This window comes from Bradyrhizobium sp. WCU1 (assembly GCF_053474805.1).
The window spans coordinates 4428565-4477500 of record NZ_CM130280.1; the positions used below are offsets into that span (position 1 = coordinate 4428565).

Annotated in this window: 43 protein-coding genes, 2 tRNA genes, 2 rRNA genes and 1 riboswitch (1 of these 48 only partly in view); of the genes, 26 read left to right on the forward strand and 21 right to left on the reverse strand. The window is 65.1% G+C overall.

Annotated features, from left to right (window positions below; translation table 11 throughout):
* Positions 1-51 precede the first annotated feature (51 nt).
* The gene (locus tag ACTUWL_RS20450; protein ID WP_035651741.1) at positions 52-933 is read left to right on the forward strand and encodes a 3-hydroxybutyryl-CoA dehydrogenase; all 882 of its coding nucleotides are present in this window, start codon (positions 52-54) and stop codon (positions 931-933) included.
* Positions 934-944: 11 nt separating this feature from the next.
* On the opposite strand, the gene ACTUWL_RS20455 is transcribed toward ACTUWL_RS20450, so the two are convergent.
* The 3 genes from ACTUWL_RS20455 to ACTUWL_RS20465 are packed head-to-tail and all read right to left on the reverse strand — an operon-like array spanning position 945 to position 2658.
* Positions 945-1070: a hypothetical protein gene (locus ACTUWL_RS20455; RefSeq protein WP_021079452.1), complete on the reverse strand. Its 126-nt coding sequence runs from the start codon at positions 1068-1070 to the stop codon at positions 945-947.
* On the reverse strand, positions 1067-2278 hold the full coding sequence (locus ACTUWL_RS20460) for a pyridoxal phosphate-dependent aminotransferase (RefSeq protein ID WP_021079453.1): 1212 nt from the start codon (positions 2276-2278) through the stop codon (positions 1067-1069). Before ACTUWL_RS20460 ends, ACTUWL_RS20455 begins: the two co-directional genes overlap by 4 nt.
* Positions 2275-2658: a tautomerase family protein gene (locus ACTUWL_RS20465; protein ID WP_021079454.1), complete on the reverse strand. Its 384-nt coding sequence runs from the start codon at positions 2656-2658 to the stop codon at positions 2275-2277. Before ACTUWL_RS20465 ends, ACTUWL_RS20460 begins: the two co-directional genes overlap by 4 nt.
* A gap of 108 nt (positions 2659-2766) precedes the next feature.
* Here ACTUWL_RS20465 and ACTUWL_RS20470 point away from each other — a divergent pair, with 108 nt between their 5' ends.
* A complete protein-coding gene (locus ACTUWL_RS20470; protein WP_021079455.1) occupies positions 2767-3624 on the forward strand; it encodes a LysR substrate-binding domain-containing protein in 858 nt (285 codons plus the stop codon).
* A 7-nt stretch (positions 3625-3631) separates the two neighbouring features.
* On the opposite strand, the gene ACTUWL_RS20475 is transcribed toward ACTUWL_RS20470, so the two are convergent.
* Entirely contained in the window at positions 3632-3994 is a 363-nt protein-coding gene (locus tag ACTUWL_RS20475; protein WP_021079456.1) for a hypothetical protein, read from the reverse strand.
* 82 nt (positions 3995-4076) lie between these two features.
* Here ACTUWL_RS20475 and ACTUWL_RS20480 point away from each other — a divergent pair, with 82 nt between their 5' ends.
* The 3 genes from ACTUWL_RS20480 (at position 4077) to ACTUWL_RS20490 (ending at position 5151) form a co-directional block, all read left to right on the forward strand.
* Positions 4077-4652, forward strand: a complete 576-nt coding sequence (locus ACTUWL_RS20480; RefSeq protein WP_021079457.1) for a hypothetical protein — start codon at positions 4077-4079, stop codon at positions 4650-4652.
* Positions 4653-4662: 10 nt separating this feature from the next.
* On the forward strand, positions 4663-4881 hold the full coding sequence (locus ACTUWL_RS20485; RefSeq protein WP_021079458.1) for a helix-turn-helix domain-containing protein: 219 nt from the start codon (positions 4663-4665) through the stop codon (positions 4879-4881).
* 81 nt (positions 4882-4962) lie between these two features.
* Positions 4963-5151 (forward strand): putative motility protein, encoded by a 189-nt coding sequence (locus ACTUWL_RS20490; protein ID WP_021079459.1) that lies wholly within the window; start codon positions 4963-4965, stop codon positions 5149-5151.
* On the opposite strand, the gene tlpA is transcribed toward ACTUWL_RS20490, so the two are convergent.
* Entirely contained in the window at positions 5152-5832 is a 681-nt protein-coding gene (gene tlpA, locus ACTUWL_RS20495) for a thiol:disulfide interchange protein TlpA (RefSeq protein ID WP_021079460.1), read from the reverse strand.
* 128 nt (positions 5833-5960) lie between these two features.
* Between tlpA and argH the strand changes: the two genes are divergently transcribed.
* The 3 genes from argH (at position 5961) to lysA (ending at position 9058) form a co-directional block, all read left to right on the forward strand.
* Positions 5961-7358, forward strand: a complete 1398-nt coding sequence (gene argH, locus ACTUWL_RS20500) for an argininosuccinate lyase (protein ID WP_021079461.1) — start codon at positions 5961-5963, stop codon at positions 7356-7358.
* Positions 7359-7450: 92 nt separating this feature from the next.
* Positions 7451-7720, forward strand: coding sequence for an LPS translocon maturation chaperone LptM (gene lptM, locus ACTUWL_RS20505; RefSeq protein WP_021079462.1), 270 nt, complete (start codon positions 7451-7453; stop codon positions 7718-7720).
* A 72-nt stretch (positions 7721-7792) separates the two neighbouring features.
* Positions 7793-9058 carry a diaminopimelate decarboxylase gene (lysA, locus tag ACTUWL_RS20510; RefSeq protein WP_021079463.1) on the forward strand — a complete coding sequence of 422 codons (1266 nt, stop codon included), beginning with the start codon at positions 7793-7795 and terminating at the stop codon, positions 9056-9058.
* Positions 9059-9238: 180 nt separating this feature from the next.
* On the opposite strand, the gene ACTUWL_RS20515 is transcribed toward lysA, so the two are convergent.
* Entirely contained in the window at positions 9239-10150 is a 912-nt protein-coding gene (locus tag ACTUWL_RS20515) for an NAD(P)-dependent oxidoreductase (RefSeq protein ID WP_021079464.1), read from the reverse strand.
* Between the two features lie 193 nt (positions 10151-10343).
* Positions 10344-10727 carry a carboxymuconolactone decarboxylase family protein gene (locus ACTUWL_RS20520; protein WP_018268955.1) on the reverse strand — a complete coding sequence of 128 codons (384 nt, stop codon included), beginning with the start codon at positions 10725-10727 and terminating at the stop codon, positions 10344-10346.
* 172 nt (positions 10728-10899) lie between these two features.
* On the opposite strand from ACTUWL_RS20520, the gene ACTUWL_RS20525 reads away from it, so the two are divergent.
* Positions 10900-13509: a TIGR02302 family protein gene (locus tag ACTUWL_RS20525; protein ID WP_021079465.1), complete on the forward strand. Its 2610-nt coding sequence runs from the start codon at positions 10900-10902 to the stop codon at positions 13507-13509.
* Between the two features lie 157 nt (positions 13510-13666).
* On the opposite strand, the gene ACTUWL_RS20530 is transcribed toward ACTUWL_RS20525, so the two are convergent.
* Both ACTUWL_RS20530 and ACTUWL_RS20535 read right to left on the reverse strand, forming a co-directional pair.
* Positions 13667-14044, reverse strand: coding sequence for a response regulator (locus ACTUWL_RS20530; protein ID WP_106940487.1), 378 nt, complete (start codon positions 14042-14044; stop codon positions 13667-13669).
* 37 nt (positions 14045-14081) lie between these two features.
* Entirely contained in the window at positions 14082-14939 is an 858-nt protein-coding gene (locus ACTUWL_RS20535) for an MJ0042-type zinc finger domain-containing protein (protein ID WP_021079467.1), read from the reverse strand.
* 161 nt (positions 14940-15100) lie between these two features.
* Here ACTUWL_RS20535 and ftsE point away from each other — a divergent pair, with 161 nt between their 5' ends.
* The 4 genes from ftsE (at position 15101) to ACTUWL_RS20555 (ending at position 18360) form a co-directional block, all read left to right on the forward strand.
* A complete protein-coding gene (ftsE, locus tag ACTUWL_RS20540; protein ID WP_021079468.1) occupies positions 15101-15760 on the forward strand; it encodes a cell division ATP-binding protein FtsE in 660 nt (219 codons plus the stop codon).
* Positions 15753-16724, forward strand: a complete 972-nt coding sequence (locus tag ACTUWL_RS20545; protein WP_021079469.1) for a cell division protein FtsX — start codon at positions 15753-15755, stop codon at positions 16722-16724. Before ftsE ends, ACTUWL_RS20545 begins: the two co-directional genes overlap by 8 nt.
* A 156-nt stretch (positions 16725-16880) precedes the next feature.
* Complete coding sequence (locus tag ACTUWL_RS20550) at positions 16881-17600, forward strand: YdcF family protein (protein ID WP_021079470.1); 720 nt, start codon at positions 16881-16883, stop codon at positions 17598-17600.
* Between the two features lies 1 nt (position 17601).
* Positions 17602-18360: a lysophospholipid acyltransferase family protein gene (locus ACTUWL_RS20555; protein ID WP_021079471.1), complete on the forward strand. Its 759-nt coding sequence runs from the start codon at positions 17602-17604 to the stop codon at positions 18358-18360.
* Between the two features lie 9 nt (positions 18361-18369).
* Here the strand turns inward: ACTUWL_RS20555 and ACTUWL_RS20560 are convergent, their stop codons facing one another.
* From ACTUWL_RS20560 to ACTUWL_RS20570, 3 genes are all read right to left on the reverse strand, one after another.
* Entirely contained in the window at positions 18370-19851 is a 1482-nt protein-coding gene (locus ACTUWL_RS20560) for an aldehyde dehydrogenase (RefSeq protein ID WP_021079472.1), read from the reverse strand.
* Positions 19852-19991: 140 nt separating this feature from the next.
* Positions 19992-23294 (reverse strand): efflux RND transporter permease subunit, encoded by a 3303-nt coding sequence (locus tag ACTUWL_RS20565; RefSeq protein WP_106940479.1) that lies wholly within the window; start codon positions 23292-23294, stop codon positions 19992-19994.
* A 329-nt stretch (positions 23295-23623) separates the two neighbouring features.
* On the reverse strand, positions 23624-24229 hold the full coding sequence (locus ACTUWL_RS20570) for a gamma-glutamylcyclotransferase (protein WP_021079474.1): 606 nt from the start codon (positions 24227-24229) through the stop codon (positions 23624-23626).
* A gap of 154 nt (positions 24230-24383) precedes the next feature.
* Between ACTUWL_RS20570 and ACTUWL_RS20575 the strand changes: the two genes are divergently transcribed.
* On the forward strand, positions 24384-25571 hold the full coding sequence (locus tag ACTUWL_RS20575) for a DUF2125 domain-containing protein (protein ID WP_021079475.1): 1188 nt from the start codon (positions 24384-24386) through the stop codon (positions 25569-25571).
* A gap of 9 nt (positions 25572-25580) precedes the next feature.
* On the opposite strand, the gene ACTUWL_RS20580 is transcribed toward ACTUWL_RS20575, so the two are convergent.
* Positions 25581-26006, reverse strand: a complete 426-nt coding sequence (locus tag ACTUWL_RS20580) for a GFA family protein (RefSeq protein ID WP_021079476.1) — start codon at positions 26004-26006, stop codon at positions 25581-25583.
* Positions 26007-26383: 377 nt separating this feature from the next.
* Here ACTUWL_RS20580 and ACTUWL_RS20585 point away from each other — a divergent pair, with 377 nt between their 5' ends.
* The 3 genes from ACTUWL_RS20585 to ACTUWL_RS20595 all read left to right on the forward strand — a co-directional run bounded on the left by ACTUWL_RS20585 (position 26384) and on the right by ACTUWL_RS20595 (position 29577).
* Entirely contained in the window at positions 26384-27958 is a 1575-nt protein-coding gene (locus ACTUWL_RS20585; protein WP_021079477.1) for a hypothetical protein, read from the forward strand.
* 70 nt (positions 27959-28028) lie between these two features.
* Positions 28029-28505: a hypothetical protein gene (locus tag ACTUWL_RS20590; RefSeq protein ID WP_021079478.1), complete on the forward strand. Its 477-nt coding sequence runs from the start codon at positions 28029-28031 to the stop codon at positions 28503-28505.
* An 82-nt stretch (positions 28506-28587) separates the two neighbouring features.
* The gene (locus tag ACTUWL_RS20595) at positions 28588-29577 is read left to right on the forward strand and encodes a Bug family tripartite tricarboxylate transporter substrate binding protein (RefSeq protein ID WP_021079479.1); all 990 of its coding nucleotides are present in this window, start codon (positions 28588-28590) and stop codon (positions 29575-29577) included.
* Between the two features lie 300 nt (positions 29578-29877).
* Here the strand turns inward: ACTUWL_RS20595 and ACTUWL_RS20600 are convergent, their stop codons facing one another.
* From ACTUWL_RS20600 to ACTUWL_RS20610, 3 genes are read right to left on the reverse strand one after another with little or no spacing between them, the layout of a single operon-like run.
* Positions 29878-30810, reverse strand: a complete 933-nt coding sequence (locus ACTUWL_RS20600; protein ID WP_021079480.1) for a prephenate/arogenate dehydrogenase family protein — start codon at positions 30808-30810, stop codon at positions 29878-29880.
* A gap of 4 nt (positions 30811-30814) precedes the next feature.
* Positions 30815-31918 (reverse strand): histidinol-phosphate transaminase, encoded by a 1104-nt coding sequence (gene hisC, locus ACTUWL_RS20605; protein WP_021079481.1) that lies wholly within the window; start codon positions 31916-31918, stop codon positions 30815-30817.
* A 36-nt stretch (positions 31919-31954) separates the two neighbouring features.
* Positions 31955-32818, reverse strand: a complete 864-nt coding sequence (locus tag ACTUWL_RS20610) for a chorismate mutase (protein ID WP_021079482.1) — start codon at positions 32816-32818, stop codon at positions 31955-31957.
* A 174-nt stretch (positions 32819-32992) separates the two neighbouring features.
* A riboswitch (SAM riboswitch) is annotated at positions 32993-33072 on the forward strand.
* Between the two features lie 83 nt (positions 33073-33155).
* Here ACTUWL_RS20610 and metX point away from each other — a divergent pair.
* Positions 33156-34361, forward strand: a complete 1206-nt coding sequence (gene metX, locus ACTUWL_RS20615; RefSeq protein WP_021079483.1) for a homoserine O-acetyltransferase MetX — start codon at positions 33156-33158, stop codon at positions 34359-34361.
* Positions 34358-35023 (forward strand): methionine biosynthesis protein MetW, encoded by a 666-nt coding sequence (gene metW / locus ACTUWL_RS20620; RefSeq protein ID WP_021079484.1) that lies wholly within the window; start codon positions 34358-34360, stop codon positions 35021-35023. The genes metX and metW overlap by 4 nt, the downstream gene beginning before the upstream one ends.
* Before the next feature lie 119 nt (positions 35024-35142).
* Here the strand turns inward: metW and ACTUWL_RS20625 are convergent, their stop codons facing one another.
* The gene (locus ACTUWL_RS20625; protein WP_021079485.1) at positions 35143-36015 is read right to left on the reverse strand and encodes an alpha/beta fold hydrolase; all 873 of its coding nucleotides are present in this window, start codon (positions 36013-36015) and stop codon (positions 35143-35145) included.
* A gap of 230 nt (positions 36016-36245) precedes the next feature.
* On the opposite strand from ACTUWL_RS20625, the gene ACTUWL_RS20630 reads away from it, so the two are divergent.
* Positions 36246-36899 (forward strand): TIGR02594 family protein, encoded by a 654-nt coding sequence (locus ACTUWL_RS20630; RefSeq protein WP_035651711.1) that lies wholly within the window; start codon positions 36246-36248, stop codon positions 36897-36899.
* A gap of 57 nt (positions 36900-36956) precedes the next feature.
* Here ACTUWL_RS20630 and ACTUWL_RS20635 read toward each other — a convergent pair whose 3' ends face one another.
* The 3 genes from ACTUWL_RS20635 to ACTUWL_RS20645 all read right to left on the reverse strand — a co-directional run bounded on the left by ACTUWL_RS20635 (position 36957) and on the right by ACTUWL_RS20645 (position 39378).
* Positions 36957-37889, reverse strand: coding sequence for a YARHG domain-containing protein (locus ACTUWL_RS20635; protein ID WP_106940478.1), 933 nt, complete (start codon positions 37887-37889; stop codon positions 36957-36959).
* 134 nt (positions 37890-38023) lie between these two features.
* Positions 38024-38806 (reverse strand): MOSC domain-containing protein, encoded by a 783-nt coding sequence (locus tag ACTUWL_RS20640; RefSeq protein ID WP_021079488.1) that lies wholly within the window; start codon positions 38804-38806, stop codon positions 38024-38026.
* A gap of 56 nt (positions 38807-38862) precedes the next feature.
* Positions 38863-39378 carry a GNAT family N-acetyltransferase gene (locus ACTUWL_RS20645; protein WP_021079489.1) on the reverse strand — a complete coding sequence of 172 codons (516 nt, stop codon included), beginning with the start codon at positions 39376-39378 and terminating at the stop codon, positions 38863-38865.
* A gap of 56 nt (positions 39379-39434) precedes the next feature.
* Here ACTUWL_RS20645 and ACTUWL_RS20650 point away from each other — a divergent pair, with 56 nt between their 5' ends.
* Positions 39435-39998 (forward strand): helix-turn-helix domain-containing protein, encoded by a 564-nt coding sequence (locus ACTUWL_RS20650; RefSeq protein ID WP_021079490.1) that lies wholly within the window; start codon positions 39435-39437, stop codon positions 39996-39998.
* 189 nt (positions 39999-40187) lie between these two features.
* Entirely contained in the window at positions 40188-42836 is a 2649-nt protein-coding gene (gene clpB / locus ACTUWL_RS20655; RefSeq protein ID WP_106940477.1) for an ATP-dependent chaperone ClpB, read from the forward strand.
* Positions 42837-42921: 85 nt separating this feature from the next.
* Here clpB and ACTUWL_RS20660 read toward each other — a convergent pair whose 3' ends face one another.
* Positions 42922-44991, reverse strand: a complete 2070-nt coding sequence (locus ACTUWL_RS20660; RefSeq protein ID WP_035653518.1) for a M23 family metallopeptidase — start codon at positions 44989-44991, stop codon at positions 42922-42924.
* A gap of 1005 nt (positions 44992-45996) precedes the next feature.
* Here ACTUWL_RS20660 and ACTUWL_RS20665 point away from each other — a divergent pair.
* The 4 genes from ACTUWL_RS20665 to ACTUWL_RS20680 all read left to right on the forward strand — a co-directional run.
* Positions 45997-47485: ribosomal RNA gene (locus ACTUWL_RS20665) — 16S ribosomal RNA — on the forward strand.
* A gap of 210 nt (positions 47486-47695) precedes the next feature.
* Positions 47696-47772: transfer RNA gene (locus ACTUWL_RS20670), tRNA-Ile, on the forward strand.
* A 112-nt stretch (positions 47773-47884) separates the two neighbouring features.
* Positions 47885-47960: transfer RNA gene (locus ACTUWL_RS20675), tRNA-Ala, on the forward strand.
* A gap of 419 nt (positions 47961-48379) precedes the next feature.
* A 23S ribosomal RNA gene (locus ACTUWL_RS20680) occupies positions 48380-48936 on the forward strand (it continues 2289 nt past the right edge of the window).
* Together the 16S and 23S rRNA genes with 2 tRNA genes alongside form the textbook arrangement of a ribosomal RNA operon.

Here is a 48936-nt window from a genome sequence, read left to right on the forward strand (position 1 = left end):
TCGTTGGGATTGGGCAGGCGCGACATGCGCGCCGTTCCGGTGGATGACAAGATGACGGTGGCAATCAAAAAGGTCGGCGTGATCGGTTCGGGCCAGATGGGCAATGGCATTGCCCATGTGGCGGCGCTGGCCGGCTTCGACGTGGCGCTCAACGACGTGTCCGGCGACCGGCTGAAGTCGGCGTTGGCGACCATCAACGGCAATCTGACCCGCCAGGTCGCCAAGAAGGCGATCAGCGAGACCGACCGCAAGCAGGCGCTCGACCGCATTACCTCCGCCGAGACGATCGATGCGCTGGCCGATTGCGATCTCGTGATCGAGACCGCGGTCGAGAAGGAAGAGACCAAGCGCAAGATCTTCCACGACGTCTGCGCGGTGCTGAAGCCGGATGCGATCGTCGCGACCAACTCGTCGTCGATCTCGATCACGCGGCTCGCCGCCTCGACCGACCGCCCGGAGAAATTCATCGGCATTCATTTCATGAATCCGGTGCCGGCGATGGAGCTGGTCGAGCTGATCCGCGGTATCGCCACCGACGACGCGACCTTCGACGCCGCCAAGGCGTTCGTTGCCAAGCTCGGCAAGCAGGTCGCGGTGTCGGAAGATTTCCCTGCCTTCATCGTCAATCGCATTTTGCTGCCGATGATCAACGAGGCGATCTACACGCTGTATGAAGGCGTCGGCAATGTCGAGGCGATCGATGCCGCGATGAAGCTCGGCGCGCATCATCCGATGGGCCCGCTCGAGCTCGCCGATTTCATCGGCCTCGACACCTGCCTGTCGATCATGCAGGTGCTGCACGAGGGCCTGGCCGACTCCAAATACCGGCCGTGCCCGCTGCTGGTGAAGTATGTCGAAGCCGGCTGGCTCGGACGCAAGAGCCAGCGCGGCTTCTACGACTATCGCGGCGACAAGCCGATCCCGACCCGATAATCACCGCGTCTTCAGATCAGTGCCCGCAGCAGCGCAAGCGTCGCGGGCACGAGACTGACAACCATCGTCACACCCGTTCCAAGCCCGAGCAGATGCGCCGTCAGCGCGAGACGCTGGCTCTTCGCGTGAGGCGTCATTGGAGGGCCTCGCAGGCGCGCTTCAGCCGTCTTGCAGCCTCCTCGATGGTCGATGACGGGTTGGCGAAGCTGACGCGGATGTAGGGCGACAGCCCGAGATCCTCGCCGGGAAACACCACGACGTCCGCTTCCTCGAGCAGATAGGTCGAGAAGTCTCGGTCGGTCTCGATCACCTTGCCGTCGGGTGTACGCTTGCTGATCACGCCGGCGCAGTTGACCAGCAAATAGAACGTGCCCTCGGGCGGCGTGCAGGAGAGCCCGTTGCATCCGTTGACCAGTTCGGCAAAGCGATCGCGCCGCGTGCGAAGGATCGCGGCGCGCTCGAGCAGCACATCCTGTGCGCCATCGAGCGCGGCGACCGCCGCGGCCTGGCTGATCGACGATGCGCCGGACGTGGTCTGCGACTGGATCGCGATCATCGCGCGGATCAGCGCCGCAGGTCCGGCGGCATAGCCGATCCGCCATCCCATCATGGCGTAGCTCTTGGCGAGGCCGCTGACGGTCAATGTCCGAGGCTTCAGGCGCGGTTCGATCTCCGCCAGCGTCGTCGCCGGCGCACCATCGAACGCGATGTGCTCGTAGAGCCCGTCGGCCAGCACCCAGATCTCCGGATGCCGCGACAGGACTGCGGCGATCTCGGCCAGGTCCTCGCGCGAATAGAGCGCGCCGGAGGGATTGACCGGATTGTTGATCACGATCCAGCGCGTCCGCGCCGAGATCGCCGCCTGCAGATCCTCCGCGCGCAGCTTGAAGCCGTTGTTCTGCGCGCACGGTACGACCACCGGCGTGCCGTGCGAAAGCCGCACCTGATCGAGATAGGGCGCCCAATAGGGCGCGGGGATGATCACCTCATCGCCCGGCGCCAGCGTCGCCAGCAGCGCATTGAACAACGCCTGGGTCGAGCCGTTGGTGATCACGATCTCATCCAGCCGATAGTCGAGACGATGGTCGCGCAGCAGCGCGGCCTGCACCGCCCGCTTCAGCTCCGGCGTGCCGTCGACGTCGGTGTAGCGGGTCTCGCCGCGCAACGCCGCGTCATGCGCCGCCGCGATCACATGGTCCGGTGTCGGGAAGTCGAGATTGCCCGACGACAGCTCGATGATGTCGCGCCCGGCGGCGCGCAACTCGCGGGCGCGTCGACGCAGCACCGATGCGGGCGACGCCTTGATGCCGCTCATGCGCGGCGAGAGGATCGGTGTTGCGGTCATCGGACGTACTGTGCCTCGCCGTTGCCGAACGACCAGTTCTCGGGGAGCACCTCGACGAGGTTGATGAAGATGTCCTCACGGCGCAGGCCGGGACTTTCCGCCAGCAGTTCGGCGATCCGCCGATACAGCCTCTGCTTCTGCGCCACCGGACGGGTGTTGCTGACGGTGATCTGGATGATGACCAGGTCGTCGCTCCGCCCGATGCCGAGGTAATCGGCGCCATAGACGAAGTCGTCGCCGTCGTGCTCGGAGATCGTCATGAAGCGATCGCCCTCCGGCACATCGAAGGTCTCGCGCATCGCGCGATAAAGGTTCTCGAGAATCGATTTGCGGTAGGCGGCGGGCTTGCCCCGCCGCAGTGAGACGCGGGTCAGCGGCATGATGATGGCTCTCCTGGCGGCGATCGTTGCGTTCAGCCGAACCTAGGGGCTTCTTGATCATTGAAAAACCGTATGATAAATGATTTTAATGATATTCATTTTAAATGAATGGCCATGAAGGCGCTCGACATCGAGGCGGTGCAGGCCTTCGTGCTGGTGGCGGACCTCAGCAGCTTCACCCGCGCCGCGCAGGCGATGGAGACCACGCAGTCCGCGGTCAGCCTGAAGATCAGACGGCTGGAGGACGGGCTCGGCCGCCGGCTGCTGGAGCGAACGCCGCGGCTGGTTCGGCTGTCTGCCGAAGGCGCCGCCTTCCTCGGCGCGGCGCGCAACCTGGTTGCCGCGCATCAGTCGGCGATCGGGTCGTTCGCGGCCGAACACCGGCGGCTGATGGTCGGTATCAGCCACCACATCGTCGGATCGGAGCTCGCATCGCTGTTGAAGCGGATGAACGCCACTGATCCAGGACTGGTGATCCAGCTGCATGTCGATACGTCACGCGCGGTGCTCGGCGCATTCGACGACGGCAGGCTCGATGCGGCGATCGTGCTGCGCCACGACGCCAGGCGTCGCGATGGCGACGTGCTGTTCGAGGAGCCGTTCGGCTGGATGGCCGCCCCGGACTTCCACCACCGGCCCGGCGAGCCGCTGCGGCTCGCGACCCAAGCCGAGCCGTGCAGCGTGCGGGCCATGGCGGTCGAGGTCCTCGACGCTGCCGGCATCGCCTGGACCGAGGCGTTTGTCGGTGGCGGGCTTTCGACCATCGGGGCCGCCATATCCGCAGGCCTCGCGGTTGCCGCGCTGGCGCGCCGGGTGGCGCCGGCCGATACCGTCGACCTCGGGCCGCGGCTTGGCCTGCCGCCATTGCCGTCGCGCGACGTCATGCTGCACTCGAAACTGTCGGACGCACGGACCCGGCAGGCGCTGCGCACCCTCGGTGCAGCCTTCGCGGCGAACGCAGCCTAGACGTCCGTCATTCGGTCAAGCGACACCCGGCACGCTTGAGCATGTCGCGGATGATCAGCGGCGTGGCCGGCGTCCCGTTTGCGGCAGCCGCACCGGCGATCGCATCGCGGGCCTGCTGGGCGTCGAGCGTCAGCCGCCGGGCACAAGGCGGCAGGCCGCGGGCGGTATCGAGCAGCCAGCCGGCGGTTTCGCCTGACCCAGCCAGATAGGCCGTCAATGTCTGGCGCGCGGTCGGATTGGTGGCGGCCTGATCCAGCATCGCCCTGACCTGCGCCACCGAGATCTGTCCGCGTGATGTCGAAGGCTGTGCCGGCGCGGCCGTGGTCAGGAAGAGGAGGGCGCAGATGACGCACGTCGGACGATTGAGCATGAGGTGACCTTTCAATGCATGTTGACTTGCAGATATTAATTATCATAAAACAATAATATCAGGTCAGCACCCGAGGTCGAGCATGTCCGTGACCCTCTCATCAGAACCGTCCCAGTTTGCGCGGCCGGCCCGCCTCGCGCGCATCAGCGCGATCAGCCGCCTGCTTGCCTATGCCTGCACCGGCATCTCGTTCCTGCTCGCTGTGGGATTGCTGGCCTATTGGCTGGCGAGCCCCGACGAGGCGATCCTGCGCGATGCGGGGCTGACCGGCTTCGCGTTCCATCCGATCGGCTGGCTGGTCCGCCTGATGGCTCTCGCGGTCTCGGCGCTGCCGTTGGCCGGTCTGATCTGGGGACTGTCGCGGGTGCGGCGCTGCTTCAATTCGTTCGCGGCAGGACGTTTCTTCACGGCGGATAACGTTGCGGGGTTGCGCGATCTCGCGATCGCGATGCTGGTCTCGACCCTGCTGAAGCCGCTGATCGGCGCGCTGCTCTCGATCCTGCTGAGCTGGCAGACCTACGCGCAGGGCCAGTCCATCGTCATCGCGCTCGGCTCCGACACGCTGCTGGCGCTGTTGTTTGCGGGTCTGGTCGCGGTAACGGCCTGGGTGATGGCCGAGGCCAATGCGATCGCCGACGAGCACGCGCAATTCGTCTGAGGCATTTGCGATGCCGATCCGGGTCCGGCTCAACGTGATGCTCGCCGAGCGCAACGTGAAATCGAAGGAGCTCGCCGAATATGTCGGGATCACCGAGGCCAATCTGTCCCTGCTCAAGCAGGGCAAGGTGAAGGGCGTCCGGTTCGACACGCTGGAGCGGATCTGCACCTATCTGAAGTGCCAGCCCGGCGACCTCCTGCGCCATGAAGACGACGATGCGTCAGCCTGACACGGCCATCCATTACCCAAGCATTAACTTTCGCGCGCTACCTAAGGTCGAACTTGCAAGTTGGACTTGGGAGTACCGCGTATGGACACGATGAGCATGGTCACCAGCATCCTCTCGATGCAGCAGGGCAATCTGCAGGGTGAGATCGCGACCCGCGTGACCAAGCAGAACCTCGACGCGGAAAAGTTCGCGGTTCAGACCCTGCTCGGTACGCCGTCGACCGCCAATCTCGGTGCCGGCATCGGTGGCAACCTCAACGCCGTCGCCTGATCAGAACCCGGCCGCCGCAGGCTGTAGCGCCGCCTTCACCAGCTTGATCGCGTCGTCGCTCGCCCATTCGGCGGGGCCGGCGATGTTGGCGATTTCGCAGCCCTTGCCGTCGACCAGCACCGAGGTCGGCATGCCCAAGGCCTTGCCTATGTTCTTAAGATCCTGAAACACCTTGGCTTTCTGGTCGCTGAAATAGCCGAGATTGGTCAGATTGGCCTCTTTCAGGAAGTTTTTCGGCTTGTCCGGGTCGCGGGTGTCGATGTTGATCGCGACCACCTCGAAATCCTTGCCGCCGAGCTTGGTCTGCAGGCTGTCGAGCGCCGGCATCTCCTTGCGGCAGGGCACGCACCAGGTCGCCCACAGGTTCACCAGCACGGTCTTGCCGCGCCAGTCCGAAAGCTTCTTCGGCTGCCCATTGGCGTCCTCGAAGGCCAGGTCGGGCAGCCTCAAGGGAGTGGTCGCCATGGTCAGCGCCGCGACCTCGCCATGGGCGAGCGGGGCGATCTTCTTCGCCAGGTCCACCGCGCTGTTGCAGGCGATATCGCCGCCGGCGGGATGCCTGAGGCCGGAGATCCCGACATAGCCGATCACGGCTCCGACCAGCACGGCGCCGATCACCAGCGGGATGCGCCATTTGGCCGTCGGCCTGGTGGTCGATTCGGGTGGGGGCGTCTCGGGCATATCGTTTGTCATCCTGGGTCAGATATGGCTATGCAATGCCGGGAATACGTTAGGAACCGCCATGCTGTTTCGCCGCCACGGGCAATGAACCAGCACGGCCTGAAATACAAATTCGTGAGCGAGAAGTCATGAGCAACAAGATGTGGGGCGGCCGGTTCTCGGAGCGTCCCGACGCGATCATGGAGGAAATCAACGTCTCCATCGACGTCGACCGGCACCTTTATGCCCAGGACATTGCCGCGTCCAAGGCCCACGCCGCGATGCTCGCCGCGCAAGGCATCATCACGTCAGCTGATGCGAAAAATATCGGTAAAGGTCTAGACACGATTTTGTCAGAAATCGGCAAGGGCGATTTCGACTTCAAGCGCGCGCTCGAGGACATTCATATGAATGTCGAGTCGCGGCTGTCGGAGCTGATCGGGCCCGCGGCGGGCCGGCTGCACACCGCGCGCTCGCGCAACGACCAGGTCGCGACCGATTTCCGGCTCTATGTCCGCGACACCATCGATGAGACGAACGCGGCGCTGGCCGCGTTCCAGCGGGCCCTGGTGACCCGTGCGCTGGAGCATGCCGGAACCGTGATGCCGGGCTTCACCCATCTGCAGACCGCGCAACCAGTGACGTTCGGCCATCATCTGCTCGCCTATGTCGAGATGGCCGGCCGCGACCGTGGCCGCTTTATCGACGCGCGCAAGCGGCTGAACGAATCGCCGCTCGGCGCCGCGGCGCTCGCCGGCACCTCGTTTCCGATCGACCGCGCCGCGACGGCGAAGGCGCTCGGCTTCGACCGTCCGATGGCCAATTCGCTCGATGCGGTGTCGGACCGCGATTTCGTGCTGGAGACGCTCTCCGCGGCCGCGATCTGCGCGGTGCATATGTCGCGCTTCGCCGAGGAGATCGTGATCTGGACCTCGCCGCTGGTGGGCCTCGTCAAGCTCAGCGACAAGTTCACGACCGGCTCGTCGATCATGCCGCAGAAGCGCAATCCGGACGCCGCCGAGCTGGTGCGCGCCAAGACCGGCCGCGTGATCGGTGCACTCACCGCGCTGCTGATCGTGATGAAGGGCCTGCCGCTCGCCTATCAAAAGGACATGCAGGAGGACAAGCAGGGCGCGATGGAGGCGTTCGAGGCGCTGTCGCTCGCGATCCGCGCCATGACCGGCATGGTCGAGGATCTGGTGCCGGACGAGGCGAAGATGAAGGCCGCGGCCGGCGAGGGCTATGCCACCGCGACCGACCTGGCCGACTGGCTGGTGCGCACCCTGAAAATGCCGTTCCGCGATGCCCACCACGTTACCGGCCGCATCGTCGGCCTGGCCTCCAGCAAGGGCGTGGCACTGCACGAGCTGCCGCTTGCGGCCATGCAGGAGGTCGAGCCGAAGATTACCGCCGACGCGCTCAAGGTGCTCAGCGTCGAATCCTCGGTGAAAAGCCGGACCTCGTTTGGCGGCACGGCGCCGAAGAATGTGATGGCGCAGGCCAAGGCCTGGGCCAAGCGGCTGGAAAAAGAGCGAAAATTGGGCTGATCGAGAAAATTTGGCCGTGATTTCATCGTCCTCCGCCTCTCGCCAGAGCACGCCAATGTTTGTATGGTGCCGCCCGAATTGGGGAATTCGTCGTGATTAGCAAGAACCGCCTGACCCCCTCGGGATGGGCCATCATTGTGCTGAGCGTGTCAGCGCTGGCGCTCGGCGGCTGCGGCCGCAAGGGACCGCTTGACCTGCCGCCGACCGCGAACGCTGCGCCGGGTGCGGCAGCGAGCGACACCGATAGCGAGCGGGCGGCGCAGCCCAGCGTGTTCAATCCGACCTATGGCTCGGATGCCGCGCCGGCCGCGACGCGTGGCAATAAACGGCCCTTCGTCCTCGATCCGCTGCTCGGCAACTAATATCTGGAGCATGATCCGGAAGAGTGCGAAGCGGTTTTCCGACGAGATCATGTTCAAACAAACCAGCGTGTCATGAACCATTTCGACTATCGCAACGGTGTGCTGCATGCCGAGGCGGTCAATCTCATTGAGCTCGCGGAAGCCGTCGGCACGCCGTTCTATTGCTATTCGACGGCGACGCTGGAGCGGCACTACCGCGTCTTCACCGAGGCCTTCGCCGGCGAGAAGGCGCTGGTTTGCTACGCCATGAAGGCGAACTCCAACCAGTCGGTGCTGCGCACGCTGGCCAAACTCGGCGCCGGCGCCGACGTGGTGTCGGGCGGTGAGTTGAAGCGGGCGCTGGCGGCCGGCATCCCGCCGTCGAAGATCGTGTTCTCCGGCGTCGGCAAGACCGAGGGCGAGCTGCGTGCCGCGCTGGCTGTCGACATCCTCTGCATCAACATCGAGTCCGAGCCGGAGCTCGAGATGTTGTCGCGCCTTGCGGTCGAGATGAAGACCACCGCGCGGATCTCGGTGCGGGTCAATCCCGATGTCGATGCCGGCACCCATGCCAAGATCTCGACCGGCAAGTCGGAGAACAAGTTCGGCATTCCGATCGCGCGTGCCCGCGAGGTCTATGCCCGCGCCGCGAAGCTGCCGGGCATCAAGGTCACCGGCACCGACGTGCATATCGGCAGCCAGATTACCGATCTCGGCCCGCTGGAGGCCGCCTTCCGGCTGCTCGCCGAATTCGTGCAGACGCTGCGCGCCGACGGCCACGACATCTCGCATGTCGATTTCGGCGGCGGCCTCGGCATTCCCTATTACATGGACCGCGCCGCGCCGCCGGAACCTAATGCCTATGCCGCGATGGTCAAGCGCGTCACGCACAATCTCGGCTGCACGCTGATGTTCGAGCCGGGCCGCATGATCGTCGGCAATGCCGGCATCCTGGTTGCCCGCGTGATCCATGTGAAGCCGGGCGATGCCAAGAACTTCGTCATCATCGACGCGGCGATGAACGACCTGATCCGGCCGACGCTCTATGAAGCGCATCACGACATTCTGCCGGTGCGTCAGCCAGCCGCGGGCACGCCGGTCATGGTCGCCGACGTGGTCGGCCCGGTCTGCGAGACCGGCGACTATCTCGCGCTCGACCGCACGCTGCCGCAGCCGAAGGCCGGCGATCTGCTGGCGATCATGACCGCCGGCGCCTATGGCGCGGTGCAGTCCGGCACCTACAACACGCGGCCGCTGGTGCCGGAAGTGCTGGTCAAGGACGACCAGTACGCCGTCGTGCGCCCACGTATCGACGTCGACGCCCTGATCGCGATGGACAAGCCCGCGCCGTGGCTGTGAGGCTCTGAGCGTGCCGCATCAATAGTGTCGTCCTGGCGAAGGCCAGGACCCATAACCACCGCCCTTGATTGTTACACTGAGCTGGGGCTCCAGCTCAGCTACCCCACAAAATCCTGTGGTTATGGGTCCCGGGTCGCGCTTCGCTTGCCCGGGACGACAGCGTTTGTTTGGTCGACAGAGTCACTTCGCTGCGTGACTGCCGCCCTTGGCTCCGCCGACGATCACGCCCGCGGCCTTCTCGATCGGCTTGATTGCCGCAGTGAAATCCGACTCCGGTCCCTCGTCGCGGATGATGACCTCCCAGAGCCGGCCGACCGCTTCGGCGACTTCCATCGACAGCCCGAGCGCGCGCATCTCCTCGACGGCGAGGCGCACGTCCTTGACCATCAACCCGGTGGCGAAGCCGAAGTCGAAGCTGCGCGGCAAGACCGCGCGCGGAAACTTGTCGCGGCTCGCGGTGTTCAGCCCCGAGCCCGCATTGATGACGTCGATCATGACGGCCGGGTCCAGCCCGGACTTCACGCCCATCACCACCGCTTCCGAGGTCGCGACCATCGCGGTTGCGGAGAGGAAGTTGTTGGCCAGCTTCATGGTCTGGCCGGAGCCCGGCTTGGTGCCGATGAAGAACACCTTGCCGATGACGTCGAGCGCGCCCTTCACCAGCTCGAAATCGGCGCGCGGGCCCGACACCATCACCGCGAGCGTGCCCTTCTCGGCGCCTGACACACCACCGGAGACCGGGCTGTCGATCTGCACGATGTGCTTGTTCGCCAGCAGATCGTGGATCTTCACCGCCATCCGCGAGCCGACGGTGGAGAGATCGATGAAGCGCTTGACGCGCGTGCCCTCGATCACGCCGCCCGCACCGGTCGCGACCTCGAGCGAGGCTTGCAGCGACGGGAGACTCGCCATCACGGTCTCGACGCGGTCGGCGATGTCCTTGGGCGATGTCGCGGCCTGGGCGCCGAGCGCAACCAGCCTGTCGAGCGCGTCCTTGCTGGTGTCGAATACGGTGAGCTTGTGGCCGGCCTCGATCAGCCGGCGCGCCATCGGGAAGCCCATCTTCCCGAGGCCGATGAATCCGATTTCCATGGGTCGTTTCCTTTTCTTCGTTATGCGCGATATTCCGCGCCCCACACGCGATGTCGTCCTGGCGAAGGCCAGGACCCATTACCCCAGGAGCTTGTTGTTTCGCCGATCAGGGGCCACAGCTTTCGTAGCGATGACGTTCGGTGGTTATGGGTCCTGGCCTTCGCCAGGACGACGGCGGTAAGACAGCAGCGCCTCACGCCTTGTTGTCGAGTTCGGCGAACACTTCGCGCGCGATGCGGAAGCTGTCGACGCCGGCGGGGATGCCGGCATAGATCGAGACCTGCATGAAGATCTCGCGGATCTCGTCGCGGGAGACGCCGTTGGTCAGCGCGCCCTTGATGTGCGCCTTCAATTCGTGCGGCCGGTTCAGGATCGAGATCATGGCGAGGTTGAGCATGCTGCGGGTCTTGCGCGGCAGTTCCTCGCGGCCCCAGACCGCACCCCAGCAATATTCGGTGACGAGTTCCTGGAACGGCTTGTTGAAGCTGTCCGAGTTCTTCAGCGCATTGTTGACATAGGCCTCGCCGAGCACCGCCTTGCGGATTTCGAGCCCCTTGTCGTGCGTCTTCTGGTCCATATCGTTTCCTCGTGCGTTTAGGCTTGGGTTCGGTCCGGGAAGTTACGGGGTCGAACCGCCGCAGTCACGCCTTCGTGTTATGCGTATTTCCCGGTGTGGGTTACGTCGGGGAACGGGTGCCTCAAAGCCGCCGCCGTGCTAGGCTGACCTGCGGGCTACCCCGGAGATTTTATTGAGCGGAGCCAACATCGACCCGTCTGCCAACCCGTCAAGCGCCGCGCGCGACAGTGATGCGAGTGCACGGCTGAAGCTGACGCAACAGAGGCTCACCGAGGCCCTGCAGCGGGCAAAACTCGCGATTGCGTGGGAACGGGCCTGGCCGCATCTGGCGCGGTTCCTGACGGTCGTGGGTCTGTTCCTGGTCGCGTCCTGGGCCGGGCTTTGGCTGGTGCTGCCGTTTGCCGCACGGCTGGCCGGCGCCGGCCTGTTTGGGCTTGCCGCGCTCGCGACGCTGTTGCCGCTGCTGCGCTTCCGCTGGCCGAGCCGCGAGGAGGGGTTGAGCCGGCTCGACCGCGGCGTCGGCGTCCGGCATCGGCCGGCGACCACGCTTTCCGATACGCTCACCAACCAGGATCCGTTCGCGCTGGCGCTGTGGCAGGCGCAGCGCGAGCGCACGCTGGCGTCGATCAAGCGTATCCGTGCCGGCCTGCCGCGGCCGCGCGTCTCGCTGCACGATCCCTGGGCGCTGCGCGCGCTGGTCATCGTGATGCTGGTCGCGAGCTATGTCGCCGCCGGCGACGAACGCGGCCTGCGCGTCGCCTCCGCGTTCGACTGGAACGGCATCATGGCGCCGGCCAATGTCCGGGTCGATGCCTGGGTGACGCCGCCGAACTACACGGCCAAGCCGCCGATCATCCTGTCGAGTTCCAACAAGGACGCCAACGCGGCCGATGCGACCCCGCTCGCGGTTCCCTCGGGCAGCACGCTTCTGGTGCGCTCCAGCGGTGGCGCCATCGACGTCGTCGTGGGTGGCGGCGTCACCGAGGTCGCGCCCGAAGGGCAGGCGCCGAAGGGGACCAATGAGCGGCATTTCAAGATCACCGCCGACGGCACCGCGCATGTCCGCGCCCCGGCCGGCCAGCCGCAGTGGAAGTTCACCGCGACGCCGGACCGCCCGCCGTCGATTGCGCTGACCAAGGATCCGGAGCGGCAGGCGCGCGGCGCCTTGCAGATGTCCTACAAGCTCGAGGACGATTACGGCGTGACCGAAGCACGCGCGCAGTTCGCCGCGCGGCCCGCCGATGTGGCGAAGGATGCCGACGGCAAGGCCGCGCAGCGGCGGCCGCTGTTCGAGCCGCCGCAGTTTCCGCTGGTGCTGCCGAATGCCCGCACCCGTAACGGCGTCGGCCAGACCGTCAAGGATCTCAGCGAAGATCCCTACGCCGGCGCCGAGGTGACGCTGACGCTGACCGCCAAGGACGAGGCCGGCAATGAGGGCAAGAGCGAGCCCTTCAACATGCGCCTGCCGGAGCGGCTGTTCACCAAGCCCCTGGCGCGCGCGCTGATCGAGCAGCGCCGTATCCTGGCGCTCGACGCCAACCAGAACGGCCAGGTCTACGCCGCGCTCGATGCGCTGATGATCGCGCCGGAAATGTTCATGCCGGAGACCGGCTATTATCTCGGCCTCCACACCGTGGCCCGCCAGCTCGAGGCCGCGCGCACCGACGATCAGCTGCGCGAGGTCGTCGCCAGCCTGTGGGCGCTCGCCGTCACCATCGAGGACGGCAACATCAGCGACGTCGACAAGGCGCTGCGCGCGGCGCAGGACGCGCTCAAGCAGGCGCTGGAGCGCGGCGCGAGCGACGAGGAGATCAAGAAGCTCACCGACAATCTGCGCGCGGCGCTGGACAATTTCCTGCGCCAGATGGTCGAGCAGTTCCGCAACAATCCGCAGCAGCTCGCCCGGCCGCTCGATCCCAATGCCAAGGTGCTGAGCCAGCAGGACCTCAAGAACATGCTCGATCGCATGGAGCGGATGTCGCGCTCCGGCGACAAGGAGGCGGCGCGGCAGCTGCTCGAGCAGATGCAGCAGATGCTGGAAAACCTGCAGATGGCGCAGCCCAATCAGGGCGACGACGACATGCAGCAGTCGCTCAACGAGCTCGGCGACATGATCCGCAAGCAGCAGCAATTGCGCGACAAGACCTTCAAGCAGGGCCAGGATTCCCGCCGCGACCGCATGCGCGGCAAGCAGGGCGATCAGTCGATGGGTGACCTGCAGCAGGATCAGCAGGCGCTGCGCGACCGCCTGAAGAAGCTGCAGGAAGAGCTCGCCAAGCGCGGCATGGGGCCGGAGCAGCGCGGCCAGAAGGGCCAGAAAGGTCAGAAGGGCGATCAGGGCCAGCAGGGCGAGCAAGGCGACGATCAGGGTGACGATGGCGACGGGCTCGACCAGGCCGATTCCGCGATGGGCGATGCCTCCGGGCGGCTCGGCGAAGGCAATGCCGACGGCGCGGTGGATTCGCAGGGCCGCGCGCTGGATGCACTGCGCAAGGGCGCGCAGAACCTCGCCGATGCGATGCAGCAAGGCGACGGCGACCAGCAGGGCGACGGCCCCGGCAACCGCGTCGGCCGCCAGCAGAGCGGCGGCAACCAGACCGACCCGCTCGGCCGTCCGTTGCATGGCCGCGAATTCGGCGACGACTACACCGTGAAGATCCCCGGCGAGATCGACGTCCAGCGCGTCCGCCGCATCCTCGAAGAGCTGCGCCGCCGCCTCGCTGATCCGTCACGGCCGCAGATCGAGCTCGACTACATCGAGCGGCTGCTGAAGGATTATTGACATCACCGCACATTCCACTGGATCGCCCGGTTCAACCGGGCGATTTAGTCTCCCAGAGACGTCAGTGCTTGAATCGAGAAGCCGCGGCGTACTGGATGCCCCGCTTTCGCGGGGCATGACGAGGAGCAAATGAGGCGATTGCTTCGCTCGCGATGAACTACTGCGCCTTCCGCGCCGCCAGCGCGTCCGCCACGGCGGTGCGGATATCGGCGATCGAGAACGGCTTGGTCACCACGTCATGGACGATCGCCTCGAGGCCGGAGGCGCGTTCGCGCTGATGGGCGAAGCCGGTCATCAGCAGGATCTTCAATTCGGGAAAGTCGCGCGCCGCGGTCAGCGCCAGCGCGATGCCGTCCATCACGGGCATCTGGATGTCGGTGAGCAGGAGGTCGAAGGCGCCGTCATGGCGCGTCAAAACCTCCAGCGCCTCGGCGCCGTCCTGCGCGGTCACGGTCTCGTGGCCGTCCATGGCGATGGCGCGCGCCACCAGCGAGCGCATCGAATCTTCGTCGTCGGCGATCAGAACACGCGTCATGGTGAGTGTCGGTTCCCGCAAGTGTTGGCGCGCAGCCTCAGGCGCGGCCGCCGGTGAGGTCATGCTTGTTGAAGAAGCGTACGTCGATATTGCGGCCTTCGGGCGGCGGCGAGGCGAGGCGCGACTTGAAGAAGGCGCGTTCGCCGGGATTGAGCACCGGCTGCTCCAGCACCGCGTTCCAGGCATAGATCTCGGCACCCTGCGCGTCGCGGACCGAGAAGCGCAGCCGCGGCAGTTCGACCGGTTTCCTGGTCTGGCCGACGATCATGCCCTCGATCACCAGGACCGGCTTGCCGTCCACGGTCTCGTTGGTGATCTTGAGGTCCTTGAAGGCGAGGCCGCGCAGATTCACGTCGAGCCCGACCATCTTGTAGAACAGCGCGGTCTGCGGCAGCAGCCGCACCACGTCGTTGCGCCAGACGAACAGCGCGATGATCAGCGCGGCCATCGCGGCGCAGGTGGTCGGCAGCGCGCCGATCACCGGCATGAACGGAATCCGGGGCAGGGAGGGCAGGCGGAACAGGCGGGGAAGCAGGTGGAAACGGCGCTTTCCGGTCGCCTCCGCGCCGTCGGTATGGGCAGCGGCGTCCGCCTCGGCCACCGCCGGCCACGCGGTCGCTGCGTCGCTCCCCTCGGGCAGATCGGCCGAAATCGAGGGGCTCTCGACCACCGGGGTCTCGTCAGCCTCCTCGCGGCCCATCGCGTCCCATTCGGCGGCCAGATCGGAGCCCGCGGACTGATAGGCCAGGGTCGGCGCCGTCGCCCCGATCGCATCCTCCGGCCGGGCCAGCCAGACCTCGCGGCAACGGGAACAACGGACGGTGCGTCCGGCCTCCCCGAGGGTCGCCGGATTGATGGCATAGGATGTTGTACAGTGCGGGCAAACGATATGCATGGAGCCGAATCTCCACCGTGTGGTATGCCCGGATGCTACCGAGCGACCGTTAACGAATCGGAAACCATAACCGACGCACAAGCTTTCTGTGCGGTTCGCGGCCGGTCGGGCCGCCAGTATGGGGTATCGGGCCAAAGGCCCTCTCGAACGGAGCTAGCGCATTGGTTCGGTTCGAAAATGTCGGTCTGCGCTACGGGCTCGGCCCGGAGATTTTGCGCGACCTCTCCTTCATGATCCCGGCGCACTCGTTCCAGTTCCTCACCGGTCCGTCCGGCGCGGGCAAGACCTCGCTGCTGCGGCTGCTGTTCCTGTCGCTGCGGCCGACCCGCGGGCTGGTCAATCTGTTCGGCAAGGATGTCTCGCTGCTGAGCAAGGACCAGGTCGCCGACCTGCGCAAGCGGATCGGCATCGTGCTGCAGGATTTCCGCCTGCTCGACCACATGACCACCTATGAGAACGTCGCGCTGCCGTTCCGCGTCATGGGCCGCGAGGAATCGACCTATCGCCGCGAGGTGATCGACCTGTTGAAATGGGTCGGCCTCGGCGAGCGCATGGACGCGCTGCCGCCGATCCTGTCGGGCGGTGAGAAGCAGCGCGCCGCGATCGCGCGCGCGGTGATCTCGCGGCCGCAATTGCTGCTGGCGGACGAGCCGACCGGCAGCGTCGATCCGACGCTCGGGCGCCGCCTGCTGCGGCTGTTCATCGAGCTCAACAAATCGGGCACCGCGGTCATCATCGCGACCCACGACATCACGCTGATGGATCAATACGAGGCGCGCCGGCTGGTGCTGCATCAGGGACGGCTGCACATCTATGAGTAGGAGCGGCGACGAGAAAGTGTCGTTGGTCGATCTCGGGCGCGAGCGTCCGCAGGTTCCGGCCACGGCGCGCAACATGTCGCCGATCGTGCCGCGCGCCTCGATCTCCGGCCGCGCGCTGGTCGCGGTGGTCGCGATCATGACCTTCCTCGCCTCGCTGACCACGGGCACCGTGCTGCTGGTCAGCGCGTCGGCGGCCGAGTGGCAATCGGAAGTCTCGAGCGAGATCACCATCCAGGTGCGTCCTTCGCCGGGCCGCGACCTCGATCGCGACGCGCAGGCGGCTAGCGATGCGATGCGGGCGCAGTCCGGCATTCTCGAGGTCCGTCCGTTCAGCAAGGAGGAGAGCGCCAAGCTGCTCGAGCCGTGGCTCGGCAGCGGGCTCTCGATCGACGAACTGCCGGTGCCGCGCGTGATCGTGGCGCGGGTGCAGCCCGGCACCACGCTCGATCTCGCGAGCTTGCGCGCGCGGGTGACGCAGGTGGCGCCGACCGCGAGCGTCGACGATCACCGCGCCTGGATCGAGCGCATGCGCTCGATGACCGGCGCCACGGTGTTCGCGGGCGTCGGCATCCTGATCCTCGTGATCGTCGCCACGATCATTTCGGTGTCGTTCGCCACCCGCGGCGCGATGGCCGCCAATCGTCCGATCGTCGAGGTGCTGCATTTCGTCGGCGCCGGCGACAGCTTCATCGCCAACCGCTTCCTGCGGCACTTCCTCCGGCTCGGCCTCGAAGGCGGGCTGATCGGCGGCGGCGCGGCGATGCTGGCGTTCGGCTTCTCCGAGTCGATCGCCAACTGGTTCTCCGGCACGCCGGTGGGCGACCAGTTCGCGGCGCTGCTCGGCACCTTCTCGCTGCGTCCGTCGGGCTATCTGGTGCTGGCGCTGCAGGCGGTGCTGATCGCGGCGATCACCGCATGGGCGTCGCGGCGCACCCTGTTCGCCACGCTCGACGACATCGACTGACGGCCGCGTCACGATGGCGGCGATTTCGTGATCGCGGTTTCGCGGAGCAGGTGTGATCCGGCGTGCGCGCGCGCAGGTCCCGGCCGGCGGCAAAACCGGTTTCCACTTTTCCGGATCATGCTCTAAAATCCCCGGGGGGAAGGGTAACCGCATCACATGAGTTCGCAGCCCGACGATACGTCGCCGAATGGCCATGCCGCGCGCCAGCGCGGCTGGCTGCGCGCCGCCGTCGTCGCGCCGCTGGCGCTGGCCTTCGTGGCCGCCGCCGTCGGCTTCATCGCCTTCCTGTCGCAATTGCGCGGCGTCGAGACCGATCCGCCGCACAATGCCGACGGCATTGTGGTGCTGACCGGCGGCTCGTCGCGGGTGTCGGACGCGATGGAGCTGCTGGCCGCGGGATACGGCAAGCGCCTGTTGATCTCGGGCGTGCATCCGACCAACGAGGCCAGCGATATTTCGCGTTCGGTGCCGGACAGCCAGGGGCTGATGCGCTGCTGCGTCGATCTCGACCGCTCGGCGGTCAACACCCGCAGCAACGCGGCGGAGACGCGGCGCTGGGCGCGCGAGCGCGGCTTCAAGTCGCTGATCGTGGTGACCTCGAACTACCACATGCCGCGCGCGATCGTGGAACTGTCGCATGCGATGCCGGACGTCACGCTGATCCCGTTCGCGGTGGTCGGCGACAAATGGCGCGACGAACCCTGGTGGACGAGTGGCGGAACGTTCCGTCTCTTGCTATCGGAATACGCCAAATATGTCGCCGCCGAGGTCCGGGTGCGGCTCGCCGACCTCGGGCTCGACCTGACCTCCGATCTCGCCGAGCCGACAGCCACGCCGCGCCGCCCGGCGACCGCGCAGGCGTCAAACAAGGACTGAAATGATCTTCCTGCGCTCGCTGATCTTCAACGTGCTGTTCTATCTGGTGCTGGTGCTGCTCTGCATCGTCGCGCTGCCGGCGCTGCTGCTGCCGCGCGGGGCGCTGATGGCGATCGAGGCGGCGTGGGCCAACACCAGCCTGTTCCTGATGCGCGTGATCTGCAACATCCGGATCGAGTTCCGCGGCGTCGAGAAGATTCCGGCGGGACCGCTGGTCGTCGCCTCCAAGCACCAGTCGTTCTGGGAGACGTTTGCGCTGGTGCGCTTCTTCGAGCATCCGCTGTTCATCCTCAAGCGCGAGCTGATGATGATCCCGGTGTTCGGCTGGTACCTGAAGAAGGTCGGCATGATCTCGGTCGAGCGCGGCGGCGGGCCGCGCTCGCTGATCAAGACGCTGAAGCGCGCCGCGGCCGAGGTGAAGCTCGGCCGGCAGCTCGTGATCTTCCCCGAGGGGACCCGCACCGCGCCCGGCGCCGAGCCAAGCTACAAGGCCGGCGTCGCGCAGATCTATGCCGAGAGCGGCGTGGCATGTCTGCCGATCGCGCTCAATTCCGGCCTGTTCTGGCCGCGCCGCACCTTCATGCGCTATCCCGGCACACTGGTGGTCGAATTCCTCGATCCGCTGCCGCCGGGCCTGCCGCGCGACGAGTTCATGACCCGCCTGCGCGAGGCGATCGAAACCGCCACCACCCGCATCGTCGAGGCCGGCCGCGCCGAGCAGGCGAAGCTGTTCGGCGGCGTGCCGGGTGCGAAGGGGTAGGGCTGGAAGTCACCGCATCACGAACGGATTGGCCGGCACGTCGGTCGCGGTCGAGATCCACACGCTCTTGGTCTCCTGATATTCGCGCACCGCGTCGATGCCGCTTTCGCGGCCGACGCCGGAAAACTTCATGCCGCCGAACGGCATCATGTAGCTGATGGCGCGGTAGGTGTTGACCCATACCGTGCCGGCGCGGAGCTGCTTCGGCACGCGGATGGCGCGGGCGAGGTCCTTGGTCCAGATGCCGGCGGCAAGGCCGTAGATGGTGTCGTTGGCGATCCGGACGGCGTCTGCCTCGGTGTCGAACGAGATGATCGACAGCACCGGCCCGAACACCTCCTCGCGCGCGATCCGCATCGAATTGTCGACATCGGTGAAAATCGTCGGCTCGACGAATTGCCCGCCCTTGATGCCGTCGCCGGAGGCAGGCCTCCCGCCGAGCAGGCAGCGCGCGCCTTCCGCCTTGGCGATATCGATGTAGTCGAGCACCTTCTTGTATTGCGCGGGTGTGGTGATCGGCCCGACATTGGTATCTGCTTGCATGGGGTCGCCGATCTTGGCGGACTTGGCGAGCTCCAGCACCCGCGCGACGAATTGCTCCTTGATCGAGCTCTGCACCAGCAGGCGCGAGCCGGCGATGCAGGTCTGCCCTGTGGCTGCGAAGATGCCGGAGATCGCGCCGGCGGCGGCGGCCGTGAGGTCGGCATCCTCGAACACGATGTTGGGCGACTTGCCGCCGAGCTCGAGCGAGACGCGCTTCAGGCTCTTGGCCGCGGTCTCGTAGACCTTTGCGCCTGTGGTGTCCGACCCCGTGAAGGTGATCTTGGCGACGCCGGGATGTGAGATCAGCGCCGAGCCGGCCTCGGGACCGAAGCCGGTCACCACGTTGAAGATGCCGTCGGGAATTCCAGCTTCCTTGGTCAGCGCGGCGAATTCCAGTGTGCTGGCCGAGGTGAATTCCGAGGGTTTCACGATCACGGCGCAGCCGGCCGCGAGCGCGGCGGCGCATTTCCAGGCGACGAACAGCAACGGCGAATTCCACGCGGTCAGCGCTGCGACGACGCCGACCGGCTCGTGCGTCGTGTAGGCGAAGGTCTCCGCCTTGTCGATCGGCACCAGGCCGCCCTCGAGCTTGTCGACGAGGCCGCCGAAATACCACCACCATTCCGGATGGTAGCGGAGCTGGCCCAGCATCTCGGCCATCAGCTTGCCGTTGTCCCGCACCTCGATCTCGGCGAGGCGTTCGGCATTGGCGGCGACGAGGTCGCCGAGCTTGCGCATCGCCTTGCCGCGGGCGGAGGCCGTCATCTTCGCCCACGGGCCGTTCCACATCGCCTCGTTGGCGGCCTTCACCGCTTTGTCGGCATCGGCGGCCGTGCCGCGCGGAATCTTCGCCCAGGCCTCGCCGCGATAGGGATCGATGGTGTCGAACCATTCGCCATTGACCGGGTCGACATACTGGCCGTTGATGTAGAGCTGATAGGTTTTCATGACATCCTCCCGCAGCGATTGGATTGGGTTTCCCAAACGCTATCACGCCTTGCGCGACGCCGTCATAACGCGGCCGCGGGAATGGGTTGCAGCCGGCTGGGGCGTCGCGCGTGCGGCGCGGCAAGCTCGGTGCGGGTCTGTCAACGACTGGCGGCGCTTGTCGCCGCGCGGCGGGCACGGCGTGCCGCCCGGCGCCGCTGGGTCCAGAGCCGCGCGCGGTCGAGATAGAGATAGACCACCGGCGTGGTGTAGAGCGTCAGGATCTGGCTCAGGATCAGGCCGCCGAAGATCGCGATGCCAAGCGGCTGGCGCAGCTCGCTGCCTTCGCCGAGCCCGATCATCAGCGGCACCGCGCCGAACAGCGCGGCGAGCGTCGTCATCATGATCGGGCGGAAGCGCATCAGGCAGGCCTCGTAGATCGCGTCGCGCGACGACAGCCCGCGCTGGCGCTCGGCGTCGAGCGCGAAGTCGATCATCATGATCGCATTCTTCTTCACGATGCCGACCAGGAGGATCACCCCGATCATGCCGATGATGTCGAAATCGGTGTGCGACACCATCAAGGCCGCCACCGCGCCGACGCCGGCCGAGGTCAAGGTGGAGAGGATGGTCAGCGGGTGGACGTAGCTCTCATAGAGCATGCCGAGCGAGATGTAGATCGTCGCGAGCGCTGCGAGAATCAGGAACAGCTCGTTCGCCAGCGCCTGCTGAAAGACCTTCGCGGAGCCCGCAAACCCGCCGGAAATGCTGGCCGGCATGTTGATCGCGTGCATCGCATTCTCGATCGTGGTGGTCGCCGTGCTCAGCGAGACGCCGGGCGGCAGGTTGAAGGAGACGGTGCTGGCGACCAGCAGGTCCTGGTGATTGACCGCGAGCGGCGTCTCGCCATGCTCGAAGCGCGCGACGCTCGACAGCGGGATCATGGTCTCGGCGTTAGTCGAGACCGCGGTTCCGGTCGAGGCGACGCCCTTGCCGGTGGCGCCGATCGAGTTGGTGGCCTGGTTGCGCACCACATTGGCGGCGATCGAATTGAGCGAGCTCTTCTGCGACGAGGAGGCGACCGTTCCGGCCACCGCATTGGTGCTCTGGGTGCCGGTCGCCGACCCGCCCGAGGTCGAGATATAGACCTCCTTCAGGGTCTGCGGGTCCTGCGAGAAGCGCGGCGCGACCTCCATGATCACGTGATACTGGTTGCGCGCGACGAAGATGGTCGAGACCTGGCGCTGTCCGAACGCATCATAGAGCGTGTTGTCGAGCTGGCTGACGGTGATCCCGAGCCGCGAGGCGGCGTCGCGATCGATCACGAGGTTGGCCTGCAACGCCCGGTTCTGCTGATCGCTGTTGACGTCGGCGAGCGTCGGCTCCTTCTGCAGCGCGGCGACGAGCTTCGGCGTCCACTCGTTCAATTCCTCGAAGGTCGAGCCCTTCAGCGTGTACTGATACGCGGCGTTGCCGGAGCGCCCGCCGGCGCCGAGATCGCCGATCGATTGCAAGAACAGGGTGGCGCCGGCCACGCTTGCCAACGGCTCGCGCAGCCGCTCGATCACCTTGTCGGCGCGCAGCCTGCGCTCGTCCATCGGCTTCAGCGAGGCGAACACGGTGCCGGTGTTGGTGCCGCCCGGTCCGACGCCGCCGCCGCCGGTGAAGCCGACCGCGGTATCGACCGCCGGATCGGCCTTCACGATGTCGATGAACTGGGTCAGCTTCTGCTGCATCAGCTGGAACGAGGTGCTCTGGTCGGCCTGGATCGAGCCGATCAGGAGCCCGGTATCCTGCTGCGGCACGAAGCCCTTTGGCACGACCCGATAGAGGTGGAAGTTCAGATAGAGCGTCGAACCGAGGATCAGCATCACCAGCAGCGGGTGGCGCAGCGCGAGGCCGAGCGTCGCGCGGTAGCCGCCCAGCATCAGCTCGAACACGCGTTCGTTGATGCGGTAGATCCGGCCGTGCGGCTGGCCTTCCTCTTCCTTGCGCAGCAGCACGGCGCACATCATCGGCGTCGTGGTCAGCGAGACCACCAGCGAGATCACGATCGCGATCGTGATCGTCATGGCGAATTCGCGGAACAGGCGGCCGACCAGGCCGCCCATCAGCAGGATCGGTACGAACACCGCGATCAGCGACACGCTCATCGACAGCACGGTGAAGCCGACCTCGCGGGTGCCGACCAGGGTCGCCTCCAGCCGCGACAGTCCGGCATCCATGTGGCGGGTAATGTTTTCCAGCACCACGATGGCGTCGTCGACCACGAAGCCGGTCGCCACCGTCAGCGCCATCAGCGAGAAGATGTCGAGTGTGTAGCCGAGCAGATACATCATGGCGAAGGTCGCGATCAGCGACACGCCGACCGCCACCACAGGCACCAGCGTCGCCCGCGCATTGCGCAGGAAGGCGAACACGACCAGGATCACCAAAGCGACCGCGATCAGCAGCGTGATCTCGACGTCATGCAGCGAGGCCCGGATCGTCTTCGAGCGGTCGACCGCGAGCGTGAGGTCGATCGCGGGCGAGACCGAGGCCTTCAGCTGCGGCATCAGCCCCTTCACAAGGTCGACCATCTTGATGATGTTGGCGCCGGGCTGCCGGTACACGATCATCACAACGGCCGGCTTGCCGTTGGCGAGGCCGAGCGTGCGCGCATTCTCCACGGAGTCGATGACGTCGCCGACGTCGGTCAGCCGCACCGCTGCGCCGTTGCGGTAGGCGACGACCAGCGGCTTGTAGTCGGCGGCCTTCCGCGCCTGGTCGTTGGCGTAGATCTGGTAGCGCTGGTCGCCGACGTCGATGCCGCCCTTCGGGCTGTGCGCATTGGCGCTCGACAGCGCGGCGCGGACGTCCTCGAGCCCGATGCCGTATTTGTAGAGCGCCGGCGGGATCAGCTCGACGCGCACCGCGGGCAGCGAGCCGCCGCCGACCGAGACTTCGCCGACGCCCTCGACCTGCGACAGCTTCTGCGCCAGCACGGTCGAGGCGGCGTCATAGAGCTCGGCCGGTGTCAGGGTGTCCGAGGTCAAAGTGTAGATCAGGATCGGCGCCGAGGCCGGGTTGAACTTGCGGTAGGTCGGGTTGGCGCGAAGGTTGGTCGGCAGGTCAGCCCGCGCCGCGTTGATCGCGGCCTGCACGTCGCGCGCGGCGCCGTTGATGTCGCGGTCGATGTCGAATTGCAGCGTGATGCGCGCGGAGCCGAGCGAGGACGTCGAGGTCATTTCGGTGACGCTGGCGATCTGGCCGAGATGGCGTTCCAGAGGGCTCGCCACGGTGGCGGCGACGTCGGCCGGGCTCGCGCCAGGCAGGGTCGCCTGCACCATGATGGTCGGGATGTCGACGTCGGGCAGCGGCGACACCGGCAGCTTGAAGAACGCAATGACGCCCGCCACCACCAGTCCGAGAGACAGCAGCGTGGTGCCGACCGGCCGGCGGATGAAGGGGGCGGAGAGGTTCATTGCATCAGTGTCGATGTTCGCGGATGAGCTTCTATCCGTCCGCGCCGCGATGCAAAAGCCTAAATGTCACAGCGCGCTGCCTTAGAGAAGCCGCGATGTGTCGGATGCGCAGTGCCGCGGACCGAAAAAGCGCGATCTGGCAACAAGCCGTTTACAAAGCCCGATCGAGGCAGCTGATGGAGAGGGGGCGCGCGGACGATTTGCGTAGGATGGATGGAGCGAGGCGATACCCATCGCCTCATTGCGTGGATGCGGTTGATGGGTATCGCTGCGCTCCACCCATCCTACGAGATCAGCCTGATGCAGCGATATCGCCGTCCGGCCGCGCCTCAGTTCGGATCCACGTCATCCGCCGCACGCGCATCCCGATGCAGCGGGCCTGCGTCGTGCAGCATCGCCGCGAGCTGGTGCAGCTGCGCGTCGCGCAGGCCCTGCTTCTCGATCGCGGCGACGGTCGAGAGCACATAGTCGCGGTTGTTGCCGGAGCGGCCATAGCCCTGCAGCACCAGGCGCTGCTGCTCGGCCAGCGACAGCCGCCCGGCATATTGCACATGGCCGCGATCGACCACGTAGGCCAGCGCCGAGACCCGATCGCGTGCCGCGTTCTCCAGCCACACCGAGCGCATCACCTCGCGGTAGACATTGGTGGTCTGCTCGCGCGCTCGCAAATAGGCGATGGTGTCGTGGCGCAGGCGGGCGGCGACGCGGAACGCGATGCCGCGGCAGGCGCCGCCGCGGTCGAGCCCGAGCACCAGGCCTGGCTTCTCCGGCGTGCCGCGATGGTCGAACGAATAGACGCAGAGCGCGCGATGCTCGCCGATCAGCCGCGCCGGCACCTGCTCCAGGAACTCGAAGCCCGGCTTCCACATCAACGAGCCGTAGCCGAACACCCAGAGGTCGCCGTCGGTTTCGGAATGGGGAGGATTTGCTGACATCGCGCAGATGGGCTAGCAGAACGGGCCGTCGAAGCGAAGCAGATTCCGTGATGTTTCCAAGGGTTGCGGGAGGGTTGCGCGAAGGTTGCGTAAGGCTTGCCCGCGGCCTGCTGCCGCTTAGATTTTGACAAATTCGCGCTCCAAAGGACGCCGCATGTCCGATTCGACCTCTGCTCCCCGCCGCCGCTCGCGCTTCGGCCTCTATGCCGTCCCCGTCGCGGTCCTGATCGCCGCGGTGCTGTGGAGCGGTTTCTGGTTCTTCGCCGCCTCGCAGGTCGGCGTGCAGGCCGATGCCTGGCGCGCGCAGGAGGCGAAAGCCGGCCGGGTCTATGATTGCGACAGGCGCTCGGTGGCGGGTTACCCGTTCCGGCTCGAGATCCGCTGCGAGCAGCCGAGCGTGATGCTGGTGTCGCAGACCGCCTCGCCGCAGATGTCGTTCGTGGCGCGGCTGGCCGAGATTCTGGTCGTGGCGCAGATCTACGATCCCAAACTCGTGATCGCGGAGTTCAAGGGCCCGGCCACGGTCGCCGAGCGCAACGCGCAGCCGACGCTGTCGGTCGACTGGCGCCTCGGACGCGCCAGCGTGGTCGGCCTGCCGGCGGTGCCGCAGCGCGCCTCGCTGGTGTTCGACGATCTCGCCATCGATCGCACCGGCGGTGCCGCGCCGACGCCGCTGATGCGCGTCAATCACATCGAGCTGCATGGCCGCCAGGTCGAGGGTTCGGCGCCGGATAACCCCGCGATCGAGGCCGTGTTGCAGATTGCCGGCGGTACCTTGCAGGAGGTGCATCCGCTGCTCACCCAGCCGTTCAACGCCGACATCCATGCGCGCCTGAACGGGCTGAAGGATTTCTCGCCGAAGCCGTGGCCGGATCGTTTCCGCGAGATCCAGGCCGCCGGCGGCAGCGTCGAGATCCAGCAGTCGCGGATCGAACAGGGCGACGTGCTGTCGGTCGCGGCCGGCACACTGCGCCTCAACGCGCAAGGCCGCATCGAGGGCGAGTTGCAGATGACGGTCGCCGGCCTCGAGCGTGTCATTCCCGCGCTCGGCATCGACAAGATGCTGGAGGACGGCGTGCCGCAGGCAACGCTCGATCGCGTCGCGCCTGGCGTAAAGAGCCAGGACCTCAGCAATCTGTTCGGCGCGCTGGATCGCGCGATCCCCGGCCTCGGCAAGGTGATCAAGCAGAACGCCAATGCCGGCATCTCCGCCGGCATCAATTCGCTCGGCACCGAGGCCACGCTCGAAGGCAAGAAAGCGCGCAGCTTCCCGCTCCGCTTCGCCGACGGCGCGGTGTTTCTGGGCCCGCTGAAGGTCGCGCAGATCCCGCCGCTGTTCTGAGCAGCGTGCTCAGTCGGCCGGGATGAAGCGGAGCGTGCCGGCGCGACGCGTCGGCTTGCCGGTGTCGTTGGTGTGATTGACGCCATCCATGACCGGCACGTCAGGGAAATCGAACGGGCTGACCCCGTCCAGGCAGGCCACGTTGACGGCATAGAGGTTCTGGTCGGACCGCCGTTGGTGATGGGTGTAGATTCCGCAGCGGGAACAGAAGAAGTGCTGCGCCGATCCGGTATGGAAGCGGTAGCTTGTCAGCGCGTCCTCGCCTTGCAGGAATCTGATCCCGCCCATCTCGGCCATGGCGACGACGGCGCCGCGCATGCGGCAGTAGGAGCAGGTGCAGCGGCGGATCGAGTTGAAGCCGTCGCTGAGCGCCACCTCGAAGCGCACGGTGCCGCAATGGCACTGGCCAGTCCGAATGTTCGTGCCGTCCGCCATGTTGTGTGCCCCTGTTGATCGCCTGACCGCGACATGGACGTACCGCCAAAATCCGAGCCGGACAATCCGGTAAAAACTCGCGCATAGCGCGAGAAAAACTCACGCCAAGGCGCGACGTCGGCCTTGCCGCTTCGCAGGGCGGATTTGCCGCAACGCGTCATCCGCCGTCCTTCAGCGCCGGCTGTGCGGCGCATTGCGCTTCGCTGATCCACCCCACGATTCATTAAACCCTCGCGCGCGATATCGTCCATCACGGCAATCTATTCCCGCGGCCGCGATGAGAAAAACGTGACCGCAATCTTGCGGGCCGCCGCGAATATCATTCCCCGAGTACCGCTCTCTCTCGCCTGAGGAAACAACCTCGTGTGGAGGAAGCGATGCGAATTCTCGGGGGAATTCTGCTCGGCAGCATGCTGCTGTCGACAGGTCCAGTGTTGGCGGAAGACGATGCGTCCGAGCTGCGGGCCCTGAAGGCACGTCTCAGGCAGCTCGAACAGAAGATGGAAGTGCAGGCCCGCAAGGAGGAGGCGCTGGCAGCACGACAGAGCGCGATGCAAGACACGAGGATGGCGGCCAAGGCGCCGGTGCCGTTCGATCCCTGCGCATCGGGCAAGCTCTGCTACAAGGGCGTGACCTTCACCTTCGGCGGCTGGGTCGATCTCACCGGCATCTACCGCACCCGCAATCTTGCTTCCGACACGGGCTCGGTCTACGCCTTCATTCCGTTCCCGCAGAGCAAGAATTTCAACACCGGCGAGTCGCGCTTCTCGGCGCGGCAAACCCGTTTCTCGGTGCTTGCGGAAGCCGAGGTGTTCGCCAACACCCGCGTCGCCGGCTATGGCGAACTGGATCTCGAGGGAGCCGCACAGACGGCGAATTCGGTCGCGACCAACTCCTTCAACCCCCGGCTGCGGCAGGCCAGTGTCGAGATCAGCCGCAGCGATCTCGGCTTGCACGTCCTTGCCGGTCAGAGCTGGTCGCTGAACGCGCCGAGCAAGGCGGGTATCGATCCGCGTGGCGTCGATGCGCCCGGCGTGATCGATTTCGAATCGGTGCCCGGCTTCCTCGCGGCGCGGCAGCCCGGCATCCGCGTCTGGCAGGATATCGGGCCCGAATTCAAGCTCGCCGTCTCGGCGGAAAATCCGCAGACCTCGTTCTTCGGCGGCAACGCGCCGCTGGTCGGCACGCCCGCGGTCGGGCCGCAGGGCGTGCTCAATCCGAACCTGCTGGTCAACCTCACCGGGCCGGGCGGCAGCTTCTTCAACAACGCCAATAATGTCAGCCTCAATCACGTGCCTGACTTCACCGTGAAGGGCGCCTGGGATCCGCGGCTCGGCGCTTACAAGCTGCATGTCGAGGGCTGGGCGATGTACCGCGACTTCTACGATCGCTTCAACTTCGCCAATCACGACGTCAGCACGGTGAGCTTCGGCGGGCATTTCTCGGCGGAGATCGTGCCGAAGCTCTTGGAGCTGCAAGGCTCCGCGTCGCACGGCGCGCTCGGCCGCTTCACCGCGGCGCCGTTCCCGGACGCCACGGTGCGCCAGGACGGCACGATCCAGCCGCTGCCGATCACCGCATTCCTGCTCGGCACGGTCTGGCACACGACGCCGTCGCTCGATCTCTACGCCTATGCCGGCCTCGAGAAGACCAAGCCGACGTTCTCCAATGTCGGCACGGTGCCGTTCGGCTACGGCAATCCGCTCTACAACAATCTCGGCTGCAACATCGAGAACTCGCCGGCCGCGACCTGCAACGGCAACACCTCGGAGGTCAGGCAATACACCGCCGGCTTCTATGACACGATCTTCAAGGGCGATTACGGGGCGATCAAGGCCGGCATCCAGTACTCCTACAACCAGCGCTTCGCCTTCGCAGGTGTCGGCGGCGCGCCGAGGACCGACGACCACATCATCATGTCGCAGATCCGCTACTACCCGTTCTCGCCGTAGCAACGGAGAGCGCGCGCAGGGCCGTCAAAGGAGACCGCACATGAGGATCGTGAGCAGAAAGGAGAGGGCCATGATCGCTCGCGAGTTGCTGATGGTCAGCCGCGCCGCGCATGTGCTGCAGCGAACCGGCCTGGCGATGGCCGGCGCCATGGGCGGCACCTTCGTTGCCGCCCAGCTCGCGAGGGGGCACATCGCATTCTTCGGTACGCTGGCCTTCATCGCGACGACGATCGTGATCGGTGCCGTCGGCTTCTATCTCGGCATCGATGTTCCGCGGCCGCCGATGCGCGCCACCGGGCGCATCGATGCCGTCGAGCTCATGAGCGCTGGCGGCATCTTCCTCGCCGCGCTGGCTGCGCTGGTGTCGGTCTACGGCATCATCTTCGACGAGATTCCGCCGCGGGCCTGGGAGTTCGTGATCGGCTCGTGGTGGTTCGGCGGCATTGTCATGCTGGCAACCGCCGGCCTGCTCGGTCGCCGGCGGCCAACGCAGAAGGTTGCCGCGATGTCGGCGGGGCCGATCCGGGATCAACGGTTGCGACGGTGAGCGTGCCCTGCTGCGCCAATCTGTCCCGTAGCTGCGACCCGCCGATACGATACCCTCACCGAAAAATCGGGGAGGAACCAGAATGCCAGCGAAGATTAGCCGCCGTCACCTCATCACGGCCGGTGCTGCGGCGGCCGCGATGCCTTGGCTGTCGCGCGGGGCCTCGGCGCAGGGCGCGTGGCCGTCGCGGCAGATCCGCATGATCTGCAGCTACCCGGCCGGCGGACAGACCGACCTCCTGGCGCGCGCCTTCGGCGAGTTCATCGCGAGGCAGGTCGGGCAAACCGTCGTCATCGAGAACAAGGCCGGCGCGTCCGGTTCGATCGGCGCCGCGGAAGTCGCGCGCTCAGCGCCCGACGGGCACACTATCCTGTGCTCGATCTCGACTACCTATGTGATGAACCGGGCGATGATGAAGAACCCCGGCTACGACATGGACAAGGATCTGACCTTGGTCAGCGTCATTCCGGGCGGCGGGTTGCTGCTGGTCGCGAGCCCGAAACTCGGCGTCAAGACGCTCGCGGAATTCGTCGCGTATGCGCGCAGCAGCGGCAAGGTGAACTTCGGCACCTACAGCGCGGGCTCCGCCCCGCACATGACGATCAACGAGCTCAACAAGCAATACGGCCTCAACATCGAGCCGATCCATTATCGCGGTGAAGCGCCGATGTGGACGGGCTTGGCGGAAGGCACGCTCGATGTTGCGATGGGCAGCTACACCGCGGCGCAGACCGTGCTGCAAAGTGGCCGCGGCGTCGTCTTCGCCGTGCACGCGAAGAAGGTTGATGCGATCCCCGAGATCAAGACGCTGCCCGAACAGGGCACGACATCGAAATTCTTCACCGTGAGCGGCTTCTCCGGCTGGGCCTTGCCGAAGGCGACGCCGCAGCCGATCGTCGATCGGCTCGCCGAGCTCTGCGTCGCCGCCAACAACGATCCGAGGGTGAAGGAGGTGCTCGCGACCTTCGTGCTCGAGCCCGCAATCGGCTTCAAGGACAGCAATGCGCTCTATCAGCGCGAATTGCCGGTCTGGATGGAGGCCGCGCAATCGCTCGGCCTGCCGCCGGCGTAAGTCGTTCGGAATTGTAGGATGGGTAGAGCGCAGCGAAACCCATCGATCACACTCGCTGCGCCAATGATGGGTTTCGCTGCGCTCTACCCATCCTACGGTGCTGCGACGACGCCGTGTGTTTGATATCTTGAATCGAGAACCATCCTCATCGTCGTCCCGGCGAAGGCCGAGACCCATTACCCCAAATCGCAATTGTTGTGCGACGCTGGGACCACGATCCCCGTTCGCAAGCAAATGCGGTGGTTATGGGTCCTGGCTTTCGTCAGGACGACGATGTGGGGAAAGCTGCGTGCCCGACTGCTACTTCTGCAAATTCGCGTGCGGACGGCCGAAGTCGGGCGCGGCGGAGTCCTGGCCGGTCTCGACGATGCCGCGGCGGATGGCGCGGGTACGGGTGAAGTGGTCGAACAGCGCTTCGCCGTCGCCGCGGCGGATCGCGCGGGTCAGCTTCGACAGATCCTCGGTGAAGGTGCCGAGCATCTCGAGCACGGCGTCCTTGTTGGCGAGGAACACGTCGCGCCACATCGTCGGGTCCGAGGCCGCGATGCGGGTGAAGTCGCGGAAACCGCCGGCGGAGAACTTGATGACCTCGGATTCCGTCACCTGCGCCAGCTCGTCGGCGGTGCCGACGATGGTGTAGGCGATCAGATGCGGCAGATGGCTGGTGATCGCGAGCACGAGGTCATGATGATCCGGCGTCATGATCTCGACCTTGGCGCCGAGCGCGGCCCAGAACGCGCGCAGCCGGTCGGTCGCGGCGGGATCGGCGCCTTCCGGCGGCGTCAGGATGCACCAGCGGTTGATGAACAGCTCGGCGAAGCCGGAATCCGGACCGGAGTTCTCGGTGCCGGCGACCGGATGCGCGGGGACGAAATGCACGCCTTCAGGCAGATGCGGCGCCATGTCCTTGACGACGGCGCCCTTCACCGAGCCGACGTCGGAGACGATGGCGCCGGGCTTGAGATGAGCGGCGATCTCGGCCGCGACCGGGCCGCAGGCGCCGACGGGGATGCAGAGGATGACGAGATCGGCATCCCTGACGGCCTCGACATTGGTTGCGACGACGCGGTCGACGATGCCGAGCTCGGCGACCCGCGCGCGCGTCTTCTCCGAGCGCGCGGTGGTCACGATCTCGCCGACGAGGCCCTGCGCGCGCGCGCCGCGCGCAATCGAGCCGCCGATCAGCCCGAAGCCGATCAGCGCGATGCGGTTGAAAAGCGGAGCCGTGGTCACGTCGTCACTTTCCGGTTCCGGCCAGGAAGTCGCGCAGCCCCTCGACCACGAGGCGGTTGGCTTCCTCGGTGCCAATGGTCATGCGCAGCGCATGCGGCAGCTTGTAATTGTTGAGCGCGCGCAGCACGAGGCCGCGTCGCGTCAGATAGGCGTCGGCTTCGGCGGCGGTCCTGCCCTTGTCGGTCGGGAAGTGGATCAGCACGAAATTGGCGACGCTCGGCGTCACCTTGAGGCCGAGCTTGCCGATCTCCTCGGTCAGCCAGTTGCGCCATTGTTCGGTGTGGGTCCGCGACATCTGCACGTGCGCAGTGTCCTCGATCGCCGCCACCGCCGCCAGCATCGCAGGGGTCGTGACGTTGAACGGGCCGCGGATCCGGTTGCAGGCATCGACGATATGCGCCGGGCCGAACATCCAGCCGACCCGCAGCGCGGCGAGGCCGTGGATCTTGGAGAAGGTGTGCGTCACCACCGTGTTGTCGGTGGTCGCGACCAGCTCGATGCCGAGCTCGTAGTCGTTGCGCGAGACGTAGTCGGCGTAAGCCGCGTCGAGCACCAGCAGCACATTTGAGGGCAAGGCGGCACGGAGCCGCTTGACCTCGTCGAACGGGATGTAGGTGCCGGTCGGATTGTTCGGGTTGGCGAGCCAGACCAGTTTTGTGCGCGGCGTCACCACCTTGAGGATGGCGTCGACATCGGCGGTGAAATTGCTTTCGGCCGCGATCACGTTCCTGGCGCCGTTCGCCATGGTGGCGATCGGGTAGACCAGGAAGCCGTGGGTGGTCGAGATCGCCTCGTCGCCGGGCGCGAGATAGGTGTGCGCCAGCAGATTGAGGATCTCGTCGGAGCCGGCGCCGCAGATGATGCGGTCGGGATCGAGGCCGTAGGCGCGGCCGATCGCCTCGCGCAGCACACGCGAGGTGCCCTCCGGATAGTCCTCGAGATGGTCAGCCGCGGCCTTGTAGGCCGCGATCGCCTGCGGCGACGGCCCGAACGGCGTCTCGTTGGCGGACAGCTTGAACACCTTGCGGCCCGGTTCCGGCACCGGGCTCTTGCCGGGTGTGTAGGGCGCAATATCGAGAATGCCGGGGTTCGGCACAGGGCGGGACATCATCTACTCCGATGGGCGGACGGGCCGATGCTTAATCTAGCTCTTGGCCGATCCGTTAGAGGGCACCGTATAGCGCGTTGCGTGGCTGCCGACGAGGGCCGAAGAGCGCACCGAGGCGCCGGCCTTGATCAAGGCGAGCTTGATGGCCTCGAAACCCTTGCTCTCAGGGCCTTGCCCGGCGACCGAGACCAGCAGCGCCGCGCCGTCGAAGGCGGTGTCGGGGACCGCCACGATCTCGGCGAGCGGCGCCAGCGCGCGGGCGACGTCGGCGTTCCAGCCGGAGACGCGCACGCTCCAGGTCTGCACCTCCGTCACCATGGCGTCGTCGGCGACCCGCGAGATCAGGAACACCGGCAGCGCGGCGGGATGGTCGGCGCGTTCGAGGAACGGCAGCCGCGCGATGATCTTCGGCGCGCCATCGGCCTCCAGCGCATTCCACCACGGCGTGCGGCTCGCGATCGCGGAGACCAGCGCGAGATCGCCCTTCGATTTCGCCGCCGCCTCGACCGCGGCCTGGGCGCTGAAATGCGAGACGTAGGGCACCACGAAGCCGAAGTGAAACCGCGCCGAGTCGCGCATCGCCTGCTCGCCGACGGAGACATCGGCATGCACGGCGAATGGCGCCTGCACATAGGTGAAGGTCGAGATGATGACCCGCCAGATGCCCTCGATGGTGTCGAGCGGCAGGATGCCGCGATGGCGCTGCACCAGCTCGCGCATCATGCTGGCCTCGCGCGCCGGACGGAACGCCGAGCCCACCTCCTGGGTCTTCTTGACCTGGATCAGGCGGTCGATGATGTCGCCGCGCGCCATCAGCAGGCGGTGAACCTGTTCGTCGATCGCATCGATCTCCTTGCGCAGCTCCTGCAGCGTAGGCGGCGACGGGGGTGGGTTGGACATGCTCTCAAACCTTGTCGTCCGAGCGGCCCGATGCCGCGTCAGACAGGGCTCCTGATTAGGAAAGACGGCCACCGAAAGCAAAGAGAAACGTCGCAGCCGTGCGTTGCGCAATCGGTTAACCAATCAGCCGGCGATGCGGCTGGCTTGACGTCGGGAGACCTCGGGACTAGGTTTCGGCTACTCCGTGGTCATTTGAGCCGGCCGGCTTGCAGCCACGTTAAACAACTCGCTAAACAGGCCGGGGACAGTCAGCTCCCGGCCGAACCTTTGTTCAGGCCGGGTTTTTTATGGCCTGAGGTCCGCTGAGGCCCTCCCGCGCGAGGGCAGGGTCGCCTAGATGAGCAACGTGCGTCCGATACCGAGCCCGCAAACCCAGAGCGATGATCGCGCCCATGAGGCCGATCATCCGTCGTCATTGGTGGCGAAGTTCGGCATGGATCAGCCGCTGAGGCTCGACTGCGGCATCGATCTCGCACCGTTCCAGATCGCCTATCAGACCTATGGCGAGCTCAATGCCGACAAGTCCAATGCGATCCTGATCTGCCATGCGCTGACCGGCGATCAGCACGTCAACAACACCCATCCCGTCACCGGCAAGCCCGGCTGGTGGGACACCATGGTCGGCGCCGGCAGGCCGATCGATCCCGAGAAATACTTCATCATCTGCTCCAACGTGATCGGCGGCTGCATGGGCTCGACGGGCCCTGCGTCGCTCAACCCCGCGACCGGCAAAGTGTGGGGGCTCGATTTCCCGATCATCACCATCCCCGACATGGTGCGCGCGCAGGCGATGCTGATCGACCGGCTCGGCATCACGACGCTGTTCTGCGTGGTCGGCGGCTCGATGGGCGGCATGCAGGTGCTGCAATGGACCGCGGCCTATCCGGAGCGCGTGTTCGCGACGCTCGCGATCGCCTGCTCGACCCGTCACTCGGCGCAGAACATCGCGTTCCACGAGCTCGGCCGCCAGGCCGTGATGGCCGATCCGGACTGGCGCGGCGGCCGCTATGTCGACGAGGACACCCATCCGCATCGCGGCCTGGCGGTGGCCCGGATGGCCGCGCACATCACCTATCTCTCGGACGCGGCGCTGCATCGCAAGTTCGGGCGGCGGATGCAGGACCGCGAGCTGCCGACCTTCTCGTTCGACGCGGACTTCCAGGTCGAGAGCTACCTGCGCTACCAGGGCTCGTCCTTTGTCGAGCGCTTCGACGCCAACTCCTATCTCTATCTGACGCGTGCAATGGACTATTTCGATATCGCGGCCGACCATAACGGCGTGCTGGCGAAGGCGTTCGCCGGCATCAAGACCCGGTTCTGCGTGGTGTCGTTCACCAGCGACTGGCTGTTTCCGACCTCGGAATCGCGCGCGCTGGTGCACGCGCTGAACGCGTCGAGCGCGCGGGTGTCGTTCGCCGAGATCGAGACCGACAGGGGACACGATGCTTTCCTGCTCGACGTGCCCGAATTCCTCGACATTTCCCGCGCTTTCCTGCTGGCCGCAGGCAAAGCGCGCGGACTGAAGGATGACGGCCGGTCATGAGCATGCAGCAGACATTGCCGTTGCCCGGTGTCGCGCCGGAGCGGACCGGCGGCGGCTATCGCAGGGATCATCTTTTGGTCGCCGAGATGGTGCGGCCGGGCTCGCGCGTGCTCGACGTCGGCTGCGGCGACGGCGAATTGCTGCAGCTCCTGGAGAGCCGCGGCATCGACGGCCGCGGCATCGAATTGTCGCGCGAGGGCGTCAATGGCTGCGTCGCCAAGGGGCTCGCGGTGGTGCAGGGCGATGCCGACACCGACCTCGTCAACTATCCCGATGATGCGTTCGACTATGTGATCCTGTCGCAGACCCTGCAGGCGACGCGACAGCCGAAGGTCGTGCTGGAGAATCTCCTGCGGATCGGCCAGCGCGCCATCGTCTCGTTCCCGAATTTCGGGTTCTGGAAGATGCGGCTGCAGCTCCTGATCGGCGGTCACATGCCGCGCACCGAGAATCTGCCCGCGAGCTGGTACGACACGGCCAACATCCATTTCTGCACCATCAAGGATTTCGTGCAGCTCTGCGAGGAGATCAACGTCAAGATGGAGCGCGCGGTGGCGCTCGATCTCTACGGCCGCCCGGTGCCGCTCAACCTGCCATGGTGGGTGTGGAACATGTTCGGCGAGCAGGGCGTGTTCCTGCTCAGTCGGGGCGGGGGCAAGTGACGCCACCTTTGGCGTCATTCCGGGGCGATGCGTAGCATCGAGCCCGGAATCCATTTATCCACGAACTCTGCGGCCCAATGGATTCCGGGCTCTCGCTTCGCGAGCCCTGGAATGACGGCCTACACCACCGCCGCCACCAGCGACCGCGGATCGCGCGCCGGCCAGCGGCCGGCCTCGACCAGCGCGATGAAGCGTTCCACCATCTCGTTGAACAGCGCCGGCTCCTCGAGATTGAGCACGTGGCCCGACTTCGGGAAGAACGACAGCCCGGCGGCCGGCAGATGCTGCTTCAGGAACAGGCTCGGCGCGATGCAATTGTCGTCCTCGTCGCCGCACAGGATCAGCGCCGGCGTCGGCACGCGTTTGATGGCATCGGTCATGGTGTAGATCGAGGGCCTCGCGCCCTGAAAGCTGCGCATCGTGTTGGCCGAGCCCTTGGCGTCGTGGCGCGCCAGCGCGGCATAGAAATCGGCGTGGCCGCGCGGATCCTTGATCAGGAACGGAATCCGGCTCGGCGCCTCCCGCGTCACCTTGGCGACCTCGACCGCGCCGATCGCCTCGTATTGCTCGGCATTGGCGCGGCATTGCGCGCGGAACGCATCGAGATTCTCGAGGCTTGAGCCGGAGCCGACCGCGGCGAGCGTCATCGACAGCGCGCGCTCAGGCGCGTTGAGCGCGACCTGCAGCGACGAATAGGAGCCCATCGAAAGGCCGACGAAATGCGCTTTCGCGATGCCGAGATGATCGAGCACCGCGAGCGCATCGGTGTAGAAATGCTTGTAAGTGTAGACGTCGGCGTTCGGCGGCACGTCCGACGGCGTGTAGCCGCGCGCGGAATAGGCGATGCAGCGGTGGGCGCGCGCGAAGTAGCGCAGCTGCGGTTCCCAATTGGTGTGATCAGCTGCGAACTCGTGCAGGAAGATGATCGGGGTCCCGCTGCCTGCCTCCTCGAAATGCAGCCGGACATGATCTTTCGTCGTGGCGTAGGGCATTGAAATTCTCCTCTCGTTGGCCACCCCCAGACTTGCAATTAATTTCCGCGGCGGCAATGCGGCAGTTCTGACTATTTTCGTCATGGAATTTGCGCGGAATGACCCAGAAATCGTTTTGGTGCCGTCACACCAAATCCTGCTCCCGCCACATCCCGACTTTCAAACCCACCGCCGCGTTTCGCAGGGAACGCGACGGGGAAGTGGGGGCGTTACAGAGGATCTCGTGAAGTATGGTTCAGTTGCTTGCGTATCGCCGGTCGCTTCGAGTTTTGGCGCTGGCTCTGTGTTCGCTCACCCTCGCCGTCATTTCGGTTTCTTCGGCATCGGCTCGTCCGCACCATCAGCGTCACGCGTATTCGGCTCATGCCGGCCATCACGCGCGGCATTCCGCCCATCATCACCACCGGCACACCGCGCGGCTGTCGCGCGCCGAGCGTCGCGCCCGGATGCAGGCGGGCGGTTCTGGCGAGGCCAATGCCGCCGCAATACCCGCTGCGTCGAACATTGAGGCGAGCGCGACAGGCGGCTTCGGCTCATCCGGCATCGTCGACACGGCGCGCCGCTATCTCGGCGGTGGCAACCCGACCGGCCGCTCCAGCCTATGGTGTGCACGCTTCATGAACATGGTGCTGCAGCAGACCGGTCATCGCGGCACCGGGTCCGACATGGCGAGTTCGTTCGCCAAATACGGCACGCGCGTCTCGGGGCCGCAGGTCGGCGCGATCGCCGTGATGGGCCGCCGCGGCGGCGGCCATGTCGGCATCATCACCGGCGTCGACGCCAGGGGCAATCCGATCATGATCTCGGGCAACAGCAGTCACCGCGTCCGCGAGGCGCCGGTCTCGCGCGGCCGGATCTATGCCTATGTGATGCCGACGAACTGAGGCGGCACTCTCCACCTCTCCCCGGGAATGCGGGGAGCGGTGGCAATTCGTTCGGCTTCACTTCCCGTGCTCCTTCGCCTCGATAGTGTCGACGTTGGTGGCCTCGAGGTTGCTCAAGGGAACTTCGACCGCGGCGGGCTGATACCAGGCGAATTGCGAGAAGTAGTTTGCCAGCACCTGATCCTTGAAGAACCGGCCATGCCGCGCGAAAATCTCGTTTCGCGCGACGCGCAGCTCGATCGCCGACATGTCCTTGAGATCGGCGTCACCGAGAAATCGCCGGTCGGAATCGGGAAACAGAAAGCCGTCATGTGCCTTGGCGCGCTGGGTGACGGAGGCCGGAACGGCGGGCGGGGTCGTGCGCCCGACGGTGGCCTGATCATCCTGTCCGCCCGACTTCACCACCGTATGTTCGAACGCGGGCCCGACGGTCCAGACCGCCAGCGCCAACGCGGCGGCGGCAACGCCTGCGCCGTACTTCCAGTAGCGCCTGATCGGCGAAACCTGACGCAGCGGCGATCGCCCGGCTTCGTTCAGGACCTCGTTGATCGTGTCGATCAGGCGGGTCATGTGCATGCGAAAGTCCTGGCCCGAATCGACCCGGGCAGCGTTGCAGAAGTGCAGGAAGCGAAGCGATTCCGGCAGCTCGGCCGCCTCCGGCATGGTTGCGCCGTTCACCAGCAGCGGCAGCAGCGTCTTGTTGTGCTTCAACGCCGTCTCGATCTCGAAACGCACGGAATCGGCGGGGTCCTCCAGACGCGTGGGTTTCCCGTCATCGCTCCTGCCGATCCAGTGCGGACCGATCACGGCGATGACGACGTCGCAGGCGACGATGGCCTTGGCGATCCGATCGACGAAGTTCGCGCCGGTACGAATGCTGTTGACGTCGAAGAAGACGGATCGCTCACCGTACTTCTCGATCAAATGGTCTGCGATGCGGCCCGCTGTGTCCTGATCGACCCGCCGGTACGAAACCATGATCATGCTCATGGCGACCCCGTGCAATCAATTTCGACAAATTTGCTGCAATTCAATATGTCGAGTGAAGTCTATTGCACGCAACCAAGCATTGCAATGCGCCGCGCGCCTATGCAGTCATCAAGGAATATGGAACCCGGCGTGACCTATTGCGGTTCCGCGGCAATCGTGTCGCCGATGGCCGCGCCGCCATCGCTGATGATCTCGGCGTAAATGCCGCATTCGTTGTTGCCGAAGCGCTGCATCAGCGTGTTCGGGACCGAGAGGTCGCGCGCGCCGGTCTCGGGATCGACATTGACCGCGGCACAACGTGTGATCCGCTTCACAACTTTTGCCCGCGCACTGCCGATCGCAATGGTCTGGTCGAGCAGGCTGGCCTCATGCCAGGCCGGCCAGCCCTCGACATAGAGGTTGGCGCGAAAGCGCAGCGGATGCACCGGCGCCTGCACCATCTCCTCGATCGCCCGCAGGCTCGCCAGGTTGATGATCGAGACCACCTTGCGCGGCACGTCGGAGAAACTGTGCCCGGGGCTCACCAGCACCTTGGGCGGGCCCTTGATCTGGCCGGCATGACGATCGGCGAAATAGCGCTCGATCGCCGCACGCCCGGCCTCCGTCTCGAGATCGCCCTGGGCCACCATCGCGCCGTCCCGGCGCAGCGTCAGCACGTGGCTGTCGTCGTCGAAATGGGCGCGCAGCGGCGCCAGCCACTCGTCCCGCTGCAGCATCAGGAAATGCGGCTTCGCCAGCCATGTCGGCGCCGAGGGATCGAAACCGCTCGGCCCGTTCTCGATCGCGTAGCGGCGATCGGAGCGCAGCGTCTCGCCAACCTTGAGATCGGCGCGGGGCAGCGGCTCGGGCGTCAGGCCCTTGACGGGATAGCGAAAGATGCCGGTGATCGTGGCGGAGGAGGCGCGTGTGTTGTCCATCCGCTCGCTCTAGCCTGTTTGGCCGGCGAGGAGAACCACCGCCAATGCGAAGGCTGCTAGTCGGGCCGCGATGCTCCCGGCGCATCCAGCACGCGCTGCATGAAGACGAGTTCGAGCCAGCGGCCGAACTTGCGCCCGACCTCCGGCATCCGCGCGACCTCGACAAAGCCGGCTTGGGCGTGCAGCCGCAGCGAGGCCGGATTGCCGCCGTCGATACCTGCGATCATGACGTGCTTGCCCAGCGCGTTCGCCGCAGCCACCAGCTCATCGACGATGACGCGGCCAAGGCCGCGGCCGCGATGATCGACGTGGATGTAGACGCTGTGCTCGACGCTGTAGCGGTAACCGGGGAAGGCCCGGAAATCGCCGAAGGTGCCGTAGCCGAGCACCACAGGCCCTTCGGCCGCGACCAGCACCGGGTAGCCCAGCGCCAGCCGGGCCTTCATCCAGGCCAACCGCTCGGCCTCGGTATCCTGCTTCTCCGTCCAGATCGCGTTCGAGTTGACGACCGCCTCATTGAAGATCGCGGTGATGGCGGGGATGTCCTGCTCGGTGGCGGGGCGGATCATCATTGGTCTTCCTCGACAAGCCTCTTGAACGAACCCCATCGTCTACTATATAAGACGATATGTCAATTATAGAAGACAATGCCGATGAAGCGCTCGGGCGGCGGGTTCGCGCTGAACGGGAGGGCCGCGGCTGGTCGCTGGCGGAACTCGCCGGGCGGGCAGGCGTGTCCAAGGCCATGCTGAGCAAGATCGAGCGGGCGGAGGCGAGCCCGACGGCGGCGACGCTGTCGCGGATCGCCACGGCCTATGGCCTGACCATGGCCGCGCTGTTCGAGGTTGCCTCGCACAGTTCCCGCCTGCAGCGGGCCAAGGATCAGCCGGTGTGGCGCGATCCCAAGGCGGCCTATCTGCGGCGGCAGGTGTTCCTGCATCCGGCCAATCCGCTGGAGCTGGTCGAGGTCGAGCTGCCTGCCAACCAGGAAGCCGGCTTTCCTGCCAGCGCCTATCACCTGATCCGCCAGGTGGTCTGGGTGATCAGCGGCCGCCTCGTCTTGATGGAGGGGACGGAGCGCCACGAGCTCGCTGCGGGTGACCGCGTCGAGCTCGGGCCGCCGTCGGACATCGTCTTCCGCAATGAGACTGCTCAGCCCTGCCGCTACCTTGTCGCCATCGCGCGGCGCTGAGATTCACCGGGCGAAATCGCAGAGAGGCTCTTCCGTTTCGGAACCAAGTGCCCACATCTGCGGCAAGCCTGAAAAATGATGGCGACGACCAGAGGCTGGTTGAGGAACGTCAACGCGGCCCGCGGAAACCCAATGAAGATGCCGTTGTCATGCCTGAAGGGGTGGTGACGGCAGGCCGAGGGAAAACGAATGAACATTGAGAAGTACACCGAGCGCTCGCGCGGATTCATCCAGTCTGCCCAGTCGCTCGCCATGCGCGACGGTCACCAGCAATTCTCACCCTTGCATCTGTTGAAGGTGCTGCTGGACGACAATGAGGGGCTCGCCGGCGGTCTGATCGACCGCGCCGGCGGCAATTCCAGAGCGATCCTGAAGGCGACCGAAGAGGCGCTGAACAAGCTGCCGAAAGTCTCGGGCGGTGGTGCCGGGCAGGTCTACCTGTCGCCGGAACTGGCGCGTGCCTTCGATGCGGCCGAGAAAGCTGCCGACAAGGCCGGTGACAGCTTCGTCACCGTCGAGCGGCTGCTGCTCGGGCTCACGCTCGAGAAGGGCAGCGAGGCGGCCTCCATCCTCAGCAAGGGCGGCGTCACGGCGCAGAACCTGAACGCGGCGATCGAAGCGCTGCGCAAGGGCCGCACCGCTGACAGCGCGACCGCCGAGAACGCCTATGACGCGCTGAAGAAATATGCCCGCGACCTGACCCAGGCGGCGCGCGACGGCAAGCTCGATCCGGTGATCGGCCGCGACGAGGAGATCCGTCGCACCATCCAGGTGCTGTCGCGGCGAACCAAGAACAATCCCGTCCTGATCGGTGAGCCCGGCGTCGGCAAGACCGCGATCGTCGAGGGCCTGGCGCTGCGCATCCTCAACGGCGACGTGCCGGAGAGCCTGAAGGACAAGAAGCTGCTGTCGCTCGACATGGGCGCCTTGATCGCCGGCGCGAAATATCGCGGCGAGTTCGAGGAGCGGCTGAAATCCGTGCTGCAGGAGGTCTCGACCGCCGAGGGCGGCATCATCCTGTTCATCGACGAGATGCACACGCTGATCGGCGCCGGCAAGGCCGACGGCGCGATGGACGCGTCCAACCTGTTGAAGCCGGCGCTGGCGCGCGGCGAGCTGCACTGTATCGGTGCGACCACGCTCGACGAGTACCGCAAGCACGTCGAGAAGGATGCGGCGCTGGCCCGCCGCTTCCAGCCGATCTATGTCAGCGAGCCGACGGTCGAGGACACCATCTCGATCCTGCGTGGCCTCAAGGACAAATACGAGCAGCACCACGGCGTGCGCATCACCGACTCCGCGTTGGTGGCCGCGACCACGCTGTCGAACCGCTACATCACCGACCGCTTCCTGCCCGACAAGGCCATCGATCTGATGGACGAGGCGGCGGCGCGGCTGAAGATGCAGGTCGATTCCAAGCCGGAAGAACTCGATTCGCTGGATCGCGACATCATCCGGCTGAAGATCGAGCAGGAGGCGCTGAAGAAGGAGAACGACGCCGGCTCGAAGAGCCGTCTGCAGACGCTGGAGAAGGAGCTCGCCGGGCTCGAGGAGCGGTCGGCGGCGCTGACGGCGCGCTGGAGCGCGGAGAAGAACAAGCTCTCCAACGCCCAGAAGCTGAAGAGCGAACTCGATGCGCTCCGCGTCGAGCTGGCCAATGCGCAGCGTCGCGGCGAATTCCAGAAGGCGGGCGAACTGGCCTATGGCCGGATCCCCGAGCTGGAGCGGAAGCTTGCGGATATCGAGGCGAGCGAAAGCAAGCATGGCGGCGGCGAGATGATGGAGGAGGCGGTCACCGCCAACCACATCGCGCAGGTCGTCTCGCGCTGGACCGGCGTGCCGGTCGACAAGATGCTCGAGGGCGAGAAGGACAAGCTCCTGAAAATGGAGGACAGTCTCGCCAAGCGCGTCGTCGGTCAGGCCGAAGCGGTGCGTGCGGTGGCAACCGCCGTGCGCCGTGCCCGTGCGGGCCTGCAGGATCCGAACCGGCCGACCGGCTCGTTCATGTTCTTGGGCCCGACCGGCGTCGGCAAGACCGAACTCACAAAAGCGCTCGCCGCTGACCTGTTCAACGACGAGACCGCGATGGTCCGGCTCGACATGTCCGAGTTCATGGAGAAGCACTCGGTCTCGCGGCTGATCGGCGCGCCTCCCGGCTATGTCGGCTACGACGAGGGTGGTGCACTGACCGAAGCCGTGCGGCGCCGGCCCTACCAGGTCGTGCTGTTCGACGAGATCGAGAAGGCGCATCCCGACGTCTTCAACGTGCTGCTGCAGGTGCTCGACGACGGCCGCCTGACCGATGGTCAGGGCCGCACCGTCGACTTCCGCAACACGCTGATCATCATGACCTCGAACCTCGGTTCGGAATTCCTGGTGAATCAGCCGGAAGGCGAGGACACCGCGGCGGTCCGCGACCAGGTGATGGGCGTCGTGCGGGCGCATTTCAGGCCGGAATTCCTGAACCGGATCGACGAGATCATCCTGTTCCATCGCCTGCAGAAGAGCGAGATGGGGCGCATCGTCGAGATCCAGTTCGCGCGGCTCACCAGGCTGCTCGAGGATCGCAAGATCGAGCTCACGCTCGATCCGAAGGCGCGGGATTGGCTCGCGGAGAAGGGTTGGGATCCGGCTTACGGCGCCCGCCCCTTGAAGCGGGTGATCCAGCGCAGCGTGCAGGATCCGCTGGCCGAGATGATCCTCGCCGGCGAGGTCAAGGACGGCGATCGCGTGCTGATTTCGGAGAAGGGCAATGTGCTGACCTTCAACGGTCAGGTGCCCAAGACCGCCGAGATCGTGCAGTTCGATGCTCCGGTCTCGAAGCGCAAGCTGAACTGAGCGCGACTAGCGCAACAATGGAGGCCCTCTCCGCATGCCGCGGGGAGGGCCTCGCCCTGTGGATCACTCCTGATGGGCGGACTGATCAGCGGTTGGTGATGGAGCGGGTCTGCGACGTCGAGCTCGTGGCATCCGAGACGATGCGCGAGCTGCCGCGGCTCGCCATCTGGGCTTCGATCTTGTCGCGGGCCTGTTCGAAGCTCGCCAGCATCGGACCTTCGAGCGATCGGCCGCGCGGCAGTTTCACACGCATCGGGTCGACGAATCGGCCGTTGACCAGGATTTCGTAGTGGACGTGCGGGCCGGTCGACTGGCCGGTCGAGCCGACGAAGCCGATCACCTGGCCCTGTCGCACCTTCTTGCCGATCTCCATGCCCTTGGCGAAGGCCGACATGTGGCCGTAGGCCGTCTCGTAGCCATTGGAGTGCTTCATACGGATATATTTGCCGTAGCCGCCCTCGTATCCGACCTTCTCGAGCACGCCGTTGCCGGATGCGAAGATCGGCGTGCCGTAGGCGGTGGCCCAGTCGACGCCGGTATGCATCTTCACGTAGCCGAGGATCGGGTGGCGGCGGCCGCCGAAGCCCGAACGCATGATCGCGTTGTTGACCGGCTTGCGCACCAGGAACTTCTTCGCGCTCTTGCCGGTCTCGTCATAGTAGTCGACGAGGCCGTCATCCGAGCTCTGGAAGCGATAGTATTTCTTGGTTTCGCCGCCGACGGTCAGCGCGGCGTAGAGCACTTCGGTCTTTTCGGTGCTGGTGACGCCTTCGTCCTCGCCGGCAAAGAACACGTCGAACGAGTCGCCGGGCTGGACCTTGCGCTGGAAATCGACGTCATAGGAGTAGATCTTGACCATGTCCTCGATGACGGTCGGCGGCACCTTGTTGCGCAGCGCGGTCTCGTAAATGCTCTGATAGAGCCGCACGCCGCTGCCATCATCCTCGTCGTCGTCGCTGGAATTGTCGGCGGTGTCGGTCGTGGTGTTCATGCTCTGCACGTCGACGGCGACGTATTTGCCGAGATCGGACAGCGCGGCGACGGCTTCGACCACGGCATCGTTGGCGACGATGACGCGATAGGGCTGCAGCCTGACATTCGGTCCGGGAGCTGCCGGCGCCATCAGGATCCGCACCTTCTGGCCTTCCTTCAGGCCGCCGTCGCGGCCGCGCGGGCCGAGCGTTGCGGCAATCGCCTTCGCCTCGTCTGGCGTCGCGCCCTGATCGCGCAGGATCGAGGTGATGCTGTCGCCCTTCTTGACGAGGTGAACCCGTTCGCCGACCGGATTGCCGCCGGTGACCTGCTCCTTGGTCTTCGGCAGCAGCGTGACGTTTTCCGGCACGACGCGGGTCTCGAAGCCCGCATAGGGATCGGAGGTGTTGCCCTCGGTGGCGTAGGCCATCCTGATATCGGGGCCGGCGCCGGTGGCATCGGCCGCGGCATTGGCGAGTGAGGCGTAGCGCACGGAATTGCCGGAGCCGCGCCAGTTGGCGGCGTCGCGGACCCGCATCAGGATGTCGTCGAGTGCGACGACCGCGGCCAGCTTGGCTTTCGGCAGCACGGCTCCGAGATCCTTGGTGACGAAGGAGACCTCGGCGTCGGGTTCGGCGGACGCCGCCGCATTCGGATCCTCGGCCGCAGCCGGCGTGTCGGAGCCGACATCGGTCAACAGACGCTGCGCGTTGAACGCCGGTATCTTGGACGACAGATCGCTCGTGGTCATCGAGAGATTGCCGGAAATCCGGATGAAGGGCCGCACCCGCATCACGTCGCGATTGCCGACGCGGGTCACGGTCGACACGCGCACCAGGCTGCGGGAGGCTGACGATTCGCTCGGCGGCGGCAGGCGGTCGCCCTTATGCAGGCTGACGACGCGATCGTTGCCGGTGAAGGCGCCGCGCAGCGCGCCTTCGACGCGCTCCGGCACCTTGGCGAAGGTCATCTCGCCATCGAGCGACGCAAAAACGGCGCCGCCGATCAGAGCTGCGCCACAGAGACCGGTGAGAATGGTGCCGCTGAACCATTGAACGGAGACACGGCGGCGATCGATCACCGCGGCCTCGGTGCCGTCGACTGAAAGCGGCGGTTCGTGACCGAGATCGATCATCCCGGTCTCGCGCCCAATGCCGCTTCCGCGTGACGCCCGTTGGCTCAACCCGATATCCCCCCAAATTCCAGCAACTGCGATCGTCCTCTGCTCGTCCTCGTCGCCACCTTGATCCCCTGAAGCGGAATCTCGGCAGTATGGCGAGCCACACGCATCGAAGTCGAGAAGACGATGGCCATTCGCTGGCCGCACTCTCGAACGTCAATGGTGTGCAGATCTCTCGATATTGCTCGGCCGTGTAGGGAAGAGGCGACGGGTTCTCGAAGAATTCGCCTGGTCCCCCAGAAAAACCACCCGTGCCCCCACAGGTTACGAGCGGTTCAGTGCTTGTCTTATAGCCAGAACGTCGCAGGATTGTGGCTCAAGTGCGGCATTTGGGATGGAAAAGTTTCCTGCAGCAGGTTGGTGCTGCCGCCCCGCCTCGAGCGGCCTGGAACCCGTTCCGAGGGGCCTGACGGGCGCTTCGGCGCCAAACTTTTTTTCAAGTTTTTTACCACGCGGGTCGGGTGGCGAATTTTTACCACCGACCTAAGTCACGGAAAGAATGAGAATTTCTTCGCACTGCTCAAGCGATTTCGGCGTACGACGTTTTGTTGACAATGGCCGTTGACAATCCCGAGGGGGGCGGACTATAAACCAACCACTGAGCGCGGCGCCGCCGGGTCACTGACCAAGGCGAGCGAACGCGCCTCTGATGCTCCTCACTTAGATGAGTGACACAACAACCGACATAAATCGGTTGAGGTTCACTGTCTGCCGGTGAAGGGTAGAACCACCCTCTAAGGGTGTGGGGTCGTCGGATCCCGGGCTGTTTGACAAGTGAAGATGAAGAAAGAGAAACGTGGACGGCGGAGTCCTTGCGTCTCTCGGAATACTCGAAAGCTTCGGCTTTTGACTTCTGGGAGTGGACGAAAGACTTCGGCGGTACACGTTTCAAAGGTTACACCATCGCTGCCAACGATGTGAATCGCGGGCGGCTCGTTGACTTCGGTCGACGAAGAATGGTGGGACCTCGTCAAACGTTGTGATCAGCCGGTTCAAAGGTTTCAAGTCCAACTTGAGAGTTTGATCCTGGCTCAGAGCGAACGCTGGCGGCAGGCTTAACACATGCAAGTCGAGCGGGCATAGCAATATGTCAGCGGCAGACGGGTGAGTAACGCGTGGGAACGTACCTTTTGGTTCGGAACAACACAGGGAAACTTGTGCTAATACCGGATAAGCCCTTACGGGGAAAGATTTATCGCCGAAAGATCGGCCCGCGTCTGATTAGCTAGTTGGTGAGGTAATGGCTCACCAAGGCGACGATCAGTAGCTGGTCTGAGAGGATGATCAGCCACATTGGGACTGAGACACGGCCCAAACTCCTACGGGAGGCAGCAGTGGGGAATATTGGACAATGGGCGCAAGCCTGATCCAGCCATGCCGCGTGAGTGATGAAGGCCCTAGGGTTGTAAAGCTCTTTTGTGCGGGAAGATAATGACGGTACCGCAAGAATAAGCCCCGGCTAACTTCGTGCCAGCAGCCGCGGTAATACGAAGGGGGCTAGCGTTGCTCGGAATCACTGGGCGTAAAGGGTGCGTAGGCGGGTCTTTAAGTCAGGGGTGAAATCCTGGAGCTCAACTCCAGAACTGCCTTTGATACTGAAGATCTTGAGTTCGGGAGAGGTGAGTGGAACTGCGAGTGTAGAGGTGAAATTCGTAGATATTCGCAAGAACACCAGTGGCGAAGGCGGCTCACTGGCCCGATACTGACGCTGAGGCACGAAAGCGTGGGGAGCAAACAGGATTAGATACCCTGGTAGTCCACGCCGTAAACGATGAATGCCAGCCGTTAGTGGGTTTACTCACTAGTGGCGCAGCTAACGCTTTAAGCATTCCGCCTGGGGAGTACGGTCGCAAGATTAAAACTCAAAGGAATTGACGGGGGCCCGCACAAGCGGTGGAGCATGTGGTTTAATTCGACGCAACGCGCAGAACCTTACCAGCCCTTGACATCCCGGTCGCGGACTCCAGAGACGGAGTTCTTCAGTTCGGCTGGACCGGAGACAGGTGCTGCATGGCTGTCGTCAGCTCGTGTCGTGAGATGTTGGGTTAAGTCCCGCAACGAGCGCAACCCCCGTCCTTAGTTGCTACCATTTAGTTGAGCACTCTAAGGAGACTGCCGGTGATAAGCCGCGAGGAAGGTGGGGATGACGTCAAGTCCTCATGGCCCTTACGGGCTGGGCTACACACGTGCTACAATGGCGGTGACAATGGGATGCTAAGGGGCGACCCTTCGCAAATCTCAAAAAGCCGTCTCAGTTCGGATTGGGCTCTGCAACTCGAGCCCATGAAGTTGGAATCGCTAGTAATCGTGGATCAGCACGCCACGGTGAATACGTTCCCGGGCCTTGTACACACCGCCCGTCACACCATGGGAGTTGGTTTTACCTGAAGACGGTGCGCTAACCGAAAGGGGGCAGCCGGCCACGGTAGGGTCAGCGACTGGGGTGAAGTCGTAACAAGGTAGCCGTAGGGGAACCTGCGGCTGGATCACCTCCTTTCTAAGGATGATCCTTCAGCGAGCTCACGCTCACTATCGGATCGTTTTAGAAACATTCAGGGGCCAACAATTTCAGGATTGTTGAGCTCCATCGGCGGGATTTCGCCGTCTTCGTTTCTCTTTCTTCGCGGACGAACACGCGCCAGGGGCTGAGCGCTGTGCGATGCATCGACTTCACGTCGGATGCGCGCCGGCATGTCTCTCGTGTTAGGGGCTTGTAGCTCAGTTGGTTAGAGCGCGCGCTTGATAAGCGTGAGGTCGGAAGTTCAAGTCTTCCCAGGCCCACCACGCTTCGCCGTCGGCTACGCGTGGCGCGGCCACGTAGCAGACGAAGCGAAGTGTGCCCGGCATAGCCCAAAGGGCGACGGCGGGCTCAATGTGAGCATTCGTCTTCTGGTACGGGGCCATAGCTCAGCTGGGAGAGCGCGTGCTTTGCAAGCATGAGGTCGTCGGTTCGATCCCGTCTGGCTCCACCAGATGGAATTGAAGCTCGAGAATGCGCCCTGCTTAAGAAGCTCTGTTCAAATTCGTCCGCGAAACATCACTTCGCACTCATTGGTCCGGATGGACGGTGACGTGCGTGTTTTCTGACATCGTAAAGAGGAGATCGATCCGAGTTTGGATCCAGCGAAGCAATTCGCGGGTACCATTCCTAATCTCCAGATCGTTTTCGGCGCTCGCGCATCGCAGCTCATCGCAAGATGAGTGAGATGAGCGAGTTGTAAAACGATCTTTGTAGCGAAGCTTGACCGCCTCGCTATCGGGCCGATCTTACGAAGCAAGCTGGTCTTTCTAGTCAATGTCCGGCTGCACATAGCGCTCATCGAGGGCGTGCGCCGCAAGGCAATTGTGCAGACAACATTCTGCCGAGTGTGTGGACATTGATAATGAGAGCAATCAAGTGCCTTAAGGGTGTTCGGTGGATGCCTTGGCGCTGAGAGGCGATGAAGGACGTGCTACGCTGCGATAAGCCGTGGGGAGCTGCGAAGAAGCTTTGATCCACGGATTTCCGAATGGGGAAACCCACCTTCGATAGCCGGAACTCCAAGACCTTGTGTTTTGGGGTTCGACCAGAAATGGAAGAAATCAGACCGCGAGGTTTTGGATTTCCGGTTATCAAGAGAAGGTATGAGACTTCCGAATAAAATAGGAGGTTTTAAGCGAACCCAGGGAACTGAAACATCTAAGTACCTGGAGGAAAGGACATCAATCGAGACTCCGTTAGTAGTGGCGAGCGAACGCGGACCAGGCCAGTGATACATCAAAGACAATCGGAACCAGTCAGGAAAGCTGGGCCTCAGAGGGTGATAGCCCCGTACGAGTAATGCGATGATGTATCCACGAGTAAGGCGGGACACGTGTAATCCTGTCTGAACACGGGGGGACCACCCTCCAAGCCTAAGTACTCCTCAGCGACCGATAGTGAACCAGTACCGTGAGGGAAAGGTGAAA

Excerpts from the sequence above, each read along its gene's own strand:
- ACTUWL_RS20450 (WP_035651741.1), top strand. The coding sequence starts at position 52 with ATGACGGTGGCAATCAAAAAGGTCGGCGTGATCGGTTCGGGCCAGATG.
- ACTUWL_RS20455 (WP_021079452.1), bottom strand. The coding sequence starts at position 1,070 with ATGACGCCTCACGCGAAGAGCCAGCGTCTCGCGCTGACGGCGCATCTG.
- ACTUWL_RS20460 (WP_021079453.1), bottom strand. The coding sequence starts at position 2,278 with ATGACCGCAACACCGATCCTCTCGCCGCGCATGAGCGGCATCAAGGCG.
- ACTUWL_RS20465 (WP_021079454.1), bottom strand. The coding sequence starts at position 2,658 with ATGCCGCTGACCCGCGTCTCACTGCGGCGGGGCAAGCCCGCCGCCTAC.
- ACTUWL_RS20470 (WP_021079455.1), top strand. The coding sequence starts at position 2,767 with ATGGCCATGAAGGCGCTCGACATCGAGGCGGTGCAGGCCTTCGTGCTG.
- ACTUWL_RS20475 (WP_021079456.1), bottom strand. The coding sequence starts at position 3,994 with ATGCTCAATCGTCCGACGTGCGTCATCTGCGCCCTCCTCTTCCTGACC.
- ACTUWL_RS20480 (WP_021079457.1), top strand. The coding sequence starts at position 4,077 with ATGTCCGTGACCCTCTCATCAGAACCGTCCCAGTTTGCGCGGCCGGCC.
- ACTUWL_RS20485 (WP_021079458.1), top strand. The coding sequence starts at position 4,663 with ATGCCGATCCGGGTCCGGCTCAACGTGATGCTCGCCGAGCGCAACGTG.
- ACTUWL_RS20490 (WP_021079459.1), top strand. The coding sequence starts at position 4,963 with ATGGACACGATGAGCATGGTCACCAGCATCCTCTCGATGCAGCAGGGC.
- tlpA (WP_021079460.1), bottom strand. The coding sequence starts at position 5,832 with ATGCCCGAGACGCCCCCACCCGAATCGACCACCAGGCCGACGGCCAAA.
- argH (WP_021079461.1), top strand. The coding sequence starts at position 5,961 with ATGAGCAACAAGATGTGGGGCGGCCGGTTCTCGGAGCGTCCCGACGCG.
- lysA (WP_021079463.1), top strand. The coding sequence starts at position 7,793 with ATGAACCATTTCGACTATCGCAACGGTGTGCTGCATGCCGAGGCGGTC.
- ACTUWL_RS20515 (WP_021079464.1), bottom strand. The coding sequence starts at position 10,150 with ATGGAAATCGGATTCATCGGCCTCGGGAAGATGGGCTTCCCGATGGCG.
- ACTUWL_RS20520 (WP_018268955.1), bottom strand. The coding sequence starts at position 10,727 with ATGGACCAGAAGACGCACGACAAGGGGCTCGAAATCCGCAAGGCGGTG.
- ACTUWL_RS20530 (WP_106940487.1), bottom strand. The coding sequence starts at position 14,044 with ATGACGCGTGTTCTGATCGCCGACGACGAAGATTCGATGCGCTCGCTG.
- ACTUWL_RS20535 (WP_021079467.1), bottom strand. The coding sequence starts at position 14,939 with ATGCATATCGTTTGCCCGCACTGTACAACATCCTATGCCATCAATCCG.
- ACTUWL_RS20545 (WP_021079469.1), top strand. The coding sequence starts at position 15,753 with ATGAGTAGGAGCGGCGACGAGAAAGTGTCGTTGGTCGATCTCGGGCGC.
- ACTUWL_RS20550 (WP_021079470.1), top strand. The coding sequence starts at position 16,881 with ATGAGTTCGCAGCCCGACGATACGTCGCCGAATGGCCATGCCGCGCGC.
- ACTUWL_RS20555 (WP_021079471.1), top strand. The coding sequence starts at position 17,602 with ATGATCTTCCTGCGCTCGCTGATCTTCAACGTGCTGTTCTATCTGGTG.
- ACTUWL_RS20560 (WP_021079472.1), bottom strand. The coding sequence starts at position 19,851 with ATGAAAACCTATCAGCTCTACATCAACGGCCAGTATGTCGACCCGGTC.
- ACTUWL_RS20565 (WP_106940479.1), bottom strand. The coding sequence starts at position 23,294 with ATGAACCTCTCCGCCCCCTTCATCCGCCGGCCGGTCGGCACCACGCTG.
- ACTUWL_RS20570 (WP_021079474.1), bottom strand. The coding sequence starts at position 24,229 with ATGTCAGCAAATCCTCCCCATTCCGAAACCGACGGCGACCTCTGGGTG.
- ACTUWL_RS20575 (WP_021079475.1), top strand. The coding sequence starts at position 24,384 with ATGTCCGATTCGACCTCTGCTCCCCGCCGCCGCTCGCGCTTCGGCCTC.
- ACTUWL_RS20580 (WP_021079476.1), bottom strand. The coding sequence starts at position 26,006 with ATGGCGGACGGCACGAACATTCGGACTGGCCAGTGCCATTGCGGCACC.
- ACTUWL_RS20585 (WP_021079477.1), top strand. The coding sequence starts at position 26,384 with ATGCGAATTCTCGGGGGAATTCTGCTCGGCAGCATGCTGCTGTCGACA.
- ACTUWL_RS20590 (WP_021079478.1), top strand. The coding sequence starts at position 28,029 with ATGATCGCTCGCGAGTTGCTGATGGTCAGCCGCGCCGCGCATGTGCTG.
- ACTUWL_RS20595 (WP_021079479.1), top strand. The coding sequence starts at position 28,588 with ATGCCAGCGAAGATTAGCCGCCGTCACCTCATCACGGCCGGTGCTGCG.
- hisC (WP_021079481.1), bottom strand. The coding sequence starts at position 31,918 with ATGTCCCGCCCTGTGCCGAACCCCGGCATTCTCGATATTGCGCCCTAC.
- ACTUWL_RS20610 (WP_021079482.1), bottom strand. The coding sequence starts at position 32,818 with ATGTCCAACCCACCCCCGTCGCCGCCTACGCTGCAGGAGCTGCGCAAG.
- metX (WP_021079483.1), top strand. The coding sequence starts at position 33,156 with ATGAGCAACGTGCGTCCGATACCGAGCCCGCAAACCCAGAGCGATGAT.
- metW (WP_021079484.1), top strand. The coding sequence starts at position 34,358 with ATGAGCATGCAGCAGACATTGCCGTTGCCCGGTGTCGCGCCGGAGCGG.
- ACTUWL_RS20625 (WP_021079485.1), bottom strand. The coding sequence starts at position 36,015 with ATGCCCTACGCCACGACGAAAGATCATGTCCGGCTGCATTTCGAGGAG.
- ACTUWL_RS20630 (WP_035651711.1), top strand. The coding sequence starts at position 36,246 with ATGGTTCAGTTGCTTGCGTATCGCCGGTCGCTTCGAGTTTTGGCGCTG.
- ACTUWL_RS20635 (WP_106940478.1), bottom strand. The coding sequence starts at position 37,889 with ATGAGCATGATCATGGTTTCGTACCGGCGGGTCGATCAGGACACAGCG.
- ACTUWL_RS20640 (WP_021079488.1), bottom strand. The coding sequence starts at position 38,806 with ATGGACAACACACGCGCCTCCTCCGCCACGATCACCGGCATCTTTCGC.
- ACTUWL_RS20645 (WP_021079489.1), bottom strand. The coding sequence starts at position 39,378 with ATGATGATCCGCCCCGCCACCGAGCAGGACATCCCCGCCATCACCGCG.
- ACTUWL_RS20650 (WP_021079490.1), top strand. The coding sequence starts at position 39,435 with ATGTCAATTATAGAAGACAATGCCGATGAAGCGCTCGGGCGGCGGGTT.
- clpB (WP_106940477.1), top strand. The coding sequence starts at position 40,188 with ATGAACATTGAGAAGTACACCGAGCGCTCGCGCGGATTCATCCAGTCT.